Source organism: Ruegeria sp. CK3 (assembly GCF_056536565.1).
The window spans coordinates 223,331-274,761 of record NZ_JBQFPV010000010.1 but is presented as its reverse complement, the minus strand read 5'-3'; the positions used below and the strand labels follow the sequence as shown (position 1 = coordinate 274,761).

46 protein-coding genes (1 of these 46 cut by a window edge) are annotated in these 51,431 nt (G+C 59.2%); 22 read left to right on the top strand and 24 right to left on the bottom strand.

Annotation, left to right across the window (positions count from 1 at the left end; translation table 11 throughout):
- A partial coding sequence (locus ACR0C3_RS17205) for a hypothetical protein (protein ID WP_480759621.1) occupies positions 1 to 259 on the top strand: 259 nt, incomplete at its 5' end.
- An 85-nt stretch (positions 260 to 344) separates the two neighbouring features.
- Positions 345 to 1,031 (top strand): M48 family metallopeptidase, encoded by a 687-nt coding sequence (locus tag ACR0C3_RS17200; RefSeq protein ID WP_170373962.1) that lies wholly within the window; start codon positions 345 to 347, stop codon positions 1,029 to 1,031.
- A gap of 105 nt (positions 1,032 to 1,136) precedes the next feature.
- On the opposite strand, the gene ACR0C3_RS17195 is transcribed toward ACR0C3_RS17200, so the two are convergent.
- From ACR0C3_RS17195 to ACR0C3_RS17175, 5 genes are read right to left on the bottom strand one after another with little or no spacing between them, the layout of a single operon-like run.
- Positions 1,137 to 1,679: an RSP_2648 family PIN domain-containing protein gene (locus ACR0C3_RS17195; protein ID WP_480759619.1), complete on the bottom strand. Its 543-nt coding sequence runs from the start codon at positions 1,677 to 1,679 to the stop codon at positions 1,137 to 1,139.
- On the bottom strand, positions 1,676 to 2,878 hold the full coding sequence (locus ACR0C3_RS17190) for an RSP_2647 family RNA methyltransferase (protein WP_480759617.1): 1,203 nt from the start codon (positions 2,876 to 2,878) through the stop codon (positions 1,676 to 1,678). Before ACR0C3_RS17190 ends, ACR0C3_RS17195 begins: the two co-directional genes overlap by 4 nt.
- 39 nt (positions 2,879 to 2,917) lie before the next feature.
- Complete coding sequence (locus tag ACR0C3_RS17185; protein ID WP_480759616.1) at positions 2,918 to 3,190, bottom strand: hypothetical protein; 273 nt, start codon at positions 3,188 to 3,190, stop codon at positions 2,918 to 2,920.
- Positions 3,174 to 5,969 carry a [protein-PII] uridylyltransferase family protein gene (locus ACR0C3_RS17180; protein WP_480759615.1) on the bottom strand — a complete coding sequence of 932 codons (2,796 nt, stop codon included), beginning with the start codon at positions 5,967 to 5,969 and terminating at the stop codon, positions 3,174 to 3,176. The genes ACR0C3_RS17185 and ACR0C3_RS17180 overlap by 17 nt, the downstream gene beginning before the upstream one ends.
- Before the next feature lie 49 nt (positions 5,970 to 6,018).
- Positions 6,019 to 6,405 carry a DUF4440 domain-containing protein gene (locus tag ACR0C3_RS17175; RefSeq protein WP_480759614.1) on the bottom strand — a complete coding sequence of 129 codons (387 nt, stop codon included), beginning with the start codon at positions 6,403 to 6,405 and terminating at the stop codon, positions 6,019 to 6,021.
- A gap of 143 nt (positions 6,406 to 6,548) precedes the next feature.
- Between ACR0C3_RS17175 and ACR0C3_RS17170 the strand changes: the two genes are divergently transcribed.
- From ACR0C3_RS17170 to ACR0C3_RS17155, 4 genes are all read left to right on the top strand, one after another.
- Positions 6,549 to 6,971: a DUF2852 domain-containing protein gene (locus ACR0C3_RS17170; protein ID WP_170458724.1), complete on the top strand. Its 423-nt coding sequence runs from the start codon at positions 6,549 to 6,551 to the stop codon at positions 6,969 to 6,971.
- Between the two features lie 66 nt (positions 6,972 to 7,037).
- Positions 7,038 to 7,469 carry an RDD family protein gene (locus tag ACR0C3_RS17165; RefSeq protein ID WP_480759612.1) on the top strand — a complete coding sequence of 144 codons (432 nt, stop codon included), beginning with the start codon at positions 7,038 to 7,040 and terminating at the stop codon, positions 7,467 to 7,469.
- Between the two features lie 75 nt (positions 7,470 to 7,544).
- Complete coding sequence (locus ACR0C3_RS17160; RefSeq protein WP_170373969.1) at positions 7,545 to 8,369, top strand: arginyltransferase; 825 nt, start codon at positions 7,545 to 7,547, stop codon at positions 8,367 to 8,369.
- Between the two features lie 7 nt (positions 8,370 to 8,376).
- Positions 8,377 to 8,766 carry a VOC family protein gene (locus ACR0C3_RS17155; RefSeq protein ID WP_170766877.1) on the top strand — a complete coding sequence of 130 codons (390 nt, stop codon included), beginning with the start codon at positions 8,377 to 8,379 and terminating at the stop codon, positions 8,764 to 8,766.
- Positions 8,767 to 8,890: 124 nt separating this feature from the next.
- Here the strand turns inward: ACR0C3_RS17155 and ACR0C3_RS17150 are convergent, their stop codons facing one another.
- The 3 genes from ACR0C3_RS17150 to ACR0C3_RS17140 all read right to left on the bottom strand — a co-directional run bounded on the left by ACR0C3_RS17150 (position 8,891) and on the right by ACR0C3_RS17140 (position 13,392).
- Positions 8,891 to 11,245, bottom strand: a complete 2,355-nt coding sequence (locus ACR0C3_RS17150; protein WP_170553241.1) for a TRAP transporter large permease subunit — start codon at positions 11,243 to 11,245, stop codon at positions 8,891 to 8,893.
- Between the two features lie 17 nt (positions 11,246 to 11,262).
- A complete protein-coding gene (locus ACR0C3_RS17145; RefSeq protein ID WP_170466343.1) occupies positions 11,263 to 12,189 on the bottom strand; it encodes a TRAP transporter small permease subunit in 927 nt (308 codons plus the stop codon).
- Positions 12,190 to 12,309: 120 nt separating this feature from the next.
- Positions 12,310 to 13,392, bottom strand: coding sequence for a TRAP transporter substrate-binding protein (locus ACR0C3_RS17140; protein ID WP_170373973.1), 1,083 nt, complete (start codon positions 13,390 to 13,392; stop codon positions 12,310 to 12,312).
- A gap of 248 nt (positions 13,393 to 13,640) precedes the next feature.
- On the opposite strand from ACR0C3_RS17140, the gene ACR0C3_RS17135 reads away from it, so the two are divergent.
- A complete protein-coding gene (locus ACR0C3_RS17135) occupies positions 13,641 to 15,074 on the top strand; it encodes a cache domain-containing protein (protein ID WP_170466340.1) in 1,434 nt (477 codons plus the stop codon).
- Positions 15,071 to 15,709, top strand: coding sequence for a response regulator transcription factor (locus ACR0C3_RS17130; RefSeq protein ID WP_170458738.1), 639 nt, complete (start codon positions 15,071 to 15,073; stop codon positions 15,707 to 15,709). The genes ACR0C3_RS17135 and ACR0C3_RS17130 overlap by 4 nt, the downstream gene beginning before the upstream one ends.
- A gap of 79 nt (positions 15,710 to 15,788) precedes the next feature.
- Here ACR0C3_RS17130 and ACR0C3_RS17125 read toward each other — a convergent pair whose 3' ends face one another.
- Together ACR0C3_RS17125 and ACR0C3_RS17120 are read right to left on the bottom strand one after the other, a co-directional pair.
- A complete protein-coding gene (locus ACR0C3_RS17125; RefSeq protein ID WP_170373976.1) occupies positions 15,789 to 16,172 on the bottom strand; it encodes a bleomycin resistance protein in 384 nt (127 codons plus the stop codon).
- A gap of 46 nt (positions 16,173 to 16,218) precedes the next feature.
- Positions 16,219 to 17,064 (bottom strand): HalD/BesD family halogenase, encoded by an 846-nt coding sequence (locus tag ACR0C3_RS17120; RefSeq protein WP_480523345.1) that lies wholly within the window; start codon positions 17,062 to 17,064, stop codon positions 16,219 to 16,221.
- 425 nt (positions 17,065 to 17,489) lie between these two features.
- Here ACR0C3_RS17120 and ACR0C3_RS17115 point away from each other — a divergent pair, with 425 nt between their 5' ends.
- The 3 genes from ACR0C3_RS17115 to ACR0C3_RS17105 all read left to right on the top strand — a co-directional run bounded on the left by ACR0C3_RS17115 (position 17,490) and on the right by ACR0C3_RS17105 (position 20,850).
- Positions 17,490 to 19,241, top strand: a complete 1,752-nt coding sequence (locus tag ACR0C3_RS17115) for an acetolactate synthase 3 large subunit (RefSeq protein ID WP_480759609.1) — start codon at positions 17,490 to 17,492, stop codon at positions 19,239 to 19,241.
- 66 nt (positions 19,242 to 19,307) lie between these two features.
- The gene (gene ilvN / locus ACR0C3_RS17110; protein ID WP_170373979.1) at positions 19,308 to 19,868 is read left to right on the top strand and encodes an acetolactate synthase small subunit; all 561 of its coding nucleotides are present in this window, start codon (positions 19,308 to 19,310) and stop codon (positions 19,866 to 19,868) included.
- 280 nt (positions 19,869 to 20,148) lie between these two features.
- On the top strand, positions 20,149 to 20,850 hold the full coding sequence (locus ACR0C3_RS17105) for a helix-turn-helix domain-containing protein (RefSeq protein WP_480759608.1): 702 nt from the start codon (positions 20,149 to 20,151) through the stop codon (positions 20,848 to 20,850).
- Here the strand turns inward: ACR0C3_RS17105 and ACR0C3_RS17100 are convergent.
- From ACR0C3_RS17100 to ACR0C3_RS17075, 6 genes are all read right to left on the bottom strand, one after another.
- Complete coding sequence (locus tag ACR0C3_RS17100; protein ID WP_480759606.1) at positions 20,847 to 21,620, bottom strand: DUF2189 domain-containing protein; 774 nt, start codon at positions 21,618 to 21,620, stop codon at positions 20,847 to 20,849. The two genes, ACR0C3_RS17105 and ACR0C3_RS17100, sit on opposite strands and share 4 nt — an antisense overlap.
- A 23-nt stretch (positions 21,621 to 21,643) precedes the next feature.
- Positions 21,644 to 23,044 (bottom strand): amidase, encoded by a 1,401-nt coding sequence (locus ACR0C3_RS17095; protein WP_480759605.1) that lies wholly within the window; start codon positions 23,042 to 23,044, stop codon positions 21,644 to 21,646.
- 190 nt (positions 23,045 to 23,234) lie between these two features.
- Positions 23,235 to 24,359 carry a peptide chain release factor 2 gene (gene prfB, locus ACR0C3_RS17090; RefSeq protein WP_170373982.1) on the bottom strand — a complete coding sequence of 375 codons (1,125 nt, stop codon included), beginning with the start codon at positions 24,357 to 24,359 and terminating at the stop codon, positions 23,235 to 23,237.
- 112 nt (positions 24,360 to 24,471) lie between these two features.
- Positions 24,472 to 26,961, bottom strand: coding sequence for a penicillin-binding protein 1A (locus ACR0C3_RS17085; RefSeq protein ID WP_480759603.1), 2,490 nt, complete (start codon positions 26,959 to 26,961; stop codon positions 24,472 to 24,474).
- A 94-nt stretch (positions 26,962 to 27,055) separates the two neighbouring features.
- Complete coding sequence (locus tag ACR0C3_RS17080) at positions 27,056 to 28,276, bottom strand: N-acetylmuramoyl-L-alanine amidase (RefSeq protein WP_480759602.1); 1,221 nt, start codon at positions 28,274 to 28,276, stop codon at positions 27,056 to 27,058.
- 66 nt (positions 28,277 to 28,342) lie between these two features.
- A complete protein-coding gene (locus tag ACR0C3_RS17075) occupies positions 28,343 to 29,503 on the bottom strand; it encodes a pyridoxal phosphate-dependent aminotransferase (RefSeq protein ID WP_480759601.1) in 1,161 nt (386 codons plus the stop codon).
- Here ACR0C3_RS17075 and ACR0C3_RS17070 point away from each other — a divergent pair.
- The 3 genes from ACR0C3_RS17070 (at position 29,502) to ACR0C3_RS17060 (ending at position 32,400) form a co-directional block, all read left to right on the top strand.
- Positions 29,502 to 30,884 (top strand): M48 family metalloprotease, encoded by a 1,383-nt coding sequence (locus ACR0C3_RS17070; protein WP_480759599.1) that lies wholly within the window; start codon positions 29,502 to 29,504, stop codon positions 30,882 to 30,884. The two genes, ACR0C3_RS17075 and ACR0C3_RS17070, sit on opposite strands and share 2 nt — an antisense overlap.
- Positions 30,881 to 31,639: a DsbA family protein gene (locus ACR0C3_RS17065; RefSeq protein ID WP_480759598.1), complete on the top strand. Its 759-nt coding sequence runs from the start codon at positions 30,881 to 30,883 to the stop codon at positions 31,637 to 31,639. Before ACR0C3_RS17070 ends, ACR0C3_RS17065 begins: the two co-directional genes overlap by 4 nt.
- A gap of 320 nt (positions 31,640 to 31,959) precedes the next feature.
- Positions 31,960 to 32,400 (top strand): DUF2846 domain-containing protein, encoded by a 441-nt coding sequence (locus ACR0C3_RS17060; protein ID WP_480759597.1) that lies wholly within the window; start codon positions 31,960 to 31,962, stop codon positions 32,398 to 32,400.
- 123 nt (positions 32,401 to 32,523) lie between these two features.
- On the opposite strand, the gene ispG is transcribed toward ACR0C3_RS17060, so the two are convergent.
- From ispG to hemA, 3 genes are all read right to left on the bottom strand, one after another.
- Positions 32,524 to 33,633 carry a flavodoxin-dependent (E)-4-hydroxy-3-methylbut-2-enyl-diphosphate synthase gene (gene ispG, locus ACR0C3_RS17055; protein ID WP_480759596.1) on the bottom strand — a complete coding sequence of 370 codons (1,110 nt, stop codon included), beginning with the start codon at positions 33,631 to 33,633 and terminating at the stop codon, positions 32,524 to 32,526.
- Between the two features lie 70 nt (positions 33,634 to 33,703).
- Positions 33,704 to 34,900, bottom strand: coding sequence for a helix-turn-helix domain-containing protein (locus ACR0C3_RS17050; RefSeq protein WP_480759595.1), 1,197 nt, complete (start codon positions 34,898 to 34,900; stop codon positions 33,704 to 33,706).
- A 129-nt stretch (positions 34,901 to 35,029) separates the two neighbouring features.
- A complete protein-coding gene (gene hemA, locus ACR0C3_RS17045; protein WP_480759594.1) occupies positions 35,030 to 36,253 on the bottom strand; it encodes a 5-aminolevulinate synthase in 1,224 nt (407 codons plus the stop codon).
- A 328-nt stretch (positions 36,254 to 36,581) separates the two neighbouring features.
- Here hemA and ACR0C3_RS17040 point away from each other — a divergent pair, with 328 nt between their 5' ends.
- Positions 36,582 to 37,967: a dipeptidase gene (locus ACR0C3_RS17040; protein WP_480759592.1), complete on the top strand. Its 1,386-nt coding sequence runs from the start codon at positions 36,582 to 36,584 to the stop codon at positions 37,965 to 37,967.
- A gap of 136 nt (positions 37,968 to 38,103) precedes the next feature.
- Here ACR0C3_RS17040 and lpdA read toward each other — a convergent pair whose 3' ends face one another.
- Positions 38,104 to 39,498: a dihydrolipoyl dehydrogenase gene (lpdA, locus tag ACR0C3_RS17035; protein WP_170700396.1), complete on the bottom strand. Its 1,395-nt coding sequence runs from the start codon at positions 39,496 to 39,498 to the stop codon at positions 38,104 to 38,106.
- A 216-nt stretch (positions 39,499 to 39,714) separates the two neighbouring features.
- On the opposite strand from lpdA, the gene ACR0C3_RS17030 reads away from it, so the two are divergent.
- Positions 39,715 to 40,149, top strand: coding sequence for a hypothetical protein (locus ACR0C3_RS17030; protein ID WP_480759591.1), 435 nt, complete (start codon positions 39,715 to 39,717; stop codon positions 40,147 to 40,149).
- Here ACR0C3_RS17030 and ACR0C3_RS17025 read toward each other — a convergent pair.
- From ACR0C3_RS17025 to ACR0C3_RS17010, 4 genes are all read right to left on the bottom strand, one after another.
- Positions 40,146 to 40,724: a DUF924 family protein gene (locus tag ACR0C3_RS17025; protein WP_480759590.1), complete on the bottom strand. Its 579-nt coding sequence runs from the start codon at positions 40,722 to 40,724 to the stop codon at positions 40,146 to 40,148. The two genes, ACR0C3_RS17030 and ACR0C3_RS17025, sit on opposite strands and share 4 nt — an antisense overlap.
- A 100-nt stretch (positions 40,725 to 40,824) precedes the next feature.
- Positions 40,825 to 42,105: an MFS transporter gene (locus tag ACR0C3_RS17020; protein WP_170466251.1), complete on the bottom strand. Its 1,281-nt coding sequence runs from the start codon at positions 42,103 to 42,105 to the stop codon at positions 40,825 to 40,827.
- A 112-nt stretch (positions 42,106 to 42,217) separates the two neighbouring features.
- On the bottom strand, positions 42,218 to 43,264 hold the full coding sequence (queA, locus tag ACR0C3_RS17015; RefSeq protein ID WP_480759635.1) for a tRNA preQ1(34) S-adenosylmethionine ribosyltransferase-isomerase QueA: 1,047 nt from the start codon (positions 43,262 to 43,264) through the stop codon (positions 42,218 to 42,220).
- Positions 43,265 to 43,305: 41 nt separating this feature from the next.
- A complete protein-coding gene (locus ACR0C3_RS17010; RefSeq protein ID WP_480759589.1) occupies positions 43,306 to 46,689 on the bottom strand; it encodes a YhdP family protein in 3,384 nt (1,127 codons plus the stop codon).
- 68 nt (positions 46,690 to 46,757) lie between these two features.
- Between ACR0C3_RS17010 and bcp the strand changes: the two genes are divergently transcribed.
- From bcp to aqpZ, 6 genes are all read left to right on the top strand, one after another.
- On the top strand, positions 46,758 to 47,219 hold the full coding sequence (bcp, locus tag ACR0C3_RS17005) for a thioredoxin-dependent thiol peroxidase (RefSeq protein WP_480759588.1): 462 nt from the start codon (positions 46,758 to 46,760) through the stop codon (positions 47,217 to 47,219).
- An 87-nt stretch (positions 47,220 to 47,306) separates the two neighbouring features.
- A complete protein-coding gene (locus tag ACR0C3_RS17000) occupies positions 47,307 to 48,125 on the top strand; it encodes a ferritin-like domain-containing protein (protein ID WP_480759634.1) in 819 nt (272 codons plus the stop codon).
- A gap of 174 nt (positions 48,126 to 48,299) precedes the next feature.
- Positions 48,300 to 49,631, top strand: coding sequence for a DUF5930 domain-containing protein (locus tag ACR0C3_RS16995; RefSeq protein ID WP_480759586.1), 1,332 nt, complete (start codon positions 48,300 to 48,302; stop codon positions 49,629 to 49,631).
- Positions 49,621 to 50,121 (top strand): bactofilin family protein, encoded by a 501-nt coding sequence (locus tag ACR0C3_RS16990; protein WP_170374000.1) that lies wholly within the window; start codon positions 49,621 to 49,623, stop codon positions 50,119 to 50,121. The genes ACR0C3_RS16995 and ACR0C3_RS16990 overlap by 11 nt, the downstream gene beginning before the upstream one ends.
- Positions 50,122 to 50,246: 125 nt before the next feature.
- Positions 50,247 to 51,062, top strand: a complete 816-nt coding sequence (locus ACR0C3_RS16985; protein ID WP_480759585.1) for a M90 family metallopeptidase — start codon at positions 50,247 to 50,249, stop codon at positions 51,060 to 51,062.
- A gap of 92 nt (positions 51,063 to 51,154) precedes the next feature.
- On the top strand, positions 51,155 to 51,431 hold the beginning of the coding sequence (gene aqpZ, locus ACR0C3_RS16980) for an aquaporin Z (RefSeq protein ID WP_170458789.1). The gene runs 410 nt beyond the window's last position; only the first 277 of its 687 coding nucleotides appear in the window; the start codon lies at positions 51,155 to 51,157; its stop codon lies beyond the right edge, outside the window.

The window sequence follows — 51,431 nt, the reverse complement described above, 5'->3', positions numbered from 1 at the left end:
CATTGCCGCGCTTGATCCCTCAGACCCCAACTACCAAGACGACCTGAACGCGCTTGAGGATGAACTGCGTGACGCCGAAACCTATGAAGAGGCACGTGACGACCTGCGCGCGGATGTAAGAGACTTGAGAGTGGATGCACTGGTCGCGGAGAAGGAGGCAGAACATGCCTTTTTCGAGGCTTCAAAAGGTGCCACGTTAACGAAACAGTCTCTCTCTGAATTCCATTCGAACTTGCAGCTTCCTCTGCCGGGTAGGTAGGTTCAGCATTCGGGGCATGTTTTGACCTAGGACTTAACTGCAATTGCGGCTTGCCTAGACTGGGTGAGCCGCCCATATCTATGTCATGCTTCGCTTAACTCCGATCCTTCTGGCGATTGCCTATGGCCTTGTGATGTACCGGATTTCCATCTGGCGCACCCATCGTGAGTTGGATCAGAAGTCGACCGAACTGGCTGACCCTGCCCTCAAAAGGATGACAGACAGGCTGGCCGCTGCTTTGAATATCGCGCGGGTGCCGGTCTATATCTACGAGATTGATCCGGTGAACGGCTTGGCGGCTCCGGACGGGCGGATATTCATCACGCGTGGGTTTTATCGCAAGTTTCGCAACGGTGAGGTCTCGGCCGAGGAAATGGCCAGCGTGATTGCCCATGAGCTTGGTCATGTGGCCTTGGGGCATGCGAAGCGGAGGATGATTGATTTCTCAGGCCAGAACGCAATGCGGACCGCGTTGATCATGGTGTTGAACCGGTTCATTCCCTTCATCGGGGCCATGATTGCGAATGCGCTGACCTCCCTGTTGGCGTCGCGTTTGTCTCGGCAGGATGAGTATGAGGCCGACGAATATGCCGCCGCCTTGCTGACCAAGGCCGGGATTGGGATCGCGCCGCAGAAATCTCTGTTCCACAAGTTGGAAGACCTGACGCAGCAGCGTGCCGGAATTGTGCCTGCGTGGCTGATGAGCCATCCAAAGACGGATGAGCGGATTGCGGCGTTGGAGGCTTTGGAGCAGCGTTGGGCGCGTGGCTGAGGGTGCGCAGCGAGAGGCCAGCCTCGCCGCCATTGGCGCTCGAACCAATGGCGCACCAATGGCGGCTCTCCGGGATATTTTTAGACAGATGAAGCGGAAGCCCGTTTAGGTGGTCAGGGCTTTGCCCAAGCGCGGCAGACGGGCTTTTTTCATCAGGGCGCGCGGGGTCCATTGATCGCCGGACAAACGGTTGGCCTCAGACAGGACATGGGTCGCGATATCGCTCATGCCCTCGGGATCTGCCAGCCAGAATCCGTGCAGCAAGCCGTCGGGATCGCGGCGCTCAAGGCCTTCTTCCGACAGGATATTTCTTGGGAAATCCTTGGCGTTTACCGTGACGATGACATCGGCGGAGGCGTCGATGGCCGTGGCCAGCACGTGGATATCAGCGGCATCGGGCAGCCAGAGGCGCTGTTCAAGGCCTTGCTTGGCGGTACGCTCGGCATTTGGCCATTGCGATTGGGCAAGGGCGATTTCGGCGCGGGCCTGAGCCTCACCCGTGGGGCCCAGTTTTCGGGCGGCGCGGGCCCATTCTTCGAGGATACGGGCCGACCAGATCGGGGTGAAATGGCCCAGTCTGGCCGCGCCCAACAGCATTTCGCGCATCACCGTGGGGTAGATGACGCAGGTATCCAGGACCGCGATCACAGCCGGTAGAACACGGCTTTGAGGTACCCGCTTTCGGCCAGTTGCGGCAGTTGCGGGTGGTCGGGTCCGGCAAAGCCGGTGTGGATCAGTTGCGCCTGCCGCCCTGCCCGTCCGATCCCACGCGAGGATGCGTCGCGGAAGCGGCCCAGATCTGCGGCATGAGAGCAGGAGCAGAGGCCCAGATAGCCGCCTTGTTTAACAAGTGGGGCGGCGAGGCGAGCGATGCGTTCATAGGCGCGCAGACCGGCGTCGAGGGCTTGTTTCGAAGGCGCAAAGGCGGGCGGGTCGCAGATGACGACATCGAACTGCGCGCCATCTTCGCCAAGTTGCGTCAGCACATCGAAAGCGTCGCCTTGGCGGGTCTGGAACCGGTCAGCACATCCGCTTGCCTCAGCCCCTTTTTCGGCAAGATCCAATGCAGCGGCAGAGCCATCGACGGATAGCGCCTGTGCCGCCCCACCTGCCAACATGGCGAGGCCGAAGCCGCCCACATGGCTAAACACGTCCAGCACTTGAGCTTCGGGAAGCACCAAACGCGCCGCAAAAGCATGGTTCGGGCGTTGATCATAGAACAAGCCGGTTTTCTGACCGCCAGTCAGGTCGGCCATGTAGGTCGCGCCGTTCATGGGCACAGGCAGAGGCGCGTCTGGCGTGGTTCCGCGCAGGGTTTGGTTGACATCGTCCAACCCCTCCAACCCGCGGGTCCGGCCCGAGGCGTTTTTCAAAACCGTTGTCACGCCGGTCACCTTGACCAGCGTGTCGGTCAGCACCTCCAGATGCGCTTCGGCCCAGGCCGCGTTGGGCTGGATCACGCAGGCATCGCCAAAACGGTCAATGATCACGCCGGGAAAACCATCAGCCTCGGCGTGGATCAGACGGTAGTATGGCGCGGCAAACAGGCGTTCGCGCATCTCAAGCGCGCGGCGCAGGCGGGTCTCGAACCAGTCCGCGTTCAGATCGGCCTCAATATCGCGATCCAGAACGCGACACATGATCTTCGACTCGGGGTTCACCGCGACTAGAGCAATCGGCGCGCGTTTGTCATCCTCAAGCACGGCCAGCGCCCCGGCAGGGATTTTGCGCGTGCGCCGGTCAGTGACGATGTCATTGGCATAGACCCATGGGAACCCATGGCGCAGCCCGCGCGCATTGGCTTTGGGTTTCAGGCGGATACGGGGACGGTCTTCGGCTTGGGTCATGACCGCCTCATAGTCGCGAACAGCCCCAAGGAAAACCCCCTAGCGCGGGCGAGAGCGCCAGCCGCCGCGCCGCTTTGGCGCTTGGGCGGCCTGCAGCCCTTCGGTCATCACCTGAGTCATAGGATGATCCGCCTCCTGCGCGGAATAGGCCGCGTGCAGATCGGCCAGAGCCTGTTTCTGGTCCACGCCATCGGGCAGGCTGAGCGCCCAGTCCAGAAAGATGCTGCGGCATTCGGGCATGGCGATGCCGTCGATGTTATACGCCTCGCGGATCAGGCCCTTGGGGTCGTTTGGATCAGTGCTGCGCGCCATCTTCGTCCTCTTTGATTACGCTGCCGATGACTTCGGCGGCGATGGAATAACTGTCCTGCAATGCGGATTGCAGCGCTTCGACCTGTTCGAACCCGGTGGCGCGGCACAGGAAGGCCGCTCCGCCCTCGCCGATTTTGTCCGCCTCGATCACCTTGCCCGAAAGCAGCCGCGCCGCGCATTGTACCGACCAGCATAGATCGTAGCTGTCCTTCAATGTTTGTGCCTGCGCGACATCCAACAAACCCGCAGCGACCGCCCCGTCGAGGCCAGATATCACATCCCGGTTTGCGAGGCCTGCCATCAGTGCTCCGGTCTCGGCCATCAACTCGATATCCATCATCCGGCCCGGGCCGTTCTTGGCATCCCAAACGCCCGCCGGCGCCTTGGCCGCTGCCAGACGTGTCCGCATTTCGGCCACTTCGCGCAGAACCTTGTCTGCCGCCCGAGGGCGCGACAACAGCTCGGTGCGAAAGGCTTCGATGTCCTGAGCCAAGCCCGAGTCTCCGGCGACGACATGAGCGCGGGTCAGGGCGAGATGTTCCCACACCCAGGCCTCTTCCTGCTGGTAATGCGTAAAACTGGCCCAACTGGTGGCCACCGGCCCCTGATTGCCCGAAGGGCGCAGGCGCATGTCGACCTCGTAAAGCCGCCCCTGAGACATCGGCGCCGAAAGCGCCGTGATCAGTGCCTGCGTGAACCGTGCGTAGTAGGTGCGCGTGGCCAGCGGACGGTGTCCATCGGACATGTCCTGATCGAGCGGATCGTAGATCAAGATCATATCCAAGTCAGATTGCGAGTTGATCCGCCCTGCCCCCAGCGACCCCATGCCCAGAATGGCCGCTCCGCGCCCCGGTGCCGGGCCGTGTTTTCGTGCGAAGGTTTCCGTCACATACGGTAGGATCGCGGCGATCACGGCTTGCGCAAGCTCGGCATATTGTCGGCCCGCTTGCGTCCCGTCGATCAGGCCTCGCAGGTGGTGAACGCCAATGCGGAAGTGCCATTCCTTGCACCAGCGCCGCGCCAGATCGAGTTGCGTTTCATAGTCGGCTTCCTGCGCCAGTGCCTCCACCAACTCGGCTTGCAAAACCTCCAAACCGGGCCAATCGCTGAAGAAACTGCCTCCGATCACCGCGTCAAACACCGAGGCGTTGCGCGACAGGTGTGACGCCAGCGCATGCGAGGTGCCTACGATGTCGATCAACAGGTCGATCAGATGCGGATTGGCCTCAAAGAGCGAGAACAACTGAACACCCGCAGGCAGGCCTGCGAGAAAGCCATCCAACGCCAACAGGGCCTCATCGGGTTGCGCGGTTTTGGCAAGGCGCGAGAGGAGCTCGGGCTTCAACCGGTCGAAGATGCGCCGCCCGCGTTGGGACCTCAGGGCCGGATAAGTGGCCCAGCGGGCGAGGATATTTTGGTCGAACGTCACCTCAGGTGCTGGCGTCGGCGCGGGCCCTGCACCCGGTGCAAAGAAGCCTTCGGTCAACTCATGCACTTCGGTCAGGCGACGGGTCAGATCCCTGGTCAGATCGTCGCTACTTAGACCCATCAGACAGGCGACCCGTTCGATCCCATCGTCTGATTGAGGGACCTTGTGGGTCTGAGCGTCGTGGATCATCTGAATGCGATGTTCGACCTCGCGATGCGCGCGATAATGATCGGTCAGCTTTTCCGCAACCTCTGCCGGCACCCAGTCCTTTTGCGCAAGAGCCGCCAGTCCGGGCACCGTTCCGCGCACGCGCAGATCGGGGTCGCGCCCCCCTGCAATCAACTGCCGGGTCTGGGTGAAAAACTCGATCTCTCGAATACCGCCCTGACCCAGTTTCATATCATGGCCGGGGATCGAGAGACTACCGCCGGTCCCTTTGTTTTCACGTATGCGCAGGCGCATGTCATGGGCGTCCTGAATAGCGGCAAAGTCCAGATGCCGACGCCAGACAAAGGGTTTCAGGGTGTCCAGAAACCGCCCTCCGGCTGCCAGATCCCCCGCGCAGGCGCGCGCTTTGATATAGGCGGCCCTCTCCCATGTGCGGCCGAGGCTTTCATAGTACCGCTCTGCCGCCTCCATCGCCATGCAGACCGGGGTCACCGCCGGGTCGGGCCGCAGGCGCAGATCGGTGCGGAACACATATCCGTCGGCGGTTTTGTCGCTGAGCGTGGAGCAGAAATTGCGCGTCGCCCGCACCATCCCGTGCCGGGCTTCGTAGAAATCATCCGGGTGAAAACGTGTTTCATCAAACAAAACGATCAGGTCGATATCCGAGCTGTAGTTCAGCTCATGCGCGCCCATCTTGCCCATCGCGAGAATGACCATCCCGGCAGCGGTTTCGACATCATCCTCGGACATTCCAGGCAGCTTCTTGCGACGGATCAGGGCGGCAATCTCGGCCTTTGCGGCCACATCCGCCGCCAGTTCGCCAAAATCGGTCAGCGCTGCTGTGACCTTTTCCAACGGCCAAGCGCCTGCGATATCGGCCAAAGCGGTCAGTACCGCCATCCGCCGCTTGGCCAGCCTTAACCCCGGCTTGAGCTGATCCGGCGCCAGGGTACGCGCGGCCTCCATCACCTCTGCCAAGGCGTTGTCAGGCTGGTGCATGGCCTGCGGCAGCCACTCTTTCTCTTGCTCGATCAGCCCCTTCAGATACGGGCTGGACCCGGCGGTTCCGGCGATCAGATCGCCTTGCTCAGTCGTCAGGTCGGCAAGCAAAGCGCGGGTTTCGTCGCCCAAGGATTGGTCGAACGCGCGCGGCAGACGGTTGATGGTCAAACTCTCAGTCATACCCGGACCGTGCGCACCGCTGGGCGGCAAGGTCAATGCGGCAAACGCATTATTCCTGTTCGACCGGGGTGTCCTGACTGAAACTGTTGATCCAAGCGCCTGCCCGACGCTCCCAAAGGGAAGATATGAGCATCGCCTCCCACTCCTCCGCGCCTGGTCGCACATAGTCAGCCCGATAGGACAGCAATACGATATCCGGGGTCAAAATCCGCAAGCGCTCTTCGCTCAACTTGAACTCCGCCATTGTCGGAGCTTCAGCGAACTGCCCGACATGGTCGTCCCGATTTGCAAAGCCCGAGGGGTAGACACCCAAGAAATCAGCGCTCAGAAGCGCCCTGTCAGCGTGGGCGTCGCCTGTTACCAAAGCAGACCATACCTGCTTTTCCAGCTCCAAGATCTCTGCAAGCGCCGGTGCGGTTGTGTTCTCAATCATCATGCCCGCACCCTGCTGCCCGAGGCCTGCGCCGTCAACCAAATCCGAAGATGTAAATCTTTTTCACATCGACCCCTTGCAACCCCGCAAGCGCTCCCCATCTAGATCATGTGAAAGGAATTTACATCAACCCCAGGAGAGACCACATGACCGCATTGTCCGAACCCGCCGCACCCGCAAATCCGGGGTGGCTCTATCGTGCCGAGGCTTGGATGGACGACAAAGGCAAAGGCGCCTGGATCGCCGCCATGGTTCTTGGGTTCATCTTCTTCTGGCCCGTGGGCCTCGCCCTTCTGGCCTATATGATCTGGAGCAAACGCATGTTCAGCAAGTCCTGCAGCCGCCGCAAATCCTGGCACAGTCACATGAGTGCAATGAAGCCATCAGGCAACAGCGCCTTCGACGCCTACAAGGCCGACACCTTGGCCCGTCTGGAGCGTGAACAGCAGGATTTCGAAGCCTTCTTGCGCCGCCTGCGCGAAGCCAAAGACAAAGCTGAGTTTGACCAGTTCATGGATGAACGCGCCCGTGAAAACCACGAAGACGACGCCAAAGGCGAACCGGCCTGAATTGACTTGCCCTGTCCCGACCATTCGGGACAGGGTAACACGACCTACCCTTTCGGAAACCAGACCATGAACCACCTGCCCGATCCCGATACTCAACCCGAGTTCTACCAATCCGTCGCAACCAAGCGCTTTGTCGCATGGTTGTTCGACATCGCCTTTATCTCACTTCTGTGCATAGTCCCCGTCTTCCTGACCATCGGTGTAGGTCTGTTCTTCCTGCCGCTGATCTACGCCGTGATCAGTTTTGTCTATCGGGTCATAACGATCTCGAACGGGTCTGCCACGCTTGGCATGCGGTTCATGGGGATCGAGCTGCGCGACGCGTTCGGTGAACGTATGGATATGGGCAAAGCAGTGGCCCACACGGCCGGATACTTCCTCAGCATGGCGTTTTTCGTGGTTCAGATCGTGTCTGTCATCATGATGCTGACCAGCGCACGCTGCCAGGGTCTGACGGATGCCTTCCTTGGCACAGTCATGATCAACCAGCGGGCCTGAACGCGACACACTTGAATCACTTGGCGGCTTGAAAATCCGTTGCTATCATCCGGTCCGAGTCTACATGGGACCTTCATGCGACACACGCTGCCAATTGCGCCACAATTCTATGTGACGGCCCCCCAGCCCTGCCCTTACCTTGAGGGCAGGATGGAGCGCAAACTCTTCACCGCTCTGCAAGGCGCAGGCGCGGATCAGTTGAACAATTCGCTGTCCCAACAAGGGTTTCGCCGGTCGCAGAATGTCCTCTATCGTCCGTCTTGCACCGATTGTGCCGCCTGCCTTTCCGCCCGGATCGACGTCTCGGCCTTCCGCCCGACCAAAAGCCAGAAACGCGCCGCCAAACGCAATGGCTATCTGGAGCGCCGCGCAACCTCGCCCTGGGCCACCGACGACCAGTACGAGCTGTTCCGACGCTACCTCGATACTCGCCACGCCGATGGCGGCATGGCCGATATGGACGTTTTCGAGTTCGCCGCGATGATCGAGGAAACCCCGATCCGCAGCCGCGTCGTGGAATATGCCGACCCCGAGACCGGAAACCTGATCGCCGTCAGTCTGACCGATGTTCTGGATGACGGCCTCAGCATGGTTTATTCCTTCTACGATCCAAACCAGCCGCAGAACTCCTTAGGCACCTACATGATCCTCGACCATATCGAGATCGCGCGTGAGGCTGGCCTGCCCTATATCTACCTAGGCTACTGGGTCCCGGGCAGTCCGAAAATGGGCTATAAAGCCAAGTTCTCGGGGCTAGAGGCCTATGTTCAGGGACGCTGGGAGAAAATCTCCAACCCCGAGGCTTTCGCAGATGCCTCGCACCACCCTCTCGCCTCGGCCCCGATAGCTGAGCAAGTGGCAAACATCCAACTGCCTGACCGCCACCCCACTAAAGGCTGATCCTTTCATGAAACAGAGCCTGCACGCTGTCACCCTTGTGGTGCCTGATTACGATGCTGCGATCAATTTCTACACCAAAACGCTAGACTTCACTCTTTCCAAGGATATTGATTTGGGCAGCGGTAAACGCTGGGTCCTCGTCACGCCGCCAGATTCGGGCGAGGCCTCCCTACTCCTTGCCAAAGCCGACGGTCTCGAACAAGAGGCCGCTATCGGCAACCAAACCGGAGGTCGTGTTGGGTTCTTTCTAGAAACCGATGACTTCCATCGCGATCACGCAGCAATGCGGGCAAAGGGTGTCCATTTCGAAGAAGAGCCCCGTGTTGAACCCTATGGCACAGTCGCGGTATGGCAGGACCCTTTCGGAAATCGTTGGGACCTCATCCAGTTCGCATGATCCCGTTCATCCGGCCGAAGATAACTCTTTTAAAGTCCGCGCAAGCTCTTCGCCTTAAACCTAAAATAAGAAAGTAAAAGGGGGCCTTCCAGGCCCCCTTTTTCATTTGGACTACACTCAGTGATCAGTTCGGAATCAGATCCGGCACGATGGTCACAATGGTCGGGAAGAACCATAGGATCGCAATACCGACGACCTGAATGATCACGAACGGTACGACGCCACGATAGATATGGCCCGTCGTCACCTCTTTCGGGGCGACCCCTCGCAGGTAGAACAAGGCGAACCCGAAGGGCGGCGTCAGGAACGAGGTCTGCAGGTTCACCGCCACCATGATGGTCACCCATTTCGGATCGAACGACCCGCCATAGATCACAGGCCCAACAATCGGGATCACGATGTAGATGATCTCAAGGAAGTCCAGCACAAAGCCCAGAATGAACAGCACCAGCATCACGATCAGGAAGACCGTGAACTCGTTGTCAAAGCTGCGTAGGAACTGCTGGATGTAATGCTCACCCCCGAAGGAGATCACCACAAGGTTCAGCAGCTGCGACCCGATCAGGATGGTAAACACCATCGAGGTCACCTTCGCCGTCTCGCGCACCACGGGCGTCAGAACCCCGCTGGAGAAAAGGACCCAGCAGCCGAACAACAGACCGAACAGAGCGTACAGGTACGTCGCATAAGCCAGAATGAAGGCGATCCAGGTCTCAACCGGGACATTGCCCTGATTGATACGCAGATCGAAATTCACACCCATCAGCAAACAGATGATGACTGCAAAGGTCGACCAGATGATCACACTCCCGGACCGGCCCTGATCCTGCAGCTTGCGGTACGCAGCCAACATGATCGCACCACCGGCACCCAGTGCCGCAGCAGGTGTCGGATTGGTAACACCGCCAAGGATCGAACCCAGCACCGCGATGATCAGAACCAGCGGCGGGAACACAACTCGTATCAGATCGTTGGTGGCACAACGCGCGGCAGCCTCCTTACAGCCGTAGATCGCGATGGCGAAGGGAATCGCCAGCAACACGAATGTCGCCCCGGATGAGGTTGTTGGCTGGATGAAGAGAATATCCACCAACAGCATCAACAACAGGCCAATCGCCCCAACGATCAGAGGTTGCGGCGACCGCGAAGGCGCGATGCCACGACCCAGAACCAAGGTCAGCGCCAGTAGCACCACTACAATCGAAACGCCGGTTCCGATCGGAGCCGCATTTGCGATCTTGGCGTCACGGGCGGCGGCGAGTTCCTCCTCGCTCAGGCGCTCAGCGCTGGCAACACCACCGGCGGCGTCGATTGCCTCCTGCTCTGCCACGGCCTGATCCCAGGCGGATTGACCATGCAGCTCGATCATCGAAGCCTGACACTCAGCCGAGACATTCGTGCGCAAAGACGCGCCCTGCCCCACATCCGAGAAGGCCGAGACCGAGATGTTCTGGCTGCCGATCACACCCGCGCTGCCCAGTAGCACCGCACCGACGATGATCGCAACCGGCGCACCCAGCAGCCAAGTCAGACCCTCAGAACGGGTGATCGTCTCACCAGAGCCACCCGACAGCTCAACAGCCGGAGCCTTGTCCGGGTTCAGCAGCGCATAACCAAAGGCATATAGCGCATAAAGCAGCGCTAGCATAATCCCCGGCAACAAGGCTGCTTGGAACAAGGTTCCAACCGAGACCACCGCAGGTTCCCCCAAAAAGGTCAGCGCATCGGTACAGCCCGCCTCGACCGCACGCTCTTCCTGCGCCGTCGAATACAGGTCACCCGCCAGCGTACCCAGAAGAACAATCACGATCGAGGGTGGGATGATTTGCCCAAGTGTCCCCGAGGCCGCGATCACACCTGTCGCCAACTCGGGCGAGTAGTTGTTTCGCAACATCGTCGGCAGCGCCAAAAGGCCCATGGTCACCACGGTCGCACCAACAATCCCGGTCGAGGCGGCCAGAAACGCACCCACGACAACAATCGACACGGCCAGACCACCGGGCAGCGGTCCAAAGACACGCGCCATCGTTGTCAGCAGGTCATTGGCGATCTTGGAACGCTCCAGCGTGATGCCCATCAGAACGAACATCAACACGGCCAGAAGGGTTTCAATCGACTGACCGGCCAGAACCCGTTCGTTCATGCGGTTGACGATGAAGGAAACGTTCCGGTCCAGCGCGGTTTCCCAACCCGAGGGGAAAACCGGCTCGCCTATCCTTGGTAAGTCCGGGTATCGGAAGACCGAGACCGTGTCGGGTTTGACCCCAGAATTTACCAGGTCTCGGTAAGCTTGTGAGCCAGTGTCAATCGCCTGGTGGATCAGCAATCCAGCGCTGTCCAGCGCGGCGATGATCCCGAAGGAGATCACACCTGCCCCACCAATGGCGAAGGCCACCGGGAAGCCTGAGAGGATGCCTCCGAAAAGGCAAAAGAATACGATAATGAGGCCTATCTCGACGCCATCAAGTCCGAATAGCATTGTCTTGGTCTCCGTCCTTAATGTGCGCCTTCGTAGGCTTCTTCGCCCTCACCAAGGCTATCCTTGTCGAGGTATTTTCCGGCGCTTTCCGGCCCTTCCACGTATTCCAGATACGACCGCCACAGGAAGGCAACCGCGTGCAGGAACACCATGCCCGCAAAAATCACGAGCAGGATTTTGAACAGGAAATACGCGTTGAAACCGTTCGGGCTGAAGCCGATTGTTTCCACGTTCCACCGCAATGCGCGCGACTTGGCCACCAGCCTGTCCAGCGTGTCACTGGCCGAGGGTTTCGGCACGATCAGGTGCCGCCACATGAAGTACCAGCCATACATCCAGGTCAGTACGGCCATGGGCATCATGAACAGAACGGCGCCACACATATCAACTACGCGCTTGGCACGGTGGCTGATACCGGCATAGATCAGGTCAACCCGCACATGCCCGCCCTGCACGAAGGTGTAGGTGCAGCACAGGCAGACGACCATCGCATTATAGAGCTTCAGTTCTTCAGCAAACCAGCTGATGTCCTGATTGAAGGGAATACCCAGACCAAAGGACATATCAGGCCGGGCAAAGACACGCTGCATGAACACGATGACGATCTGCTGGATCACCATCAGCAAACCCGCCCAGGCAAAGAACCGCCCGGTCGTGTTGGCGAAGGCCTCGAGCCCGCGCACCATGCCCCACATCACGTTTCGGTAGTAGAGGCCGATGGCTGTCAGCACCAGAAACAGCGTGAAAACCACGAAGAAGAACTCGACCGAGCCTCCGTAGTAGACAAAGCGCATGATGGATTCTTTGTCGGACCAATCCAGCCACAGCTGCGGATGCGTGATCGCATATCCAAAATTATAGAAGGCTTCGGCAATGTTCTGAATGAACCAGATCAGTCCATTCCACAGGGCGCCGAAAAACGAGATACCGTTATCGTCCTGCATGTTGTCCCCGGGTCACGTCAGTTGCACTGCAAATTATAGCGGCATGATGGGTCCGCGCATATGCAACAAGAAAGGCTCCCCCGCGATTGCGGGGAAACCGTTTGGTCAGTTCACTTGGGATTAGCCGCGAACGCGGTCGCGCTGAGCGGTGTAGGCACCCGACGACAGGTTCAGCCAGCCCGAGGACGATGCCATCGACGCCATTGCGCTGTCGTGGATCTTCTTGAACAGCTCGTCGCCCATGTTCTCGTCCAGAACCTCTTGCGAAGCCTGACCGAACGCATCCCAAACGCTGTCTGGGAATTCCATGACCTTCACGCCACCCGACTGCAGACGCTGCAGAGCTGCACCGTTGTTGGCCAGGAACTGCGCTAGGTTCCACTGGTGCGCTTCGGCAGCTGCGATCTCGATGATCTTCTGCTGGGCCGGTGTCAGTTCGTCGAACACGTCGCGGTTGGTTGCCAGCGACAGACCTGCGCCCGGCTCGTGGAAACCCGCGGTGTAGTAGGTCTTGGTGATTTCCTGGAAGCCCGCTTTTTCGTCCGCCCAGGGGCCGATCCACTCGGTGCCGTCAATCGCACCCGAGGACAGCGCCTGATACACTTCCGAACCCGGAATGTTCTGAACCGATGCGCCCAGTTTGCCCAGCGCCTGGCCACCCAGACCCGGCATACGGAACTTCAGACCCTGGAAATCCTCGGGGCCGTTGATCTCTTTCGAGTACCAGCCGCCTGCCTGCGCACCGGTGTTACCTGCCAGGAAGGATTTCAGACCGAAGATCGAGCCCAGCTCGTCATGCAGCTCCATGCCGCCGTCGTGGTAGTACCAGTTCACCAGTTCCTGCGCGGTCATGCCGAACGGAACAGCGGTGAAGAAGGCATAGCCCGGGTGCTGACCCACAAAGTAGTAGTCAGCCGCGTGGTACATGTCGGCCTGACCCGACGAAACGGCGTCGAACACTTCGAACGCGCCAACCAGCTCGCCTGCAGCTTTGATTTCTACGTTCAGGCTGCCATCGGACATCGCATTGATGCTGTCGGCGCAGCGCTGCGCGCTGTCGAACACGCCGGCCAGACCACGACCCCACGAGGTCACCATGGTCAGGGTCCGCTGACCCTGCGCATAAGCCGGTGCCGCCAGTGCGGTTGCCGCAGCAGCCGAGCCGCCAAGAGCAGATTTCTTCAGAAATGAACGACGATCCATATGAGTGTTCCTCCCCTTCATAAGTCATCACCCGGAGGTGTCCGGGCCTGTCGCTTTCAATGGATCGGAGCCTAGAGGCAGGGATATGAAAGGGAATACCTACTACTGCGTAGAAACCCGAAATTCTGCCCGTTTTTCGCAGATAAATTCGGCGAAAAAGCCAGCCATCCCACGTTCGTGAGGGCATTTACCCCCAGAAACGCTCAATCTTTTTGCATTTTCGCCGCCGCTTGCGTATCGATTCGACCATGCAAAGACTTCGACATCTGGTTTCGCTGACTTATGCGCAGAAACTGTCTTTGGTTGCGGCCATCCCTCTGGTCGTTGCCGTCGCGGCCATTGCCTTTCTGGTTGCCTATCAGGCCCGTGCGACATCCGAGCGCGAAATACAGGCGCTGGAGCTACGCCTGATCGAAGCCAAGAAGGAAGAACTGAAGAACTATGTCACACAGGCGCGCAACGGGTTTGCCTATATCTACGGGCGCGCTGAACCTGACGATGATGTCGCCAAAACGCTGGTCACGCAGATCCTTTCGGCGATGATCTACGGACAGGACGGGTTCTTCTTTGTCTATGACTATGACGGTACGAACCTGGTAAGCCCCCGCCAGACACAGTTCATCAACCGCAATTGGGACGGTCTGACCGACAGCGACGGTACTCCGGTCGTGGATGAGTTCATCCGTCTCGCACGCCAAGGTGCAGGCTGGCACAGTTTCATGTGGGAAAAGCCCTCGACCGGGGAAGAGGCGCAGATGATCGCCTATGTTGTGGGCCTGCAGGATTGGCGTTGGGCCGTGGGCACCGGTGTTTTCATCGACGACATATTGGCGACCGTCGCCAATGCCCGCGCCGAGGTCGAGGACCGGGTCCAGCGCACCTTTATGTATATCGGTGCCATCGTTGTGGCCTCGGTTCTGATCGTGTTTGCCTCGGGCATGTTGCTGAACATACGCGAGCGTCGGCTGGCGGATGCCAAGCTGAAAGAGTTGACCCAGCGGGTCTTCGACGCCCAGGAAGAAGAACGCGGCCGCGTCGCGCGCGAACTGCATGACGGGATCAGCCAGATCCTTGTCGGAGTCCGCTATGCGCTGGACAATGCGCGAAGGCGCTTGTCCCGAGGCGACGACGCGGGCGCGCAGGCCCCATTGGACAAGGGCATAGATCACCTTGGCACGGCGATCACCGAAGTGCGCCGCATCAGCCGCGACCTGCGCCCCGGCGTGCTGGATGATCTGGGCCTCGGCCCGGCCCTCAAGGCGCTGACAGATGACTTCCGCGAACGCACAGGGATCGAAACCGAGTTTTCGACCGTCGTTTTCCGCAACCGGCTGGATCAGGACAGCAAGATCGCCCTCTACCGCATCGCTCAAGAAGCTTTGACCAATATTGAGCGCCACGCAGACGCCTCGCATGTTACAATCGACCTGCGCGGGCACAAGAAAGGCGCGACCATGCGGATCACTGATGACGGGCGCGGTCTGCGCTCCGAACCAGACCAAAGCGGCACCGGCATCGGGCTACGCAACATGCAGGAACGGATCGAACAGCTTGACGGCACGCTGCGTATTCTGTCATCACGCGGCCCGCATGGGGGCACGGTGATCGAAGTCAGCCTGCCCCTCAGCCACCTGCTGCCGCCGCAGGAAGACGCAACACCGAACCGAAAGGCCGGGACATGACCATCCGAGTCCTCATCGTCGACGATCACCCCATGGTGGCCGAGGGCATCCAGTCGATCCTCGAAAGCTATGATGAGATTGAGGTCGTCGGCACTCTGGGCAGCGGTCAGGCCGCCGTTGATCACGCGGCCGAGTTGGCACCCGACGTAATCCTCATGGACCTCAACATGCCCGGCCTCGGCGGCCTGAGCGCGACCGAACTGATCCTCGAACGCCTGCCCGAAACCCGCATCCTGATCCTGTCGATGCATGACAGCCCCGAATACATCTCAACTGCGCTCAGCCACGGAGCCAAAGGGTATGTGCTGAAAGACGTCCCCACGGATGAGATCAAACAGGCGATCGATGCCGTGATGAAGGGCGAACAATATCTATGCACCGGCGCCAGCGGGTCCTTGAAGCCCAAAGGCGACAGCGCCCGCGAAGCCCTTACCGGGCGCGAACAGACCATCCTTCTGGAACTGGCGCAGGGCAAATCCAATAAGGAAGTCGCTCAGGCGCTCGATATCTCGGTCCGGACGGTCGAAACCCACCGCAAAAACATCAAACGCAAACTGGGCATCTCCTCAACAGCGGGCCTGACCCGCTATGCGCTGGAACATGGCGTGTTACAGGGTACCGGCGTCGGCTTCTGAGCCACCCGCAGCGCGGCACGCGCTGCCCGGCCCAACCAGAGGAGGCGCGCCGCAGGCGCTTTGACGATGGGCGGGAGGGTTACCCGCGCGGCCTGATATCCTCACCGAAAAAGATCAATGTCCCATCCTCGTCAATGACGTGAAACTCGCGTTGCTGATAGGGCTGATCAAACGGAGGGCGCACACGTCCGTCGGGCAGATCTTCCAAACCCGGTTTGAGGCTGTCATACAGCGCATCAATCCCCTCGACATCTATGTAAAAGGACTGCTCTTCCCCCAGCAGCTTTCCATCGTCTCGCGGCGGGCATTCCAGCAACCGAATGGCCACCGGCCCGCGTGACAAAAACGCATAATTATCCTGCCGAAACCCGCAGCTGAATCCCAAACGGTCACAATAGAAATCAATCTGGTTCTGCAACGACGAACACAAAACAAACGGCGTGAGTTGCAATATACGCGCCATGCCAAAGCCCTCCCTGAATGGGCCCTAGGCTACCTGTGCCGGCAACTCAGTCCAACAATTCATCGGCCCGGCGACCCTCACGTGCGTAGTGATGCGGCAGAACCCGGCCATAGAGCTGCCGCGTCCTCTCAACCCCGCCACACATGCCTTCGGTATCCACAAACGAGAAGATGCCAACATAGCGTTTGCGCGCGCCTTCAACCGGCGCAACTCGGTGCAGGGCATAGCGACCCTTAAAAATTTGCAGATCACCGGGCTGCAAGTCGATCCGGTGAACGGCCTGCATATTGCCGTCCAGAACAGCCCTTACCGCCGAAAAATTCTCGTCGTCTGAACTGCGCAGATCCGGGGCATATTCAAACGCACCGCCTGTTTCGGCATTCTGAATAGCCAAAGTGACAGTGTAGTTGTTGGTGTCGAAATGCCAGGGAAACCCCTGCCCCTCTTCCACGACGTTGATGATGACATCCGCCAGCGGATCATCATAGCGAAAGAACCGATCCTCAGGCTCATCCAGCGCATCGCGAATGAAGGGCAGAAAGCCGTTGAACTCGTAGATGCGCCGCAGAGGACCTGACCTAGGGAAATTGTCCGCGGGCACAAACGCATTCGACCGGTCATAGAAACGACGTACCGGATGCCCGATCCCATAGCTGGTGTCATCCTTGGTGAAATAAACATTCGTACGGTTGAAAGACCGATGAGCCTTGGGCGCGACGGCATCTGCCTCTACCAGTAACTGCTCCAACCCGCCCTTATGCACAAAGCCCGGCAGAACCGCGCATCCGTCATGTTCTAGCTCTCGGCGCAGATCACCGATCAATTGGCGGTACGCGGTCGAGTCCGGACGATCAATCGGATAGCGCCCCAAATCCACGAGTTCCTGCAGCAAGGCCGACCTCCTTATTTGCCCCTCTTAGCAATTAGCCTGCCGCAGCACATGGCGCGCTTCTGGTTCATTTCAGACATCGCGTTGGCGGATTTAGACAAGTCAGAAATCCGTCAAAACACCACGCGACCCCTTCTGTTTTACCGGAAATTCCCGACATGCGGCATTTTGCGCAACAAAATGTCGCAAAATTCATCAATCCGGTCATGAAATTCATACGATTGCCTGTTGACGCTCCGTCGTGCCGAACATAATGTCCCCTGCAAGCTGATAAGGAGCCTCTGGCGATGAACACGCTAGTCGTAATCGTAGGAAACACGCGTATGGGCCGGTAACGGAAAACCACAATCGAACCCATGCGCCTCCGAAAATCTCGGGGGCTTTTTTTTGGCAAACGCAAGACACATGTCGCGAACGGAGCAAAGCAGATGACACGTGAGATGACCGGCGCAAAGATGGTGGTTCAGGCCCTCAAGGATCAGGGCGTGGACACAGTATTCGGATATCCCGGTGGCGCCGTCCTACCGATCTATGACGAGATCTTTCTGCAAAACGACATTCGCCACGTCCTGGTGCGGCATGAGCAAGGCGCGGTCCACGCGGCCGAAGGCTATGCTCGTTCGACGGGTAAACCCGGCGTTGCGCTGGTGACATCCGGCCCCGGCGCGACCAACGCGGTCACCGGGTTGACGGATGCGTTGCTGGACTCGATCCCGATTGTTGTTCTGACCGGCCAGGTCCCCACCTTCATGATCGGCTCGGACGCGTTCCAAGAGGCCGACACCGTTGGCATCACCCGCCCCTGCACCAAGCATAACTGGCTTGTGAAGGACACGGATTCGCTGTCTGAGACCATGCACGAGGCGTTCCACGTCGCCACCTCGGGCCGTCCGGGTCCGGTTCTGATCGACATTCCCAAGGACGTGCAGTTTGCATCGGGTGACTATATCGGCCCCAAGACCTCGACCTCTCGCTATCAGCCTGTTCTGAAGGGCGATCTGGAAGAGATCACCGAACTGGTCGCTGCGATAGAGACCGCCAAGAAACCCGTTTTCTACACCGGCGGCGGCGTCATCAACTCGGGCCCCGCAGCCAGTCAATTGCTGCGTGAGCTGGTGGATGCGACTGGTTTCCCGATCACTTCGACCCTGATGGGCCTTGGCGCTTACCCGGCCTCGGGTGAGAACTGGCTGGGCATGCTGGGAATGCACGGTCTCTACGAGGCCAACCTGGCGATGCATGACTGTGACCTGATGATCAACATCGGCGCGCGGTTCGACGACCGGATCACCGGCCGTATCGACGCGTTCTCACCGAACTCGAAAAAGGCGCATATCGACATTGATCCGTCTTCGATCAACAAGGTGATCCGCGTCGACATCCCGATCGTCGGCGACGTGGCCCATGTTCTGGAAGACATCCTGAAGGTCTGGAAATCGCGTGGCCGCAAGACCGACGTCGCCTCGGTCGCCAAGTGGCAAGAGCAGATTGCCGACTGGCGCAAGGTCAACTGTCTCGCCTACGCCAACAGCGAGAAGACCATCAAACCACAATTCGCGCTGCAACGCCTTGAAGAGCTGACCAAAAACCACGACCGCTACATCACAACCGAGGTTGGTCAGCACCAAATGTGGGCCGCGCAATACCTTGGGTTCGAGGACCCCAACCGCTGGATGACATCAGGCGGTCTGGGCACGATGGGCTATGGCACCCCGGCTTCGATCGGTGTGCAGATGGCGCATCCCGACGCGCTGGTGATAAACGTCGCGGGTGAGGCCTCATGGCTGATGAACATGCAGGAAATGGGCACCGCAGTTCAGTATCGCCTGCCGGTCAAACAGTTCATTCTGAACAACGAACGCCTCGGCATGGTTCGCCAGTGGCAGGAGCTGCTGCATGGTGAGCGCTACTCGCATTCGTGGTCCGAGGCCCTGCCCGATTTCGTCAAGCTCGCCGAGGCCTTCGGGGCCAAGGGCATCCTGTGTTCCGACCCCGCCGATCTGGACGACGCGATCATGGAGATGATCAACTATGACGGTCCGGTGATCTTTGACTGCCTGGTTGAAAAGCACGAGAATTGCTTCCCCATGATCCCGTCGGGCAAAGCCCATAACGAGATGCTGCTGGGCGAGGCCGAAACGCAGGGCGTGATCGATTCCAAAGGTTCGGTTCTGGTTTAACAACATTCGTCGGAATTGACCGGGCGGCCGACGCCCGGTTTTCGCAAGATGATGAAAGGGACGTAAATGTCTGCCCTACATATCAAAAAAGGCTCTACCCGCCATTCGGCCTATAACCTACGCCCGACCTTTTCGGACGTGCAGGAGCGTCATACGATTGCGGTTCTGGTCGAGAACGAACCGGGCGTTCTGGCCCGCGTGATCGGCCTGTTTTCGGGCCGTGGCTACAATATCGAAAGCCTGACTGTGGCCGAGGTCGACCACACTGGACACCTGAGCCGCATCACCATCGTGACCACCGGTACCCCGCAGGTGATCGAGCAGATCAAGACCCAATTGGGCCGCATCGTGCCGGTTCACGAAGTCCATGACCTGACGGTCGAAGGCCCCTCGGTCGAGCGGGAACTGGCGATCATCAAGGTCGTTGGCGAAGGCGACAAGCGGGTCGAGGCGCTGCGTCTGGCCGATATCTTCCGCGCCAATGTGGTCGACAGCACGTTGAACTCGTTCATATTTGAGATCACGGGCGCGCCCGACAAGATCGACGCATTTGCTGACCTCATGCGCCCGCTGGGGCTGGTCGAAATCGCAAGAACTGGCGTTGCTGCCCTGTTGCGTGGCGACTGACAACTGCAAGGTCCCGGCTGGGCATCGCCGGGACCTTTCGCTTTTTTTGGCAAGTATCCATGTGACACTTCACGCAAAAAAGCCTGCAAATTAACTGTAAAGATCACCCCCAACAGACAAATACCTATTGCCTTTGCCCCGCGCTCCACTAGCATTTCGGGTGCAACGCGGCGTGGGGAAACGTTGCTTTGGGGTCATCTTTACGATTTCGGTCACACATCCGGTCTGCCGATCTTCACCGCTGTTTTCACGACTGAAACCGCCGATGCAGGGGGAACCGATGCCAGAGGATACGCGCAGCCCGGACGAACTTCGCGCCATGTTCGGTGCAAACCTTAGACGCTTGGCACGAAACTATCCTTCAATTTCTGCATTGTGCCGCGAACTGGGCATCAACCGAACTCAATTCAACAGATATCTTGCGGGCGAGAGCTTTCCGCGCGCGGATGTTCTGGACCGGATGTGTCGCTTCTTTGATGTGGATGCCCGTATCGTTCTCACCCCGCTTGACGACATCCCGGATGCCAATACGCATCATGTGAACGCCACTTTGACACAATTCCTCGGCTCGGGCGCCCAAGCCACCCACGACTGCACCTTTCCCCCGGGGTTTTATGCGGCGACTGACACCCGTACATCCATCGTTTTGCACGCCAAACGGCTGCCGCAATGCACGTTGATCCGCGGCTTCACACCGCGCAGCGTCATGCCCGGCAGCCCATCCATGGCACGAGAGGTGCGCGGCATAGCGAGCTGTTCCGGCGATTATGTCTACATGCTGATTTCCGGTCGTAACGGCCAGAACAGCCGGGTCTATGTGGTCAGCAAGAAAGGTACCCTCTGGCAAGGCACAAGCTACACGCGCCCGGACAAAGACGGCGCGCGCCCTGTGACCCTGACCCGGCTGGGGCAGGATGCAACAGATGCGCTTGGCGCCGCACGCAAGCTGATAAGGGCCCACAGGCCCGACGAACGACGCTAGCTCGGGTTATCCTCGCAGATCAGGCGATACAGGTGCCAGCTTGCATGGCCTAAAAGCGGCAGAACCAGCAGCAATCCCAAGAACCACGGCACCATCGCGACAAACGTCAGCACGGCGATGAAAATGCCCCACCCGATCATGACCGGAAAGTTGGCCTTCACGTAAGAGAAGCTCTCGATCATTGCCGTCACAAAATCCAGCTCGCGGTCCAGCAGCATCGGGATGGATAACACGGTGATCATGTAAAGGATCGTGGCAAAGACCGCCCCTACAGCAGACCCAACGGCGAGCATCATCAATCCGTTGGACGTCAGATATACCTCGAGTGACGAAGATACGTTCGTCAGCGTCGACAGCCCCATGAACAGGGCAAAGATCATGTGACCCAGAAAGAACCAGAACAGAAACATCACCACAATGATCGCGCAGATGGAGGGCAGCTGGCGACGGCTCTGTTGCAGCACCACCCCGAATATTGCCTTGAAATCAAGCTCCTGCCCCACCTCCAGGCGACGCGACACCTCATAAAGTCCGACCGCGGCAAACGGTCCGATCAGAGGGAACCCGATCGCGGCGAGGACCAGCCAATAGCTTGTTCCCGACTGGAAGGTGACCCATGCGATGGCCCAGCCCGCCAGCACATAAAACCCCGCAAATATCAAACCGAACAGCGGCGCCCTGCGAAGGTCAACCCACGCCCGTCGCATCGCCTGTTTCAACATCCCACTGTCAACAGGACGCATCTGAGGCGCTCCGAAAGGTCTTTCCATCTGTTTCTCCTCCCCGTCTGACCCTATCTCATCGCGGGCCTTTTCTGCGGCCATGTCGTTGCCTCGTGATACGCGGCACCCATGGACAGTAGCCGCGCATCCGACCCCTTGGGCCCAAATAGCTGAATGCCCATTGGCAGGCCTTCCGCTCCGAACCCGGCAGGCGCAGCCAGACAGGGCAAGCCAATCAGGCTGACCGGCACAGTCACCTGCATCCAGCGATGATAGGTATCCATCGCCCGCCCCATGATCTCACGCGGATACGGCGTCTCGATATCGAAGGGCCAGACCTGTGCGGCCGGCAGAACCAAAGCATCATAGTCCTGAAACAGTTCAGCCGCCCGTCGGAACCACTCCGACCGGGTAACGCTAGCCTCATGCACCTGCATCGCGGATAGCATCAGGCCACGCTCCAACTCCCACTGCGCGCTGTCCTTCAAGGCCTCTGATTTGCCCTGCAAAGGCTGCAATCCCGCCGCCACGGCCCAGGACCGAAGGGTAACCCAACTGTCCCACATCTTTTCGGCATCGAAGGGCGCAGACACATCTTCGACCACTGCCCCTTTATCTTCGAAAACGCGTAGGGCATCGCGGCAAAGATCCAGAATGCTGTCCTCAATCGGAAAGGCGCCGCACCAATCTCCCAACCAGCCAATCCGAACCCCGCGAAGATCAGCGGCTTGAACGGGACTCACTTGCCCGACATCCGCGACCAAAGGTGACCGGGTATCAGCGCCCGAAATCACGTCAAGCAATAGCCCCAAATCCTCAGGGCTGCGCGCCATCGGACCCAGAGTCGACAACTGATGCAGAAACCCATCTCCAACGGGTTCCGAAGGCACCCGCCCCCAGCTTGGGCGAAATCCATAGACGTTATTCCACGCGGCCGGGTTGCGCAGGCTTCCCATCATATCCGAACCATCGGCCAACGCGACCATCCCGGTTGCCAATGCAACCGCCGCGCCACCGGACGACCCTCCACATGTACGTGCCCCATCATAAGGGTTCCGGGTCGCGCCATAGACCGGGTTGAACGTGTGCGAGCCAAGCCCAAACTCGGGCGTGTTGGTCTTACCAATCAAAATCACCCCCGCCGCGCGCATCCGCGCTGCAATCAGATCGTCCTGTTCGGGCACAAAATCGCGAAACAGTGGCGATCCCTGCGATGACACTATCCCGGCGACATTGACCAGATCCTTCACTGCAATCGGCAACCCGTGCAATGGCCCCCGCTTCGGACCCGCATCCAGTGCCGCCGCCTCGGCCATCAGATCATCCGCGTCGCGCAGGGCCACAATCGCATTGACCGCTCCATTTACGGCCCCAATACGCTCCAGCGTCGCAGCCATCACCTCGACCGATGAAACAGCACCAGATGACAGCTGATCGACCAGCGCCTTTGCGGAAAGCTGAGTGATATCCATCCGGGTTTCAATCACCTCGATCTGTTTGGTTCAAATCCAGCCTAGCCGCGCACCCCGACCAATAAAACCCATTGTTTAAATACATCTTTTCCCGAATGGCCAAGCACCACCCGGATCCCCTTCATCTGGCTAAAAATACCTCAGGGGAGTCGCGGCTTGCCGCGGCGGGGGCAGCGTCCCCTGCGCAGCCTTAGTCGCCCTGCGCCTCGGACCGGCTTTTGCCCGCCACGTTCAACGCCAGTGTCGCCGCCATAAACCCGTCCAGATCCCCGTCCAACACACCTTTAGTGTCCGAGGTCTCATGATTGGTCCGCAGATCCTTGACCATCTGATAGGGCTGCAAGACGTAAGACCGGATCTGATTGCCCCAACCCGCATCCCCTTTGGCTTCATGCGCCGCGTTGATATCGGCGTTCCGACGGTCCAGCTCTTGCTGGTAGAGTCGCGATTTCAGCGCCTTCATGGCGATATCACGGTTCTGGTGCTGCGACTTCTCGGAAGAGGTCACAACAATTCCGGTCGGGATGTGCGTGATCCGCACCGCCGAGTCCGTGGTGTTCACGTGCTGACCGCCCGCACCCGAGGACCGGTAGGTATCAATCCGAATATCGGCCGGGTTCACCTCAATCTCGATATTGTCATCGACTACGGGGTAGACCCAGACCGAACTGAACGATGTATGCCGCTTGGCCGCCGAGTCATAAGGCGAGATTCGTACCAGACGATGCACGCCGCTTTCCGATTTCAGCCAACCATAGGCATTGTGACCGGAAATCTTGTAGGCCGCCGACTTGATCCCGGCTTCCTCGCCCGCGGTCTCGGATTGCAGCTCGACCGTATAGCCCTTCTTCTCCGCCCAACGCACATACATCCGCGCCAGCATCGAGGCCCAGTCGCAGCTCTCGGTCCCGCCCGCGCCCGAGTTGATCTCGAGGAAGGTATCGTTGCTGTCAGCCTCGCCATCGAGCAGAGCCTCCAGCTCTTTCTTGGCGGCTTTGTCCTTCAGAGACTTGATCGAGGCTTCGGCGTCCTGAACAACCTCTTCATCCTCTTCCATCTCGCCCAGCTCGATCAGCTCGATATTGTCACTGAGATCGGTTTTGATGGACTCGTAGGTCTCGATCGCATCGACCAGCATCTGCCTTTCGCGCATCAGTTTCTGCGCGTTCTCGGGGCTGTCCCACAGGTTCGGATCCTCGACCCGCGCATTGAATTCCTCAAGCCGATGGGGCGCGGTTTCATAGTCCATGCGCTGTGCCAGCAGCTCCAGCGACTTTTCGATTTCCGCCACGATATTCTGGGTTTCGGCGCGCATGGTCTTGCCCCAACTTGGTCAAACAGGACTGCGTGATAGCAAGAGCAGAAGGCCACCACAAGACGGGCCAGACGGGATTACACGTCTGGCCGTCAGAGATTTTGCAAAGCGATCAGTAAAGGCCGCCGGTACTCAAATCCCCTTGCGAGGCTTTGGGGCCAACAGTGACGGTGCTACCTGTCGAGGTCTGGACCTGAACGCCTGCGCGTTGCGCTTCTTCGAACAGCGGAAGGTCCGATCCGATGGCAAAGCCGCCGTCATAAACGCGGTCGATAAACCCATCCACACCATCCCGGAAGAACTCGGCCACGACATATTCGCCGGATGCGTCATCAGGCAGGCGCGCGCCACTGAAACGGTCGATCTTGATGAAGTGACCGCCCTCGGGCACTTCGAACGGACCACCGCCGTATTTCTCAACGGCTTTTTCCATGAAGCTCTGGAAGACCGGCCCGCACATGGTGCCGCCATAAGCCCCCCGGCCCATCGGACGCGGACGGTCATAGCCGATATAGCAACCGGCAACGATGTTCGAGGTGAAGCCAATGAACCACGCATCCTTGGATTCGTTGGTGGTTCCGGTCTTGCCTGCCGTCGGCACCGGCAGGTTGACATAGCGCGACGCCGTCCCGCGATCCACAACACCCTTCATCATCGAAGTCAGCTGATAGGCGGTAATCGCATCCATGACCTGAGAGCGGTTGGTCTCAATGGTCGGCGACTCGTTTGGCTCCAGCCAGGTCGAGTTGCAATCGAGGCACTGGCGATCGTCATGGCGATAGATCGTCTTACCAAAGCGGTCCTGAATCCGGTCGACCAGAGTAGGCTCGACCCGCTCACCCCCATTTGCGAACATCGCGTAAGCCGCAACCATTTTATACAGCGTGGTTTCTTCGGACCCGAGCGAGTTGGCTAGAAACGCACCCATCCGGTCATAGACGCCGAACCGTTCCGCATAGCCTGCGACCACCGGCATTGTGACCTCTTGGGCCAGACGGATGGTCATCAGGTTCCGAGACTGTTCGATCCCGGTGCGCAGTGGCGTCGGGCCGTAGAATTTGTTCGACGAGTTTTTAGGGCGCCACAGGCCCTGAGGAGTATTCACCTCAATCGGAGCGTCCACAACGATTGTTGCGGGGCTATAGCCACTGTCCAGCGCAGCCGCGTAAACGAACGGCTTGAACGAGGAACCTGGCTGACGCTGCGCCTGCGTGGCGCGGTTGAACACGGTATCTTGATACGAGAACCCACCCTGCATCGCCAGAACGCGGCCCGAGTTCACGTCCATCGCGACAAAGCCACCCTGCACTTCGGGCACCTGACGGGCGGACCATTGGCCCTCTTCCCCAGCCATGACTAGGATCACATCGCCGCGTTTGAAATTATCGAAGAAGTTGCCCTGCATCCACTTGATGTCAGAGCGAGGAATAGTGCCGTCGGAGGGGCCATCCTCGATGCCCACCGTCAATTGTTGCTCGGCCACGTCCAGCACAACGGCGGGATACCATTGGGTCGGCAGTACAACGTCACGGGGAATCTCCATCTGCGCCAGCGCATCGCGCCACTGGGCTTCATCCGCCAGCTGTTCTTCGGCGATCACCTCTCCCGTGCCACGCCATCTGCCGCGGGACAGGTCGTATTTCTGCAACGCCTCACGTAGCGCGCGGGCCGCTTCGACCTGCATTTCCTCGTCGACCGAAGCGCGTACGGTGAAGCCGCCCGTAAAGAACTCACCCTCGCCGAAGTCTTCGCTCAGCTGACGGCGGATTTCATCGGTGAAGTAATCGCGCGGCGGCAAGGCAGTGCGGAAGCTTTCGAAATCACCGTTCTGGACCGAACGCAGAGGCATCTCGACCTCGGTCTCATAAGTCGCCTTATCAATGTAACCGTTTTGGTTCATCTCGCGCAGAACATAGTTGCGGCGGGCCAGTAGGCGTTCCTTCTGGCGGACCGGGTGGTAGTCTGACGGTGCCTTGGGCATCGCGGCCAGCATCGCAGCCTCATGCGGAGCCAGTTCCTGCAGGGTTTTGTTGAAATAGGTCTGCGCCGCAGCGGTCACGCCGTAGGAGTTCTGACCCAGAAAGATCTCGTTCATGTAAAGCTCGAGGATCTGTTCCTTGTCGAGCGTATCCTCAAGCCGGGTGGCGAGGATGATTTCCTTGATCTTGCGCTCGGCCCGACGGTCGCCCGACAGCAGGAAGTTCTTCATCACCTGTTGCGTGATGGTCGAGGCCCCGCGCACGGTTTCACCCTTGGTCCGCACAGCTTCGACACCGGCAGCGATGATGCCGCGCGGGTCATAGCCCTGATGGGTGTAGAAATTCTTGTCTTCCGCAGAAATGAAGGCCTGCTTCACTAAATCCGGAATTTCCTCGGACGGGGTAAACAGACGGCGCTCCTGAGCGAATTCGTCGATCAACTGCCCCTCGCCGGAATAGATCCGGCTGATCGTGGGCGGTTTATATTGGGCCAGCGACTCGTGGCTGGGCAGGTCGCGGCCATACATCCAGAAGACCGCGCCGATCACCAGCGCAACCATGAAGATACCCAAAGTCACGAGGCTGAAAACTGCCCCGAAAATCGATAGAATGAACCGGATCACGTCACTGCCTTTTTTTCGCGCTGCCGCCTATATAGGGATGCCAAGCCCGAGGGTCAAAACCACAAGCGCATTCTAGCCGTTTTGCGTCGTCAGGTCACTGTCCAATCAGGGACCGCCTGATCACATCTTGCTGCCGCCAGTCCTCCAACCCCTGATGGATTCCCAGTGCCATTTTAGCGCGCCAGTCAGGATTTTTGATGTTTTTCAGGTCTCTGGGGCTGGAAAGAAACCCAAGCTCGACGAGAACAGACGGAATATCCGCCGCCTTCAGCACCGAAAACGATGCGGTGCGCAGCGGTTTGCGATTCATCGGCCCGCCCTGTTGCGCCATCCCATTGGCAATCGCGCCTGCAAGCGATGTTGTGCGGGGTTTGGTCTCCTGCCGCGCCATATCCAGCAGCACATCGGTGACCTGATCATCGGCCCCGTTCAGATCGACCCCAGACAAAAGATCACCCCGATCATGGCGCTCGGCCAGTTTGACGCTGGCCACGTCCGAGGCATCCTCGGACAAGGTATAGACCGCCGCGCCGTGGGCCTGCCCGTCGGAGAGGGAATCGGCATGCAGCGAGATAAACACATCTGCACCCGCCCTGTGCGCCAGAGCGATACGACGCTCGAGCGAGACGAACTGATCCTCTACCCGCGTCAGCACCACTTCGTAACCACCTGACCTTAATAGTAATTCACGTAGTTCACGCGCGAAGGTCAGCATCATGGTTTTCTCGTCAATGCCACCGAATTCGGCGCCCGGGTCGATACCGCCATGGCCGGGGTCCAGCATCACCCGCATGACCTGCGCCACATTGCGCGGGACCTCAGACGTGGTGACGGCGGGTTCTGGAAGATCCCAGCCGTGGTTCCGCGGCACGCCAGCGGACGCGTTGAACGTGTCAAAATCGGTACCGACCAATTGAAGGGTCAACAGCGCCGCGCCCGAGGCCTCATCCAAACGCAACTCGGCCGTGTCCACCGCCATTGGCGCGCCCAGTTCCAGCACCATACGGGACCAGCCGGGGACATAGGCCCCGAACTGCACGCCACTGATCCGGTCGGTTTGTAGGAAGTCGTCGGCGTTGAGGCCGGTCCAGTCGACCTCCTGAAAGTCGAGAACCATGCGGTAGGGATCGCGCAGCGTGAAGATGCGGTACGGCACACCCTGACTAACGCCAAGATCGACCTGAACCGCCGTGCGACCAGAATCGATGATGCGGCTTTGGCCCGGCTGCACGCGCGCCAACGCAGTGAAGTCCTGCGCCAATGCGGCACCGGACAGCGCCCAGATCAACGCGATGCAAAAGAAAATCCTGCTCATGGCCTCAAGTTTTCCCGAGATCGTTTGAGCGTGACCCTAGCGCATCCGCCCCCTCTTGTGAACGCTTTACACCGGCTGCAACGCGCCGCGTTCGGCCATGAAGCTGCGCATACGCTCTAGCCCGTCCTGAATATCGGCAGTGGCCCTTGCGTAGGAGAATCGCAGGGTCGTATGTCCGCGCTCAGGATCGAAGTCCAAACCTGGCGTGACGGCGACACCGGCCTTTTCCAGAATCTCGGCTGCAAAGGCGCGGCTGTCATCTGTCAGGTCAGAGACATCGGCATAGACGTAGAACGCCCCGTCAGGTGGCGCGATATTCGTGAAACCGGCCTTGGGCAGCCCTTCGAGCATCAGCTCGCGGTTGCGGCGGTAAACATCGAGATTGGCCTGCAGCTCTTCCTCGCAATCCATCGCGGCCAACGCGGCCACCTGGCTGGCATGGGGAGCGCAGATGAACATGTTCTGGGCGATCCGTTCAACCACGCGGACCTGGTCCTCGGGTACGACCATCCAACCGACGCGCCAACCGGTCATCGAGAAATACTTCGAGAAGGAATTGATCACATAGCAATCATCCGTCAGCTCCAGCGCAGTGACGGCTTTAGCCTCATATTCCAGCCCATGGTAGATTTCGTCACTGATGAACGAGGCACCCTGCCCCTGTGCCGCGTTGATCAACGCGCCCATCGACGCGTGATCCAACATAGTGCCGGTTGGATTAGCGGGGGATGCGACCATCAGGCCCTGAAGATCAAGCCCGGAAAAATCCGAAGGCACCGGTTGCAGCCGATTCTCGGGCAAAGTCGGCAGGTCGACGGGCACGAACCCAAGAGCTTTGAGGATCTGACGGTAGGACGGATAGCCCGGCGCGCCGATGCCCACACGATCCCCGCTGTCGAACAGCGCGGTAAAGGCCAGCAAGAACCCGCCGGAAGACCCCGGTGTTACCACGACCCGTTCGGGGTTCAGATCGACACTGTACCACTCGCCATACATCTGCGCGATCCGCTGGCGCAGAGTGGGCAGCCCAAGCGCGACGGTATAACCCAACGGGCCTTGCTCCATAGCCTTGGCGAGGGCTTCGGTCGCTCCTTTCGGGGCGCCGGTTCCGGGCTGGCCGACCTCCATATGAATGATGTGGCGTCCGGCCTCTTCGGCTTTGCGCGCGGCCTCCATCACGTCCATCACAATAAACGGATCGACCCCGGACCGGGTTGAGTTTCTCATGCCCATCTCCCATGTTGCAGCCATGGCTTTTGAACGCGTATCCCGGCTGGCGTCAATCCCAGCCCTGATACTTGCGGCTGTCCTCTGGCTGACGGCGGCAGCGCAGAGCCACGCCCAAAGCCTGATCCGCGATCCCGATATCGAGTTCGGCCTGCGCGAACTGGCCTTTCCGGTGCTGCGCGCAGCCGGCCTAAGCACCAATCAGGTGCGTATTCTGGTGGTCAACGACAACACCTTCAACGCCTTCGTGATCGACTACAACGCGATCTACCTGAACTACGGCCTGATCCTGTCGGTAGACAGCCCCGAAATGCTGCAAGCCGTCATCGCCCACGAGGCCGCCCATATCGCCAACGGTCACTTAGCCCGCCGTCACCAAAACCTGCAGGACGCGCAGCGCAAGGCGAGCCTTGGCACGGCGCTTGCTCTGATCGCAGCCGCAGCGGGCGGAGGGGAAGCCGCTGCGGGGATTGCGGCCGGTACGCAAGGCGCGGCCATTCGCGGCTTTCTGGGGCACACGCGGGCTGAGGAAGCCTCAGCCGATCGCAGCGCGGCCAGCTATCTGCGGTGGGCCGGCATCTCACCCAAGGGCATGGTCGCGATCCACCGCAAATTCGCAGGGCAGGAATTGCTGAGCACGGCCAATCAGGACCCCTATATGCGCTCGCACCCCACCAGCCGGGATCGCCTGCGCGCGGCTGAGGCGTTTCTGGACGAGTTCGGCGATCAGACCCAACCCAATGAAACCGCCGACTATTGGTTTGCACGGGTGAAGGGCAAGCTCTCGGCCTTTCTGCGCTCTCCGAGCTGGACAATGCGCCGCGCGAAAGAGGAAACGGCTTACGACATCAGAATGATGCGCGAGGCGTCGGCCCATCACCAGAACCGCGATCTGGCCCGTGCGCGCGCAGCGATAGATGAAGCCTTGAGAATTCGGCCCGAGGATCCCTTCTACTATGAACTGAAAGGGCAAATCCTACTGGAAAACAGGCAATTGTCCGCGGCTGTTAATGCATACTCCCAAGCGGTTGAAATGGCACCTCACGATGCGTTGATCCTTGCCGGATACGGACGGGCGCTGCTTCTACAAGGCCAGACCGACAAGGCGCTGGAGGCGCTAGAAAAAGCCCGCGCCCGCGACTACCGCAACGCGCGGCTGATGCGGGATTTAGGAGTGGCCTATTCCAAGGTTGGCAATAACGGGATGGCCTCGACCGTCACCGCAGAACGATACGCCTTGCAGGGCCGATTGGCTGATGCAGGCATTCACGCAAGACGGGCCATCGGGCAACTTCCCGAAGGCTCACCGGGTTGGCAAAGGGCACAAGATGTGTTGATTGCCTCGAAACGCGCAGAGAAAGCGAAAAGGAAACGCAAATGATCCTGAAACATGCAGCCCCCGCCCTTTTGGGGCTTTCCCTGATATCGACTTCGGCGCAGGCGCTGGACCTCAATGCGCTCAGCGATGCCGAAAAGGCCGAGTTCGGAGCACAGGTGCGCGAGTATCTGCTGGAGAACCCCGAAGTGATCATCGAGGCGATCACCATTCTGGAGGAGCGCAACGCAGCGACCCAGGAACAAGCCGACCGCGATCTGGTCGCTTCGAACGCGGATGAGCTGTTCAATGACGGCTATAGCTGGGTGGGCGGCAATCCGGATGGCGACATCACCCTGGTCGAGTTCATGGACTACCGTTGCGGCTATTGCCGCCGCGCCGTGCCCGAGGTGGCCAGCCTGTTGGCCGAAGACGGCAATATCCGTCTTGTGATCAAAGAGTTCCCGATTCTTGGCGATGCCTCGGTTCTGTCCTCGCGTTTTGCCGTGGCGACCAAACATGTCGCCGGGGATGGCGCCTATAAACAGGTCCACGACGCCCTTATGGAATTCAGCGGAGAACCCAGCGAAGTGACCCTGCGCCGTATCTCAGACGGGCTTGGGCTGGATAGCGACGCCATCATCGCCGCGATGGACAGCAACCAGGTCACCGAAGAGATCACCCGCACCCGAGAGTTGGCACAACGGATGCAGATCACCGGCACGCCCTCGTTCGTTTTGGGCACCGAAATGCTGCGCGGCTTCCTGCCTGCAGATCAGATGCAGCAGATCGCAGACGGCGTGCGAGCTGAACAGGGGTAAATCGTTGGGGCGGCCTTGCCGCCCCATACGAACGGGCGCGCCGTCTCAGGAAGCATAAAAGATCTCAGTGCACTGGTGCCGCAAAAGACTGCTTTGAGGCCAAAGCACACAAAACGTCATGTTGCGTCAGAACGGTGCGCCCCGTTCGTGTCCGACAGTACATTTGTTTCGGTAGTGAGCGCATTGTTCCCGAGGCCTTCATACATTCAATATTAAAGATACATTTCGCTGGACGTTTCGAACAGACTCGTCAATTAATAGTCTCGGCAGGTTCGCGATGCTGAGCAGTCTGTCAAATTGGGCGTGCGGAAGGGAACACAATGCTACGCAGAAACGTACTAACGACGCTTGCCTCGGTTTTGCTAGTCTCGGCATGCGGAACTACACCGCCGTCCACGAATACTGCTGCAGGCGTGCCTGGACGAACAATTCCGCAACCGCAAGCGGGTCAAGGTCTGATCGTCTTTTTCCGACCGAGTAGTGCGGCAGGTAGTGCGCTCAGGCTACCACTCACATTAAACGGGAATTCTGTTGGAAACCTAGCGAATGGATCGGTGATCACGCAGAACGTTTCCCCAGGGCAATACACAATCGTGGCCACGGCGCCTTCCGTATCAGGCACTTCTCAAATCAACACAAACGTGGCTGCAGGGCAAACCGTGTTCATTAAGGGTGAAACCCTTTGGGGCTGGCCCGCTGGACGCGCAAGCGTCGCAATCGTTGGTGAGGAGCAGGCAAGAGGCGAAATTGCAAGAATGTAAATCGCTTAGCCCAAGGCGTTTGCCCGCATTGTCAGGTTTTCCGGGGTAACGCTCTGTATCATTTGCTTTGTCCGCAGACCGGCCCAATCGAACTCAGCGCGTCACGTTTGTATTCTGCTGACGCTACTCCGCCGCATCCAGTTCAGAGGCCTTTTTCTCGACCTCTTCCACGATATGATCGATCATCTGATCATTCGACATCTTATGGCTGGCTTTACCCGCCAGATAGACCATGCCCGACCCTGCTCCGCCGCCCGTGAAGCCAACATCGGTCATCAGCGCCTCGCCTGGTCCGTTGACCACGCAACCGATGATCGACAGGGACATCGGTGTTTTGATGTGTTCCAGGCGGTGCTCCAGCGCCTCGACGGTTTTGATCACGTCGAATCCCTGACGCGCGCAGGAGGGGCATGAGATGATGTTGACCCCGCGGTGGCGCAGGCCCAGGGATTTCAGGATTTCAAAACCAACCTTGACCTCTTCGACCGGGTCGGCGGACAGGCTGACGCGGATCGTATCTCCGATCCCCATCCACAGCAGGTTACCTAGCCCGATGGCGGATTTGATGGTGCCGCTGACCAACCCTCCGGCCTCGGTGATGCCAAGGTGTATGGGGGCATCCGTGGCCTCAGCAATGCCCTGATAGGCTGCAGCCGACAGGAACACATCGCTGGCCTTCACGCTGATCTTGAATTCGTGGAAATCATTGTCCTGCAGAATGCGGATATGTTCCAACCCGCTCTCGACCATCGCTTCGGGACAGGGTTCGCCATATTTCTCAAGCAGGTGCCGCTCTAACGAGCCTGCATTCACTCCGATCCGGATCGAGCAGTTGTGGTCCCTTGCGGCCTTGATGACCTCTTTCACGCGTTGTTCGTTGCCGATATTGCCCGGATTGATCCGCAGACAGGCCGCGCCGGCCTCAGCCGCTTCAATGCCACGGCGGTAGTGAAAGTGAATGTCGGCCACGATGGGAACCGGGCTTTCGCGCACAATCTCTTTCAGCGCCTTGGCCGAGTCCTCATCCGGGACAGAGACCCGCACGATATCGGCCCCGGCCTCAGCCGCCGCCTGAACCTGCGCGACCGTTGCCGCCACATCAGTGGTCAGGGTGTTGGTCATGGTTTGCACTGCGATCGGAGCATCACCTCCGACCGGCACGGTGCCGACCATGATCTGACGGGATTTGCGGCGGTAGATATCGCGCCAGGGACGTACGTGGTTGAGCGACATGAAGAGAGGTCCGCATCTGCCTAGGTTGCCTCATAGATAGTTCGGCAACCGCAGTTGAGCAATGGCAAGACTATTCGGCAGGCTCGTCCACTGCTTGCGTCTGAAGCTCGGCCACCAATTGCTTGAGGGCACTGTTTTGCTCCGCCTCAAGATCGGCGACGGCATAAGTCTCAGCCACTGCGTCCTTGGACAGGACAACGCCCTTCGCGACAGTGCCCGGCGCACCGACAGGTCCGAAATGTTCACCATTCATCGAAAAGAACACAGAACCCGACGCCCCTGCCCGCAAGAGCGGAGGTTCTTCGGTCAGGGGCACTTCGAACACGCTGCCCTGTTCTACGGTGCCCAGCGTGCCTTCGAAGATCACGCTGCCATCGGCGGCTGTGACGCGCATCCAAGCAGGGTTCACGGCGACAATCTTCAACGTCGTATCCAGCTGCTCGACCACCTGCGGCAAGGCCGGGCGTTCAACCGTGTGCAATTCGGCCACCTGAACCTCGGGCAGTTCCGGCGGGCGGAATGTGCCAACGGTCCGCGGGTCAAGCGTGGAAATCGGAGCATCCCGTGCGACCATCACCGGAACATCCAGCGCTTGCGGGCGATAGAGGCGATCCAGTGCTTCGGTCGAGGCAGTCTCGACGGTGTCAGTGCTACGCGCCGCATCAAGGGGGTCGAGATCCGACAGAACCACGGGGGCTTGCTCAACCGGGCTGACCTGCACCTGCTGGATTTTGTTCAACACGGCCCAGCCGCCATAGCCAATACCGCCGATGACGGCCAGCAAGACTAGGGACGAGCCAATAGCGCGCGGTTCAACCCGACTGACAAAAGATTCTTTGCCGGGGATATATGGCGTGTTCGGAGACACAAACGGATCCCGCCCCATCGGGCCACGGGCCGGAAGATCTCCGGTCGGTTTGCGCACGACCGAGGCTTCGGCGGACATGCCATGCGCGACCTCAAAGCCGCTTTCCTTGCAAAAGGCGGCAAAGGTCTCATCCGGGTTCATGCCCAGATACCGTGCGTAAGAACGCACATACCCGGCGATGAAGCCGGGTGTATCGAACGCATCAGGATCGGCGTTTTCGATGGCAGCGATGTAGTTGGCTTTGATCCGCAGTTCGCGCTGAACATCCAGAAGGGATTTGCCCATGGTGGCGCGTTCGCCGCGCATCTGATCACCAAGCCGTACTTCGTAGTCGTCAAACCCCTTCGGTCTGACTTCTAAACCTTCTTCGGAATCGCGCTGTGATCTGCGCCCAATCATTCCTGCCGCCCCATTTTGCCCGTCGCGTGTTTCACGCTAATGGCGAATCGTCCCCATAACGATTCGTCCACTTATTTTGTTAGCGTAAGCTTAACACGCGGCAAACACGTTGCACACTTTAGCGTGAGGTTAACCGGCAAGTTCGGCGCGATTTAGCGCACAATGTGACCAAAGTTCGTCCATCGCCTGAACCAGACGGTTCATCTCATCTGGTCCATGGACCGGAGATGGGGTGAAGCGCAGGCGCTCTGTACCACGTGGAACCGTCGGGAAATTGATCGGCTGCACATAGATACCGTGATCGTCCAGCAACCGGTCGCTCAGGATTTTGGTATGGACTGGGTTACCGACGATAACAGGCACGATGTGGCTGCCATGGTCGATCAGCGGCAGGCCCAAGCCTTTCAGGCGTAGCTTCAGGATTTTGGCCTGTGTCTGATGCTGCTCGCGCAGTTCCGGCGTCACTTTCAAATGCGCGACCGAGGCCGCAGCACCAGCCGCAACAGCGGGCGGCAGAGACGTGGTGAAGATGAAGCCCGGCGCGTAGGAACGCACAGCGTCGCACATCTTTTCGCTGGCGGCGATATAGCCACCCATCACGCCATAGGCTTTGGCCAGAGTGCCATTGATGATGTCGATGCGATGCGCCAGACGATCACGTTCCGTCACACCACCACCGCGCGGGCCGTACATGCCAACCGCATGGACTTCGTCAATATACGTCAAGGCACCGAATTCACCAGCCAGATCGCAAATCTCTTCGATCGGGCCAAAGTCACCGTCCATGGAGTAGACCGACTCAAAGGCGATCAGCTTGGGGGCTTTGGGGTCGTCTGCCTCAAGCAGTTCGCGCAGGTGGGCGACGTCATTGTGGCGGAAGATGCGCTTGGCGCCGCCATTGCGCCGCACGCCTTCGATCATCGAGGCATGGTTCAGCGCGTCCGAATATATGATCAGACCGGGGAACAGTTTCGGCAAGGTCGAAAGCGTCGCGTCATTGGCGATATAGGCGCTGGTGAACAGCAGGGCGGACTCTTTGCCGTGCAGATCGGCCAGCTCGGCCTCAAGACGCTTGTGATAAACAGTCGTGCCCGAGATGTTGCGCGTCCCGCCCGAGCCGGCACCGGCCGCATCGACGGCTTCATGCATTGCGTTCAGGACAACCGGGTGCTGGCCCATGCCAAGGTAGTCATTGCCGCACCACACAGTAATGTTCTGTTGCGTACCATCGGGACGGGTCCGAACGGCATGCGGGAAGTGCCCGTTGCGGCGTTCGATATCGATAAAGGTCCGGTAACGTCCTTCGTCATGCAGCCTGGCAATCGCTGAATCGAGCTGAGCAGTATAGTCCAACGGACCCTCCTTGATCGCCTCGGGCAAACCCCTCACCCAAAGCCTGTATTCCGCCACCCGAAAGGGCATCACCCCTAAAGCAGCTTTGTGTTCGCACGTTCGACATTATTAAAGCCGCTCGTTAGAACCCAACTTTGATTTGCATCAAATATAAGCTTCATAGCCGCGCAGCAAGTAAACTTACGTCTAAAAGACGCGGGGAAACGACGCAGGTACAGAAGCTTAACTTCAGCCGTTCACTACGGGGCAGTACTGCGCACTCTGCTCTGGACGGCAGCGCCAACACTGATAGGGTTCGCGCAAATCATTCTCTAGCAGGAGCCCTGTTATGTCGCTAGACGCCGTGCTGAGCCGGATCGACTCTGATCTGCAAACCTCGATCGACCGCCTGATGGAGCTGTTGCGCATCCAATCGATCTCAACCGATCCCGCCTACAAAGCGGAGGTCGACAAGGCCGCCGACTGGCTGGTCTCGGACCTGCAGAGCATTGGGATTGCAGCAGAAAAGCGCGAAACACCCGGTCACCCTATGGTCGTGGGTCATGTGGGTGAGGGCAGCGAAGGCCCGCATGTGCTGTTCTACGGGCATTATGATGTGCAACCCGTCGATCCGCTGAACCTGTGGAACCGCGATCCGTTCGATCCCGCCATCGAGGAGACCGAAAATGGACCCGTCATTCGAGGCCGTGGTTCATCCGACGACAAGGGCCAGCTGATGACCTTTGTCGAGGCCTGCCGTGCCTGGAAAGCCGTCCACGGCACCCTGCCCTGCCGCATCACCTTTTTCTTCGAAGGTGAAGAGGAATCAGGCTCGCCCTCGCTGGTTCCGTTCCTCGAAGCGAACAAAGACGAATTGCAGGCCGATCTGGCCCTTGTTTGCGACACCTCAATGGTGTCACGCGGAGTGCCTTCCATCGCGTCGCAACTGCGCGGCATGCTGAAGGATGAGTTCACCATCATCGGCCCCCGCATCGACCTGCATTCCGGCCACTACGGCGGCCCCGGTCTGAACCCGCTGCGCGAATTGTCCAAGATCGTGGCTTCCTTCTATGACGACGAGACCGGGCGCGTCGCTGTTGAAGGTTTCTACGAGGGCGTTCACGAGGTCCCGGCAGATCAGCTGCGCCAGTGGGAGAACTGCGGCTTCGACGAAGCCGAATATCTGAACTCGGTGGGCTACAGCCAACCGCATGGCGAAAAAGGCTATTCCACGCTGGAACAGCAATGGGCACGCCCCACGCTTGAGGTCAACGGTCTTTGGGGAGGCTACAACGGCGCCGGATCAAAAACGGTGATCCCATCAGAGGCCCACTGCAAAATCACCTGCCGCTTAGTCGGTGACATGGACCCCGACGCATTGCGCGAGAAAATCCGCAAGCACGTAGAAGAACGCCTGTCGCCGGACGCCAAAGTTGTCTGGGACAATGACCTCGAAGGGTCCCCAGCCTCGGTCATGAATCTCGATCGCCCTGAATTCGAAGCGGCACGTGCTGCGCTGTCTGACGAATGGGGCCGCGAAGCCGTGTTCACCGGAATGGGCGGCTCAATCCCGGTCGTTGGTTACTTCGACACCGTTCTGGGCCTGGATTCGATGTTGGTCGGCTACGCCAATGACGACGATGCCATCCACTCTCCGAATGAGAAATACGATGTCAAAAGCTTCCATAAGGGCATCCGCTCTTGGGCCCGCATTCTGGATGCTTTGAATTCGTAGCAGTTTTTTGCGAGGCTCTGCCTCGCGCTCCGAGGTATTTTCGGTCAGATGAAGAACGGATCCCATGCTTCATCTGGCTGTAATTTTCCCGGAGGAGTCGCGGCTTGCCGCGGCGGGGGCAGAGCCCCCTAACCCTTTACATATGGATCACGCGATCATACGCATCCAGAACACTTTCATGCATCATTTCTGACAGTGTCGGATGCGGGAAGACGGTGTTCATCAGGTCTTCTTCCGTCGTCTCCAATTGACGACCGACCACGTAGCCCTGAATCATCTCGGTCACTTCTGCGCCAATCATATGTGCGCCCAGCAGCTCACCGGTCTTGGCGTCGAAGATCGTTTTGATCATGCCCTCAGGTTCTCCTAGCGCAATCGCCTTACCGTTCCCGATGAAGGGGAAGCGGCCGACCTTGATGTCGTAGCCAAGCTCTTTAGCTTTGGCTTCGGTATAGCCGACCGAGGCCACTTGTGGGTGACAGTAGGTGCAACCTGCGATGCTCTCGGGTTTGACCGGATGCGCGTGTTTGCCTGCGATCAGGTCTGCTACCATGACGCCTTCGTGGCTGGCTTTATGAGCCAACCAAGGCGCGCCGGCGATATCGCCAATCGCATAGAGACCATCAACGCCGGTGCGGCAGAACTCATCCGTCACAACATGAGTACGGTCGATTTTCACGCCGAGTGCTTCCAGTCCCAGATTCTCGACATTGCCGACAATGCCAACGGCCGAGATTACCGTATCGAACTCGTGCTTCTCGACCTTACCTTTGACCTCGATATGCGCGGTAACCTTACCCTTGCCGCGATCAAGCTGCTTGACCATCGCTTTTTCCATGATGGTCATGCCTTGCTTGGTGAAGGCTTTCTTCGCGAAGGCGCTGATTTCAGCGTCTTCAACCGGAAGCACGCGGTCCATCACCTCAACCACGGTCGTATCCGCGCCCAGCGTGTTGTAGAAGCTGGCGAATTCGATCCCGATGGCGCCCGAACCGATGACAAGCAGTTTCTTCGGCATCCGCGGCGGCTGCAGTGCGTGTTTGTAGGTCCAGACCAGATCGCCATCTGCTTCCAACCCTGGAAGCTCACGCGCACGTGCGCCGGTGGCGAGGACGATGTTCTTGGCGGTCAGCTCTTCGGTGCCCTTCTCGGTTTTGACTGAGACTTTGCCTTTTGCGGTAATCGTCGCCTCGCCCATCACGACACTGACTTTGTTCTTCTTGAGCAAGTGGCCGATCCCACCCGACAACTGGCCGGCAACGCCACGTGAGCGTTTGACCACCGCGTCCAGATCGTAACCGAACTTGTCCGCCGTCAGACCAAAGTCCTTTGCGCGCTCCATCAGGTGGAAGACTTCTGAGGAGCGCAGCATTGCCTTGGTGGGAATGCAGCCCCAGTTCAGACAGATGCCGCCCAGATGCTCTCGCTCGACCACGACGGTCTTGAGGCCCAACTGCGCCGCGCGGATTGCGGCCACATAGCCGCCCGGACCAGCACCGATTACGATCAGATCAAAAGATTTTTCAGCCATGTGTCCCTCTCGGCCCAGGTCGGTTTTAAATTTAGTTTAGCATTAAACTATTTTTCACAGCGCATCAATATAGACATACCGCGACAAAAGCGACGTCGGTATGTTATGGTCGATACGTGCAGTTTTCAGCCTATACCCAAGCTTTTTCAAAGGCTAGAAAAGAACAGTCGGGGCCTCCACCCGTCTTATATTCACAAAGCATTCGAAAGACTTATCATGGCCAAGACCCTCAAAGACCTTCTCCTTGCACTTCTGAATGCAACGCTGATCCTTGTCGCGCTTTGCCTGTTTTTGGGATGGAAACTGGCTTCGACCGTCGAGGACGTCACCTCGGTCCTGTCGGAAAAGCTGCAACTTGTCGCCCCGTTGCGGGACGAGGCGCAGGGTATTCGCGAGCAGCTTTCCGGACTGCGCAGTGATTTGGCCCGAATTCAAGAGGACGGTCTGGTGAGCAACACCGTTGTTTCACTGCGAATGTCCAATACGCTGGATAAGCTGGAAACGATAGAAACCAAACTGCAGACTGTTCAGACCCGGTTTGCAGAGTTGGCGGAATCACCTGACCAATTAATTGACCATGCAATTGAGACCTCGGCCGACGTGGTAGCCGACCGGATCATTGCTATTCGTGGATGCGGGCCTGAAGGTTAACCGGCTGCCTGCAACTCACGCACAGTGGCGCCGTAGCCGCCCATGTCGACATAGGCGGTCTCATGCACGGTTGGGGTGCGTGACAGGGCCTCATTCCGATAAGGGAAGCGTCCGAATTTCCGGATCACCTCACGATGCGCTCGTGCGTGCAGCAGGTTGCTGGAATCCTCGCTGCTGAGGTTCTGGCAGATCAGACGCACGCAGCGTTCCTGATCACACAGGTTTTCGGAATGCATCATCGGCAAATAAAAGAACTGCCGCGCGGGTTCGTCGATTTTCATATCCCAGCCCTTGTCCACCGCGCATTTCGCAGCGGCCAGAGCCGCCCGATCCGACGAAAAGGCCCGTGCCTCACCCCGGAACATGTTGCGCGGGAATTGGTCTGTTAGGATGATATAGGCCAGCGACCCGCTGGGATATGTCAGCCAGAGCGAAAACTTGCCCTCTGCCGCGGCTTCCCAAGTGGTCAGGAAATGGTCGCGGATCTGCTGATCCAGCGCGTCGTCCTGCATGTACCACCCCTTGGGGCCGACCTCATCCAACCAAAAACTCAATACGTCTTCAGGACCAACCATTGCCCTTAACTCCGTGTGTTGCCCTCCCCAGGGACGTAAGGTCATTTAAGGCTGTTTTACAGATTTGTAACAGTAAAATATTACTACATTTCGGACATATTTAGGCGTTAGCGGAAACATCTTGTGCGTCTTCCTCGGCCTCGGCGGCTTCGATGGCCACTTCCTGGGCCACCTCAAGCGCAACGGGGGATGCGGACGGGTACAGAGGCGACATGGTGCCGGTTTCGTCGACTGGGATCGCCGCGCGCTGCGTCATGCGATACATTGCGTAGCCAGCCATCGCGAACAGCAACGCCGCGATGAACAGGAAAAAGCCCGGAGGTCCAAAGATCCCGTCCCCCATCAACCAACCTGTAATCAGCGGGCCAGCAATCGCGCCCAATCCGTTGATGAAAAGCAAACCCCCAGATGCAGCGGCCATGTCTTCGCGATCCAGAAAATCGTTCGTATGGGCGATCAGCAGGGAATAGAGCGGGTTTGACATACCGCCAATAAAGAAAGCGGTAACCAGAAGGATCGGGAAATTCACGCCGAATAGCATGCCAGCAACGGCGCTGGCACCACCTATGGCTGCCGCCAGCAGGATCAGGAAACGCCGATCCATTCGGTCCGAGAACCATCCCAGCGGGTATTGCAGCACGATGGCGCCGATGTAGAAGGCGGCCACGAAGGTCGAAATCTCGATCAGGCTCAGCCCAGCACGCGCGCCATAGACCGCCGCCATGCCGAACTGCGCCGAGAACACTCCACCCAACAGGAACATGCCCACACAGCCCAAGGGGGATTTGCCCATCAGCTCGCGCAGGGTCATGGGTTTGGTGGTGTCGAATGCAGGGGTCGGAGAAATCGACAAAAGGATCGGCGCGAACGAGACAGAAACGAGGATCGAAGCGATCACAAACGTCTCATACCCAGCCGGATCGCCCAGCAAGACCAATCCCTGAGCCGAAATGATCCCCAGCATCTGCACAATCATATAAAGCGACAGCGCCTGCCCCCGGTTCTCGTTACTGGCCGCGTTGTTCAGCCAGCTTTCAGCGGTCACATAAACGCCCGAGAAACAGAAGCCGATCACGGCACGCCCCAGGAACCACGCGATCGGGTCGGTCAGCATCGGATACATGATCATGACCGCGGAAATGAACGAGGCCAGGGCTGCGAAGACACGCACATGGCCGACCCTACGGATCATCTCGGGCGCAAGGCGCGATCCGCCCAGAAACCCCATGAAATAGGCCGACATCACAAAGGACATCTCGAGGGTCGAGAAGCCTTCGATTTCACCGCGAACACCCAGAATCGTGCCTTGCAGGCCGTTGCCGACCATCAGCAAACCCATGCCAAGAAGAAGCGCCCAAGCGGTGGACAGAACCTGAATCATTTGGGCCTCCGGGATGTGCCAAGCTGAATTGCGAGTCGTTATGTGATCAAAACAAATACAGATCGCGCCTGTCTACGACATTCCCTGTCTGACAGTGTCGCGGCTGAGGGTTTTAGGGGATTAGAAGGGATGAATCCCCATACGAGAAGAAGCGATATTTCTGTTCAATCGCATGGGCATAGACGGACCGCATACGCTCTTGCCCCATCAGGGCCGAAACCAGCATTAGCAGGGTCGACTTGGGCAGGTGGAAGTTGGTCATCAATGCGTCCGTTACATGGAACTGAAAGCCCGGATAAATGAAGATGTCGGTTTCCCCTTCCCAAGGCGCGATCTGCCCACTGCGCGCGGCACTTTCGATCAGGCGCAGGGCGGTGGTGCCGACCGGGACCACCCGCCCCCCCTCCGCCTTGGTGGCGCGGATCTCATCAGCGGCCTGCTGGCTGACCCGGCCCCACTCGGCATGCATCTTGTGGGTTGTCACGTCCTCGACCTTGACCGGCAAAAACGTGCCCGCGCCCACATGCAGGGTCACGTGGCTGAACTCCACCCCGCGCTCGGCCAGTGCCGCCATCAGCGCATCGTCAAAATGCAGCGACGCGGTTGGTGCGGCCACAGCGCCCGAGTTGCGCGCCCAGATGGTTTGGTAATCCGTCTTGTCCTGCTCATCCGCTGAACGTTTGGCGGCGATGTACGGTGGCAAAGGCATAGCACCGGCCTGTTCAAGGGCGGCGTCGAAATCCTCACCACTGAGGTTAAACTGGAGATAGGCTTGCCCGTCCTCGACCCGGTCCAGAGTCGCACTGAGATCGTCGGAGAACACGATCTCTTCGCCCGGTTTGACCTTTTTCAGCGGCTTGATCAGCGCGGTCCAGGACCCATCCGCCTGAGGCTCCAGCAACGTCGCCTCGATCGCGGCGGAAACCGGCCCCTGCGCGCTGTCGCGATGCCGCCGCCCGCTGAGCCTTGCCGGGATAACGCGCGTATCGTTCAACACAAGCCGATCGCCCGGGCGCAGCCAGTTGGGCAGATCGAACACATGGCTGTCCGAGATCGCCTCGCGCTCGGCCACCAGCAAACGTGCGGACGAGCGCGGGTTGGCGGGCCGGGTCGCAATCAGGTCTTCGGGCAGGTGGAAATCAAAATCGCTGAGTTTCATGGCCGCGCCATACAAGGCCACAAGAGATTCGGCCATATCCCCTAGCGGTCGCTTTTCGGGGCGCCGTAAGTACGCTTGGGTTCGTCAGGTTTGCGCGGTTGGGCGTTCGGCCCGTCTGAAACCGTCGGGGCTGGAGGACGCAGAAGGTTGCGCAGGAACAGCGGCGCAAGGCCCGACAGCGGGTTCACCGAGACCTTCGGGTCCGCCAACGGCCCGGTAAGAGAATAATTGAACCCGATGACCCCTTCGCCCTTTTTGGTAAAAACGCTGCCGACCGCATTCAGCAAATAGATCGGGGAAATGGCACCCCGCAGGTTCAGCGTCCCGGCCACCGTATTCACCGTTCCATCAAAAGACAGGCCCATGGAGGGGCCAACCGCACTGCCGCTGAGGATCTTGACCTCGGTTGGGGTGATCCGCATCCGGCTGTCGATAGACGAGAAAAAGATACCCTGCCCGGCCATTTCATCCAGCAGCCCGACCAGACTGATCGCGTTCAGCAACGCAGCCATCGCAGGCGCATCCTGAATGCGGGTACTCACGATGCTGAGGATCACATCATAGCTGCCTGCGGCCGCGACTGGCTCAAGCTGCACATCCAACGTTCCGCCCCTTGCTTGCGTCAGCAAACCCGCCGAGCGCAAGACGGCACCAGCATCGTTCGAGGTCAGCTCTACCGCGCTGCGCGCGCCACGCGGGGTGAGGCGCCCTTGCATGGCAGCTCCTCCGTTGACGCGGGCGTTGAAGGTGCCGTTGACCCCTCCGGTCGTTTGAAACGCGCCTTTGAAACCGGTCAGGGCCACGCCCTCGGTGACTTGCAGGCGGTCAAGCGTTACGTCGAGATTCGGGCCAGCGCCCGCCCCGTTGCCGCCACCCTCGGACCCGCCGAATGTAGCGCGGCCCAGGTTCAGCACCCCGCCAAGAACTCGAATGTCGGGTGCGGCATTACCCCGCCCGATCAGCTCGGCCGGTACAGCCAGCCAGTTGCCCAGATCGAAGGAACTGAAGGAAACACGGTCAAACTCTCCTTCTCGGAAGGTGATCGACGCCGCAGTCCGCAACCCCGCCGCCTGCAGGTTCAAGGCATCAACCTTCAACCCATCGCCCAGTGTTGCATCAGCAGTCAGCGTGCCGCTGGTCGACGCGGGCTTGCGCCATCCCAGCTCGGGGATGGCCAGCGTGACGCCCACCAGATCGGATGAGGCTGATAGTTGCGGCGGCGCGCCCGCACCGATGCCCAGCGTAAAATCAGCCGTGCCGGATCCGCTGAGGAAGCTTTGCGGCAACCCAGCCTTCAATTCGGCCATCAGACGTTGGGACAGTTCGATTTGCCCGGTCACGGTGCTGCGTTGCGCCGTTTCGCCATCAATCGGCTGCTGCCATTTGGCCTGCACGGGCACATCGCCGAACAGGCCCTGCCCTTCGATTTGCACTCCAGTCTGGTCTCCGGACAACTCCAGCATCGGTGCACTGACGGAAAATCCCGGTACCAGACGGTCGCTGCTCAGGTCTCCGAGCCTGCCCGCGAAGTGAAACTGCGTGTCCTGAAACTTGAGGCCCTTGATCAGCGGCAAGGACAACGTGCCCGTAAGCGCTACACTTCCCTCGGCCATATCGACCGGCAGCCCTGCCTTGCTGAGCAGGCTAAGCGGCGGGCGATCCAGAAGGGATAGCGCGGCAGTGACACCCCCCGTCGCATTTATCCGTGCAATACCCGGCGTATTTTTTTTGATTTCGGTATCGGGAATGATGAAGGACGTCCCCGACGCATCCACGGCCCCGCCTTGATCGGCCATCACCACACCCTGCTGTGCTGTTGCGGTAAAGCGGTCGTAAATCAGGCTGGCCTGCCCCTGCGCGCCTTCGACCGGTGGCAACGTCTTGGCAAACCGTATGGTGGCATCCTCGAACCCGAAATCCAGATAGATATCGGGTTTGTTGTCGGGCCGCAGACGCAGCGCGAAATCCATATCCGACAAGGCGCCTTTGGAGAGGTTCTTGGTCACCCATTCCCGCGGCTTCGGCGCAAGACGCTCGGGCCAATAATTTAGGACCTCTTCAGAGTCCATCTGGTTCAGATGCGCATCCAGATCGGCCGACCAGCCATCGGCCAGCCCGACCAGCAGACCCGAGGCCCGCACGCGGTGGCCGCCGTCCTCAATCGTCATCTGACCTACGCGCAGCCGGAAAGGGGCGAATTTCATCTGAACGTCCAGATCGGCCTTTTTCAGGTTCAGCGGCTCGGGGAACAGGTTGGCCGGGTTGACATTGATCCCCGTCAGGCTCCACTGCCCATCTAGACTGTCGAGCGTGCCGTTTTCCACCCCTTGCAGATAGGCTTTGCCTGCTGCCTGCACCGATCCCCAGGCGGAATCGATCGAGACCTCGTTGAAGTCCAGCTCCTGCCGGATGGGATCATAGGTGAAGTAGGTGCTCGCTGAGTCGAACGGGATGGCACGTGTCTCTGGATTCGGCTGCACCGCACCGGCGCCTAGATTGAGCGTCGCGAAAACAGGGCCGAAAGCTCCTGAGCCATCCACACTGCCTCGCACCGCGCCCGAGATCGGCGTTTTCAAAACCTGCAACCACGCCAATGCCGGGCTTTGGCCGTATATATCCTCGGCTGGAAGATCGGTGATCGTCACGCCAAAACGTGCCTCGGGCGTGCCCAGAATGCTGGTGTAATTGGCCTCGATCTGGCTGACAAAATCGCGCCCGGACAGGACCGAGAACCCGGTGGCCAGCCGCATGTCGTCGTCATTGCGGGTCAGCTGAATATGGCCGCCGTCTAGTACCCAGGACCTCCCCAACCGCAGATCGCGATAGTCCAGCGTGATCGCGTCCAACTGCACCGAGGTCAGCGCGGACAGGACCGGAGAAAGGAACACCTCATCCCCGGCCTCGATCAATTCGGCAAGGTTCGATGCGCTTTGCACGGGCGCGCTGCCAGTGCCCACCGTCAGGGTCAGCGCACCGTCCTCACCCCGGGTCAGGGCGATCTGTGCCCCGCTGAGTATGATCCGCTTGGGTCGCACATGACCGCGCAGCAAGGGCCGCATCGCCAGGCTGGCCCGCATATCCGACACTTGGGCGATCTGTTGTCCGGCCTGATCACTGATGGACACATCCGTCAGACGCAAACGGGGCCGCCAGCCTTCGTGAATGATAAAGCTGACATCCCCAAAGCGGATCTGGAGACCGCCCAGATTCTCCTCCAAACGCGCCTCAACGTGACTGCGTAGCCAAGCCGGGGCGTGCATACGCTGGCCCAACACCATAAACCCCGTGACCACAGCCAGAACGACCAGCAAAACAACGCCCCGCAACGTCCAGATGCCCGCCGACCGACGGCGCGAGCGGCGACGTTTCGGTTGGCCCGCCTCTTCGCTATTGTCCTGATCCTGCTGCACCAATTTGCGTTCCACGCCTTTCAACCCGTCCGCGTTGCCCTATGATATCGGGCAGCGTTTAAAAACCTTTAGCGGAGTTTCCAATGCCCGACGTTTCAGACATGGCCCCTGACTTCACCCTTCCCCGAGACGGCGGCGGTGAGGTATCCCTCGCGGATCTGCGCGGCAATGCCGTCGTTTTATATTTTTATCCCCGCGATGATACGCCGGGCTGCACCAAGGAATCCATCGGTTTTTCGGAGCAGCTTCAGGCCTTTGCCGATGCGGGCGCTCAGGTCTTCGGCATCTCGCGCGACAGCGTTGCCAAACATGACAAGTTCGTCGCCAAACACGACCTGACCACGCCTTTGCTGTCGGATGAAAACTCGACGGTCTGCGAGGATTACGGCGTCTGGGTCGAAAAAAACATGTATGGCCGCAAATCCATGGGCATCGAACGCTCGACCTTCCTGATCGACGCCGAGGGCCGTATCGCGCAGGTCTGGCGCAAGGTCAAAGTGCCGGGCCACGTGGACGCGGTACTTGAAGCCGTAAAGGCGATGTAGCCCCCCTCGACCCCGCGCGCCATCCGGTCTATCCCCGGCCTCGACACGACAAGGCGGAGCGTACCAGTGCCTAAAACACTGACCCAGATGGCAAGCGAGGTTCTGACAACAGCGGACGGGCGGGAGAAAACCGCCCTATCCAAACGCCATGCCGCCTCTTGGTTCGCGTTGCGCAAAGGCCAGGGTGACGCGATTGAAATCGGCACCGCCACCCCACCTTTGAATCCTGCACGCCCTGAAAAGCCCGAGTTGCTCTCACCCCGCGAAGTGCCAAAGCGCAAACCGGGGTCCGAGGCCGGACGCATCGCGCTGTTGCATGCTGTAGCGCATATCGAGTTGAACGCGGTGGATCTGCATTGGGACATCATTGCCCGCTTCGGTCACGTGCCCATGCCGATCGGTTTTTACGATGACTGGGTCAAATGTGCCGAAGAAGAATCGCGCCATTTCGAGATGGTCTGCGATTGTCTTGAACAGATGGGCAGCTTTTACGGCGCCCTACCCGCCCATGCAGGCATGTGGCGCGCCGCCGAAGACACCGCCGAGGATTTGATGGGCCGCCTTGCGGTGGTTCCCATGGTGCTGGAGGCACGCGGGTTGGACGTCACACCCGGCATGATCGATATCTTTCGCAAGGCAAAGGCGGAACAGGCCATCGCTGCACTCGAGGTGATCTATGCAGAAGAGGTCGGCCACGTCGCCTATGGTTCCAAGTGGTTCCATTTTCTTTGTGGACGCGAAAACGCCGACCCCAAGGACGTCTTCCACCAATTGGTTCGGCGCTATTTCCACGGCGCCTTGAAACCGCCCTTTAACGAAGAGAAGCGCGCCGAGGCAGGATTGCCGCCGGACTTCTACTGGCCGCTAACCGAGGACATGCCCGCGCCGGGTCAGGTCTCAGACTGAGGTTAAAGGTTAATTTCGGCAGGTTTTCGCCGATCCGTAGGGGGAAATCTGCACCTTCGACGACAAATTGGTCAACAAACTTGCCCGAATGCTGAGACCCTATTAAGCATCCCGTCCAAGGGACGGCTATTGCACCACGACCGGTCCCGATCTTGGGGATGAGAGGTAAGACGCGTGAGAACACGTCTGGCAATTAAATTTCACTCGCTGCTCGAACGGCATTTCCCGGAACGCCGGGTTTTTCTGAAATCTGACAAAGACACGCGGTACATCCGTCTCAGCTCGGAAACGCAGATCGCTGCGGTGGCCGGTGTGGCCGTAATGGTTGGCTGGACCGCTGTCGCCACTGCGATTCTGCTGATGGACAGCATCGGATCTGGCAACTTCCGCGAACAAGCCAAACGCGATCAGGCCACCTATCAAGAACGTCTCAACATCCTGTCCGCCGAGCGTGACGCCCGCGCGCAGGAAGCCTTGGCCGCGCAAGACCGGTTCAATGCTGCTCTGGCGCAGGTCTCGGCGATGCAGTCCGAGCTTTTGGCCTCGGAAAACCGTCGGCGCGAGTTGGAAACCGGAATCGAGGTGATCCAGACGACCCTGCGCGCCACGATGAAGCAACGCGAAGAGGCCCGTGGCGAGCTGGCGAAGCTGCAACAGGATGCGGATACAACGGACGCCTATGTCGTGGCCGCCTCGGCCCCGGCGCAGATGGAATTCATGACCGACGCTCTGACCCGCACCGCGGAAGAGCGAGATCAGATTGCAGCTGACGCGCGCGATGCGCTGGACCAGCGCGATGATCTGGAGCTGGAAATCCGACTGATGCAGGAACGCAGTGAAGAGATTTTCCGCCAATTGGAAGAGGCGATGGTGATCTCGGTCGAGCCTCTGGACAAGATGTTCCGCCAGGCGGGCATGCCCACGGACCGCATCATCGAAGAGGTGCGGCGCGGATATAGCGGTATGGGCGGTCCGCTGACCCCTTTATCCCTGAGCACCCGCGGCGAGGAGAGTGACATCTCCGCCGACGAGGTGCGCGCAAACCAGCTTCTACAACAAATGGATCAGTTGAACCTGTATCGTCTGGCGGCCGAAAAAGCGCCCTTTGCGAACCCGGTTCATTCCGCTGTGCGGTTTACCAGCGGCTACGGCTCGCGCCGCGACCCCAAAACGGGCGGACGCCGGATGCATAACGGTGTCGATTTCGCGGGCCCCCAAGGCACCGATATCTTTGCAACCGCAGATGGCGTGGTCACCCATGCCGGCTGGCAGTCCGGCTTTGGACGCCTTGTGAGGATCAAACACGCCTTCGGGATTGAGACACTTTACGCTCATAACACCAAGATCCGTGTGAAGGTCGGCCAAAGGGTCTCGCGCGGGGATCATATTGCTGATATGGGTAGCACCGGACGGTCCACCGGCACGCATTTGCACTATGAGGTGCGCGTGAACGGAAAACCTGTAAACCCAATGACTTACATCAAGGCTGCGAGAAATGTTTTCTAAGAGCAAAATCAACGAACCCGCATCCAAGGATTCTGAGGCGGCAAAACCTGCTGCTCCGGCGACTCCGGCGGCCCCTGCCCCTTCTGAACCCAAGGCCAGCACGGCGCCCAAGCCCAAGCCGCCCGCATCGGTCCTGTCTTCGGACCTGCATATCACAGGCAACATCAAGACAACCGGTGACATTCAGGTTGAAGGCACTGTCGAGGGCGACATCCGCGCGCATCTTCTGACCATCGGCGAAACCGCGACCATCAAAGGCGAAGTCACTGCAGACGACGTCGTGGTAAACGGCCGCATCGTAGGTCGCGTGCGTGGCCTGAAGGTTCGCCTGACGTCGACCGCACGGGTCGAAGGCGACATCATCCACAAGACAATCGCCATCGAAAGCGGCGCGCATTTCGAAGGCTCGGTTCAGCGTCAGGACGACCCCCTGAACCCTGGCCGGGGCGCAAAACCGGGTGCCAACCCGGCTGCGGAAGTCAAACAGTAAAGCAAATCCAACCCGGATTTTTGAAACGCCGCAGGCCATCCTGCGGCGTTTTCGATTCAACTGCAGGCGTTCCTCTGAATCCAGTTCCAAGCTTGAACTTATACGGCTAAACTCTGCCCATGTGGATGTTTTCTGCTCTTGTCGCAGCCGTCGCAGGCGCGTTTCTGTACTGGTCTTGGTCCAAGAAAAAGGCGCGCGCTGCTCTTCTAGCCGAGCCGCTCAGCGAAGACGACCGGCGTATCATCGCGGCACAAGTCCCCATCCTCCAACGCGTGCCATCCGACCTACGTGAGAAACTGGATGGCAAGATCAACCTGTTTCTGGAACAGGTGAGCTTTTATGGCTGCGACGGGCTCGAGGTCACCGATGAGATGCAACTCTCCATTGCCGCGCAAGCCTGTCTGCTCGTGGTGAACACGGATACCTGGTACGACAATCTGACAACCGTTCTGATCTACCCCAACGCCTTCAAGTCTCGGCAGCAACGACGCAGCGGCTATGTCGTGACCGAGAAAGAGATCATCCGAACCGGCGAAAGCTGGGACCGTGGGCCAGTGATCCTGTCATGGGCGCATAGCAAACAGGGCGCGATGAATGACCATGACGGGCACAACGTGGTGTTCCACGAGTTTGCGCATCAGATCGACGACCTGTCAGGTGGCACCAACGGTGTTCCGGTTCTTGCAAAAGGACAGAGCTATGCCGAGTGGGAACGTGTCTTCTTGACGGCCTATTCCGACCATGTCGCAGCAGTAGAGGCCGGGCATCGCACCGTCATCGACCCTTACGGTGCCGAAGGCCATGAGGAGTTCTTTGCCGTCTCGGTCGAGGTGTTTTTTGAGCGTCCTCACGCCCTGCAAAAGGCGGCACCTCATGTCTATGAACAGCTTGCCGCGCTGTTCAATCTCGATCCCGCGACATGGGGTGGCGTGCCTAACTGACGCGCAGGCCGTGAAAATTCCCCCAAACGCAAGTTTCACAAATCACGGTTTTTGAATTACTCTGGCCCTCATTGATTAACGGAGGACTATTCATGTCATCAAAACTCATGGCCGAATTCTTCGGCACGTTCTGGCTGGTTCTGGGGGGCTGCGGCAGCGCGGTTCTGGCTGCAGGGGTCGCTGATGTCGGCATAGGATGGCTTGGTGTATCCTTCGCCTTCGGCCTGACCGTTTTGACCATGGCTTATACGGTCGGCCATATCTCGGGCGGGCATTTCAACCCCGCGGTCAGCCTCGGCCTGATGATCGGAGGGCGCTTCCCCGCCAAAGACCTACTGCCTTATTGGGTCGCGCAGGTCTTGGGTGCAA

What these genes read in the sequence shown, in the direction of transcription:
- ACR0C3_RS17200 (WP_170373962.1), top strand. Translation starts at nt 345, where the DNA reads ATGCTTCGCTTAACTCCGATCCTTCTGGCGATTGCCTATGGCCTTGTG.
- ACR0C3_RS17190 (WP_480759617.1), bottom strand. Translation starts at nt 2,878, where the DNA reads ATGACCCAAGCCGAAGACCGTCCCCGTATCCGCCTGAAACCCAAAGCC.
- ACR0C3_RS17185 (WP_480759616.1), bottom strand. Translation starts at nt 3,190, where the DNA reads ATGGCGCGCAGCACTGATCCAAACGACCCCAAGGGCCTGATCCGCGAG.
- ACR0C3_RS17180 (WP_480759615.1), bottom strand. Translation starts at nt 5,969, where the DNA reads ATGACTGAGAGTTTGACCATCAACCGTCTGCCGCGCGCGTTCGACCAA.
- ACR0C3_RS17175 (WP_480759614.1), bottom strand. Translation starts at nt 6,405, where the DNA reads ATGATGATTGAGAACACAACCGCACCGGCGCTTGCAGAGATCTTGGAG.
- ACR0C3_RS17170 (WP_170458724.1), top strand. Translation starts at nt 6,549, where the DNA reads ATGACCGCATTGTCCGAACCCGCCGCACCCGCAAATCCGGGGTGGCTC.
- ACR0C3_RS17165 (WP_480759612.1), top strand. Translation starts at nt 7,038, where the DNA reads ATGAACCACCTGCCCGATCCCGATACTCAACCCGAGTTCTACCAATCC.
- ACR0C3_RS17160 (WP_170373969.1), top strand. Translation starts at nt 7,545, where the DNA reads ATGCGACACACGCTGCCAATTGCGCCACAATTCTATGTGACGGCCCCC.
- ACR0C3_RS17155 (WP_170766877.1), top strand. Translation starts at nt 8,377, where the DNA reads ATGAAACAGAGCCTGCACGCTGTCACCCTTGTGGTGCCTGATTACGAT.
- ACR0C3_RS17150 (WP_170553241.1), bottom strand. Translation starts at nt 11,245, where the DNA reads ATGCTATTCGGACTTGATGGCGTCGAGATAGGCCTCATTATCGTATTC.
- ACR0C3_RS17145 (WP_170466343.1), bottom strand. Translation starts at nt 12,189, where the DNA reads ATGCAGGACGATAACGGTATCTCGTTTTTCGGCGCCCTGTGGAATGGA.
- ACR0C3_RS17140 (WP_170373973.1), bottom strand. Translation starts at nt 13,392, where the DNA reads ATGGATCGTCGTTCATTTCTGAAGAAATCTGCTCTTGGCGGCTCGGCT.
- ACR0C3_RS17135 (WP_170466340.1), top strand. Translation starts at nt 13,641, where the DNA reads ATGCAAAGACTTCGACATCTGGTTTCGCTGACTTATGCGCAGAAACTG.
- ACR0C3_RS17130 (WP_170458738.1), top strand. Translation starts at nt 15,071, where the DNA reads ATGACCATCCGAGTCCTCATCGTCGACGATCACCCCATGGTGGCCGAG.
- ACR0C3_RS17125 (WP_170373976.1), bottom strand. Translation starts at nt 16,172, where the DNA reads ATGGCGCGTATATTGCAACTCACGCCGTTTGTTTTGTGTTCGTCGTTG.
- ACR0C3_RS17115 (WP_480759609.1), top strand. Translation starts at nt 17,490, where the DNA reads ATGACACGTGAGATGACCGGCGCAAAGATGGTGGTTCAGGCCCTCAAG.
- ilvN (WP_170373979.1), top strand. Translation starts at nt 19,308, where the DNA reads ATGTCTGCCCTACATATCAAAAAAGGCTCTACCCGCCATTCGGCCTAT.
- ACR0C3_RS17105 (WP_480759608.1), top strand. Translation starts at nt 20,149, where the DNA reads ATGCCAGAGGATACGCGCAGCCCGGACGAACTTCGCGCCATGTTCGGT.
- ACR0C3_RS17100 (WP_480759606.1), bottom strand. Translation starts at nt 21,620, where the DNA reads ATGGAAAGACCTTTCGGAGCGCCTCAGATGCGTCCTGTTGACAGTGGG.
- ACR0C3_RS17095 (WP_480759605.1), bottom strand. Translation starts at nt 23,044, where the DNA reads ATGGATATCACTCAGCTTTCCGCAAAGGCGCTGGTCGATCAGCTGTCA.
- prfB (WP_170373982.1), bottom strand. Translation starts at nt 24,359, where the DNA reads ATGCGCGCCGAAACCCAGAATATCGTGGCGGAAATCGAAAAGTCGCTG.
- ACR0C3_RS17080 (WP_480759602.1), bottom strand. Translation starts at nt 28,276, where the DNA reads ATGAGCAGGATTTTCTTTTGCATCGCGTTGATCTGGGCGCTGTCCGGT.
- ACR0C3_RS17070 (WP_480759599.1), top strand. Translation starts at nt 29,502, where the DNA reads ATGCCCATCTCCCATGTTGCAGCCATGGCTTTTGAACGCGTATCCCGG.
- ACR0C3_RS17075 (WP_480759601.1), bottom strand. Translation starts at nt 29,503, where the DNA reads ATGAGAAACTCAACCCGGTCCGGGGTCGATCCGTTTATTGTGATGGAC.
- ACR0C3_RS17065 (WP_480759598.1), top strand. Translation starts at nt 30,881, where the DNA reads ATGATCCTGAAACATGCAGCCCCCGCCCTTTTGGGGCTTTCCCTGATA.
- ACR0C3_RS17060 (WP_480759597.1), top strand. Translation starts at nt 31,960, where the DNA reads ATGCTACGCAGAAACGTACTAACGACGCTTGCCTCGGTTTTGCTAGTC.
- ispG (WP_480759596.1), bottom strand. Translation starts at nt 33,633, where the DNA reads ATGTCGCTCAACCACGTACGTCCCTGGCGCGATATCTACCGCCGCAAA.
- ACR0C3_RS17050 (WP_480759595.1), bottom strand. Translation starts at nt 34,900, where the DNA reads ATGATTGGGCGCAGATCACAGCGCGATTCCGAAGAAGGTTTAGAAGTC.
- ACR0C3_RS17040 (WP_480759592.1), top strand. Translation starts at nt 36,582, where the DNA reads ATGTCGCTAGACGCCGTGCTGAGCCGGATCGACTCTGATCTGCAAACC.
- lpdA (WP_170700396.1), bottom strand. Translation starts at nt 39,498, where the DNA reads ATGGCTGAAAAATCTTTTGATCTGATCGTAATCGGTGCTGGTCCGGGC.
- ACR0C3_RS17030 (WP_480759591.1), top strand. Translation starts at nt 39,715, where the DNA reads ATGGCCAAGACCCTCAAAGACCTTCTCCTTGCACTTCTGAATGCAACG.
- ACR0C3_RS17025 (WP_480759590.1), bottom strand. Translation starts at nt 40,724, where the DNA reads ATGGTTGGTCCTGAAGACGTATTGAGTTTTTGGTTGGATGAGGTCGGC.
- ACR0C3_RS17020 (WP_170466251.1), bottom strand. Translation starts at nt 42,105, where the DNA reads ATGATTCAGGTTCTGTCCACCGCTTGGGCGCTTCTTCTTGGCATGGGT.
- queA (WP_480759635.1), bottom strand. Translation starts at nt 43,264, where the DNA reads ATGAAACTCAGCGATTTTGATTTCCACCTGCCCGAAGACCTGATTGCG.
- bcp (WP_480759588.1), top strand. Translation starts at nt 46,758, where the DNA reads ATGCCCGACGTTTCAGACATGGCCCCTGACTTCACCCTTCCCCGAGAC.
- ACR0C3_RS17000 (WP_480759634.1), top strand. Translation starts at nt 47,307, where the DNA reads ATGGCAAGCGAGGTTCTGACAACAGCGGACGGGCGGGAGAAAACCGCC.
- ACR0C3_RS16990 (WP_170374000.1), top strand. Translation starts at nt 49,621, where the DNA reads ATGTTTTCTAAGAGCAAAATCAACGAACCCGCATCCAAGGATTCTGAG.
- ACR0C3_RS16985 (WP_480759585.1), top strand. Translation starts at nt 50,247, where the DNA reads ATGTTTTCTGCTCTTGTCGCAGCCGTCGCAGGCGCGTTTCTGTACTGG.